55 protein-coding genes and 1 pseudogene (1 of these 56 only partly in view) are annotated in these 56,865 nt (G+C 54.9%); 31 read left to right on the top strand and 25 right to left on the bottom strand.

The annotated features are described in order from the left end of the window. The 20 genes from ACNKH6_RS00280 to ACNKH6_RS00185 form a co-directional block, all read right to left on the bottom strand. Positions 1-374, bottom strand: the 5' portion of a protein-coding gene (locus ACNKH6_RS00280; RefSeq protein ID WP_417913542.1) for a hypothetical protein. Its footprint begins 196 nt before the window's first position; the window shows 374 of its 570 coding nt (coding positions 1-374); it begins with the start codon at positions 372-374; its stop codon lies beyond the left edge, outside the window. A gap of 79 nt (positions 375-453) precedes the next feature. Further along, positions 454-963, bottom strand: a complete 510-nt coding sequence (locus ACNKH6_RS00275) for a hypothetical protein (protein ID WP_417913541.1) — start codon at positions 961-963, stop codon at positions 454-456. Next, the gene (locus ACNKH6_RS00270) at positions 960-1,505 is read right to left on the bottom strand and encodes a nitroreductase family protein (protein WP_417913540.1); all 546 of its coding nucleotides are present in this window, start codon (positions 1,503-1,505) and stop codon (positions 960-962) included. Before ACNKH6_RS00270 ends, ACNKH6_RS00275 begins: the two co-directional genes overlap by 4 nt. A gap of 17 nt (positions 1,506-1,522) precedes the next feature. After that, a complete protein-coding gene (locus ACNKH6_RS00265) occupies positions 1,523-2,035 on the bottom strand; it encodes a dihydrofolate reductase (RefSeq protein WP_417913539.1) in 513 nt (170 codons plus the stop codon). Between the two features lie 2 nt (positions 2,036-2,037). Next, positions 2,038-3,135, bottom strand: a complete 1,098-nt coding sequence (recA, locus tag ACNKH6_RS00260; protein ID WP_417913538.1) for a recombinase RecA — start codon at positions 3,133-3,135, stop codon at positions 2,038-2,040. Positions 3,136-3,219: 84 nt separating this feature from the next. After that, entirely contained in the window at positions 3,220-3,750 is a 531-nt protein-coding gene (locus ACNKH6_RS00255) for an HPP family protein (RefSeq protein WP_417913537.1), read from the bottom strand. A gap of 36 nt (positions 3,751-3,786) precedes the next feature. Further along, the gene (locus ACNKH6_RS00250) at positions 3,787-4,377 is read right to left on the bottom strand and encodes an RloB family protein (protein ID WP_417913536.1); all 591 of its coding nucleotides are present in this window, start codon (positions 4,375-4,377) and stop codon (positions 3,787-3,789) included. Continuing rightward, positions 4,377-5,693, bottom strand: coding sequence for an AAA family ATPase (locus ACNKH6_RS00245; RefSeq protein ID WP_417913535.1), 1,317 nt, complete (start codon positions 5,691-5,693; stop codon positions 4,377-4,379). Before ACNKH6_RS00245 ends, ACNKH6_RS00250 begins: the two co-directional genes overlap by 1 nt. 69 nt (positions 5,694-5,762) lie before the next feature. Continuing rightward, positions 5,763-7,304, bottom strand: a complete 1,542-nt coding sequence (gpmI, locus tag ACNKH6_RS00240) for a 2,3-bisphosphoglycerate-independent phosphoglycerate mutase (RefSeq protein ID WP_417913534.1) — start codon at positions 7,302-7,304, stop codon at positions 5,763-5,765. Beyond that, a complete protein-coding gene (gene rsfS, locus ACNKH6_RS00235; RefSeq protein WP_417913533.1) occupies positions 7,301-7,708 on the bottom strand; it encodes a ribosome silencing factor in 408 nt (135 codons plus the stop codon). Before rsfS ends, gpmI begins: the two co-directional genes overlap by 4 nt. Before the next feature lie 48 nt (positions 7,709-7,756). Beyond that, positions 7,757-8,404, bottom strand: a complete 648-nt coding sequence (locus tag ACNKH6_RS00230; RefSeq protein ID WP_417913532.1) for a DUF3226 domain-containing protein — start codon at positions 8,402-8,404, stop codon at positions 7,757-7,759. A gap of 1 nt (position 8,405) precedes the next feature. Continuing rightward, positions 8,406-9,479, bottom strand: a complete 1,074-nt coding sequence (locus ACNKH6_RS00225; RefSeq protein WP_417913531.1) for an AAA family ATPase — start codon at positions 9,477-9,479, stop codon at positions 8,406-8,408. Positions 9,480-9,535: 56 nt separating this feature from the next. Beyond that, positions 9,536-12,007: a DNA topoisomerase III gene (locus ACNKH6_RS00220; RefSeq protein WP_417913530.1), complete on the bottom strand. Its 2,472-nt coding sequence runs from the start codon at positions 12,005-12,007 to the stop codon at positions 9,536-9,538. Between the two features lie 127 nt (positions 12,008-12,134). After that, the gene (locus tag ACNKH6_RS00215; RefSeq protein ID WP_417913529.1) at positions 12,135-12,917 is read right to left on the bottom strand and encodes a hypothetical protein; all 783 of its coding nucleotides are present in this window, start codon (positions 12,915-12,917) and stop codon (positions 12,135-12,137) included. A 226-nt stretch (positions 12,918-13,143) separates the two neighbouring features. Continuing rightward, complete coding sequence (locus tag ACNKH6_RS00210) at positions 13,144-13,665, bottom strand: DUF456 domain-containing protein (protein ID WP_417913528.1); 522 nt, start codon at positions 13,663-13,665, stop codon at positions 13,144-13,146. 90 nt (positions 13,666-13,755) lie between these two features. Further along, positions 13,756-14,568: a hypothetical protein gene (locus tag ACNKH6_RS00205; protein WP_417913527.1), complete on the bottom strand. Its 813-nt coding sequence runs from the start codon at positions 14,566-14,568 to the stop codon at positions 13,756-13,758. A gap of 26 nt (positions 14,569-14,594) precedes the next feature. Further along, positions 14,595-16,304: a hypothetical protein gene (locus ACNKH6_RS00200; protein ID WP_417913526.1), complete on the bottom strand. Its 1,710-nt coding sequence runs from the start codon at positions 16,302-16,304 to the stop codon at positions 14,595-14,597. 118 nt (positions 16,305-16,422) lie between these two features. Continuing rightward, positions 16,423-17,103, bottom strand: a complete 681-nt coding sequence (gene aat / locus ACNKH6_RS00195; protein WP_417913525.1) for a leucyl/phenylalanyl-tRNA--protein transferase — start codon at positions 17,101-17,103, stop codon at positions 16,423-16,425. Beyond that, the gene (locus ACNKH6_RS00190; protein WP_417913524.1) at positions 17,103-18,752 is read right to left on the bottom strand and encodes an acetolactate synthase large subunit; all 1,650 of its coding nucleotides are present in this window, start codon (positions 18,750-18,752) and stop codon (positions 17,103-17,105) included. The genes aat and ACNKH6_RS00190 overlap by 1 nt, the downstream gene beginning before the upstream one ends. Before the next feature lie 112 nt (positions 18,753-18,864). Next, positions 18,865-19,143 carry a hypothetical protein gene (locus ACNKH6_RS00185; protein ID WP_417913523.1) on the bottom strand — a complete coding sequence of 93 codons (279 nt, stop codon included), beginning with the start codon at positions 19,141-19,143 and terminating at the stop codon, positions 18,865-18,867. 31 nt (positions 19,144-19,174) lie between these two features. Between ACNKH6_RS00185 and ACNKH6_RS00180 the strand changes: the two genes are divergently transcribed. From ACNKH6_RS00180 to ACNKH6_RS00105, 16 genes are all read left to right on the top strand, one after another. After that, positions 19,175-19,486 (top strand): hypothetical protein, encoded by a 312-nt coding sequence (locus tag ACNKH6_RS00180; RefSeq protein WP_417913522.1) that lies wholly within the window; start codon positions 19,175-19,177, stop codon positions 19,484-19,486. Between the two features lie 196 nt (positions 19,487-19,682). Beyond that, positions 19,683-19,928 carry a hypothetical protein gene (locus ACNKH6_RS00175; protein ID WP_417913521.1) on the top strand — a complete coding sequence of 82 codons (246 nt, stop codon included), beginning with the start codon at positions 19,683-19,685 and terminating at the stop codon, positions 19,926-19,928. After that, the gene (locus ACNKH6_RS00170) at positions 19,928-21,523 is read left to right on the top strand and encodes an acyltransferase family protein (RefSeq protein ID WP_417913520.1); all 1,596 of its coding nucleotides are present in this window, start codon (positions 19,928-19,930) and stop codon (positions 21,521-21,523) included. Before ACNKH6_RS00175 ends, ACNKH6_RS00170 begins: the two co-directional genes overlap by 1 nt. A 9-nt stretch (positions 21,524-21,532) precedes the next feature. After that, the gene (locus ACNKH6_RS00165) at positions 21,533-23,479 is read left to right on the top strand and encodes a hypothetical protein (RefSeq protein ID WP_417913519.1); all 1,947 of its coding nucleotides are present in this window, start codon (positions 21,533-21,535) and stop codon (positions 23,477-23,479) included. A 31-nt stretch (positions 23,480-23,510) separates the two neighbouring features. Beyond that, a complete protein-coding gene (locus ACNKH6_RS00160) occupies positions 23,511-24,236 on the top strand; it encodes a TolB family protein (protein ID WP_417913518.1) in 726 nt (241 codons plus the stop codon). A gap of 4 nt (positions 24,237-24,240) precedes the next feature. After that, positions 24,241-25,284, top strand: coding sequence for an SGNH/GDSL hydrolase family protein (locus ACNKH6_RS00155; RefSeq protein WP_417913517.1), 1,044 nt, complete (start codon positions 24,241-24,243; stop codon positions 25,282-25,284). 14 nt (positions 25,285-25,298) lie between these two features. Next, the gene (locus ACNKH6_RS00150) at positions 25,299-26,240 is read left to right on the top strand and encodes a DVU0772 family protein (protein WP_417913516.1); all 942 of its coding nucleotides are present in this window, start codon (positions 25,299-25,301) and stop codon (positions 26,238-26,240) included. A 391-nt stretch (positions 26,241-26,631) separates the two neighbouring features. Next, positions 26,632-27,642, top strand: a complete 1,011-nt coding sequence (locus ACNKH6_RS00145) for a glycosyltransferase family 2 protein (protein ID WP_417913515.1) — start codon at positions 26,632-26,634, stop codon at positions 27,640-27,642. 295 nt (positions 27,643-27,937) lie between these two features. Further along, positions 27,938-28,831 carry a 23S rRNA (guanosine(2251)-2'-O)-methyltransferase RlmB gene (gene rlmB / locus ACNKH6_RS00140; protein WP_417913514.1) on the top strand — a complete coding sequence of 298 codons (894 nt, stop codon included), beginning with the start codon at positions 27,938-27,940 and terminating at the stop codon, positions 28,829-28,831. Positions 28,832-28,909: 78 nt separating this feature from the next. Then, positions 28,910-30,577: a DUF3352 domain-containing protein gene (locus ACNKH6_RS00135; RefSeq protein ID WP_417913513.1), complete on the top strand. Its 1,668-nt coding sequence runs from the start codon at positions 28,910-28,912 to the stop codon at positions 30,575-30,577. A 114-nt stretch (positions 30,578-30,691) separates the two neighbouring features. After that, on the top strand, positions 30,692-31,795 hold the full coding sequence (locus ACNKH6_RS00130) for a D-alanyl-D-alanine carboxypeptidase family protein (protein ID WP_417913512.1): 1,104 nt from the start codon (positions 30,692-30,694) through the stop codon (positions 31,793-31,795). Positions 31,796-32,021: 226 nt separating this feature from the next. Continuing rightward, a complete protein-coding gene (gene ileS, locus ACNKH6_RS00125; protein ID WP_417913511.1) occupies positions 32,022-34,829 on the top strand; it encodes an isoleucine--tRNA ligase in 2,808 nt (935 codons plus the stop codon). A 2-nt stretch (positions 34,830-34,831) separates the two neighbouring features. Then, positions 34,832-35,311 (top strand): signal peptidase II, encoded by a 480-nt coding sequence (lspA, locus tag ACNKH6_RS00120; protein WP_417913510.1) that lies wholly within the window; start codon positions 34,832-34,834, stop codon positions 35,309-35,311. Then, positions 35,308-35,520 (top strand): hypothetical protein, encoded by a 213-nt coding sequence (locus tag ACNKH6_RS00115; RefSeq protein ID WP_417913509.1) that lies wholly within the window; start codon positions 35,308-35,310, stop codon positions 35,518-35,520. The genes lspA and ACNKH6_RS00115 overlap by 4 nt, the downstream gene beginning before the upstream one ends. Before the next feature lie 24 nt (positions 35,521-35,544). Further along, a complete protein-coding gene (locus ACNKH6_RS00110; RefSeq protein WP_417913508.1) occupies positions 35,545-35,934 on the top strand; it encodes a hypothetical protein in 390 nt (129 codons plus the stop codon). Between the two features lie 47 nt (positions 35,935-35,981). Next, complete coding sequence (locus ACNKH6_RS00105) at positions 35,982-37,199, top strand: AI-2E family transporter (RefSeq protein WP_417913507.1); 1,218 nt, start codon at positions 35,982-35,984, stop codon at positions 37,197-37,199. Here the strand turns inward: ACNKH6_RS00105 and ACNKH6_RS00100 are convergent. The 4 genes from ACNKH6_RS00100 to ACNKH6_RS00085 all read right to left on the bottom strand — a co-directional run bounded on the left by ACNKH6_RS00100 (position 37,126) and on the right by ACNKH6_RS00085 (position 41,336). Further along, positions 37,126-39,969 (bottom strand): M16 family metallopeptidase, encoded by a 2,844-nt coding sequence (locus ACNKH6_RS00100; RefSeq protein ID WP_417913506.1) that lies wholly within the window; start codon positions 39,967-39,969, stop codon positions 37,126-37,128. The genes ACNKH6_RS00105 and ACNKH6_RS00100 overlap by 74 nt on opposite strands. Positions 39,970-39,996: 27 nt before the next feature. Further along, positions 39,997-40,347, bottom strand: coding sequence for a hypothetical protein (locus ACNKH6_RS00095; RefSeq protein WP_417913505.1), 351 nt, complete (start codon positions 40,345-40,347; stop codon positions 39,997-39,999). 5 nt (positions 40,348-40,352) lie between these two features. After that, positions 40,353-40,907 carry a GDSL-type esterase/lipase family protein gene (locus ACNKH6_RS00090; RefSeq protein ID WP_417913504.1) on the bottom strand — a complete coding sequence of 185 codons (555 nt, stop codon included), beginning with the start codon at positions 40,905-40,907 and terminating at the stop codon, positions 40,353-40,355. Between the two features lie 108 nt (positions 40,908-41,015). Continuing rightward, the gene (locus ACNKH6_RS00085; protein WP_417913503.1) at positions 41,016-41,336 is read right to left on the bottom strand and encodes a TusE/DsrC/DsvC family sulfur relay protein; all 321 of its coding nucleotides are present in this window, start codon (positions 41,334-41,336) and stop codon (positions 41,016-41,018) included. 265 nt (positions 41,337-41,601) lie between these two features. Here ACNKH6_RS00085 and ACNKH6_RS00080 point away from each other — a divergent pair, with 265 nt between their 5' ends. The 15 genes from ACNKH6_RS00080 (at position 41,602) to ACNKH6_RS00010 (ending at position 56,354) form a co-directional block, all read left to right on the top strand. Continuing rightward, on the top strand, positions 41,602-43,497 hold the full coding sequence (locus ACNKH6_RS00080) for a SurA N-terminal domain-containing protein (protein ID WP_417913502.1): 1,896 nt from the start codon (positions 41,602-41,604) through the stop codon (positions 43,495-43,497). A 99-nt stretch (positions 43,498-43,596) separates the two neighbouring features. After that, positions 43,597-47,775, top strand: coding sequence for a DEAD/DEAH box helicase (locus ACNKH6_RS00075; protein ID WP_417913501.1), 4,179 nt, complete (start codon positions 43,597-43,599; stop codon positions 47,773-47,775). 161 nt (positions 47,776-47,936) lie between these two features. After that, positions 47,937-48,521: a hypothetical protein gene (locus ACNKH6_RS00070; RefSeq protein ID WP_417913500.1), complete on the top strand. Its 585-nt coding sequence runs from the start codon at positions 47,937-47,939 to the stop codon at positions 48,519-48,521. Positions 48,522-48,550: 29 nt separating this feature from the next. Next, positions 48,551-49,000, top strand: a complete 450-nt coding sequence (gene fabZ / locus ACNKH6_RS00065) for a 3-hydroxyacyl-ACP dehydratase FabZ (protein ID WP_417913499.1) — start codon at positions 48,551-48,553, stop codon at positions 48,998-49,000. A gap of 23 nt (positions 49,001-49,023) precedes the next feature. After that, the gene (gene lpxA, locus ACNKH6_RS00060) at positions 49,024-49,824 is read left to right on the top strand and encodes an acyl-ACP--UDP-N-acetylglucosamine O-acyltransferase (RefSeq protein WP_417913498.1); all 801 of its coding nucleotides are present in this window, start codon (positions 49,024-49,026) and stop codon (positions 49,822-49,824) included. Next, on the top strand, positions 49,825-50,142 hold the full coding sequence (locus ACNKH6_RS00055; protein WP_417913497.1) for a cupin domain-containing protein: 318 nt from the start codon (positions 49,825-49,827) through the stop codon (positions 50,140-50,142). Positions 50,143-50,217: 75 nt separating this feature from the next. Continuing rightward, positions 50,218-50,826 carry a UDP-4-amino-4,6-dideoxy-N-acetyl-beta-L-altrosamine N-acetyltransferase gene (gene pseH / locus ACNKH6_RS00050; protein WP_417913496.1) on the top strand — a complete coding sequence of 203 codons (609 nt, stop codon included), beginning with the start codon at positions 50,218-50,220 and terminating at the stop codon, positions 50,824-50,826. A gap of 270 nt (positions 50,827-51,096) precedes the next feature. After that, positions 51,097-52,179, top strand: a complete 1,083-nt coding sequence (locus ACNKH6_RS00045) for an acyltransferase family protein (protein WP_417913495.1) — start codon at positions 51,097-51,099, stop codon at positions 52,177-52,179. A gap of 114 nt (positions 52,180-52,293) precedes the next feature. Continuing rightward, on the top strand, positions 52,294-52,473 hold the full coding sequence (locus tag ACNKH6_RS00040; protein ID WP_417913619.1) for a DUF2442 domain-containing protein: 180 nt from the start codon (positions 52,294-52,296) through the stop codon (positions 52,471-52,473). A gap of 291 nt (positions 52,474-52,764) precedes the next feature. Then, positions 52,765-54,459, top strand: a complete 1,695-nt coding sequence (locus tag ACNKH6_RS00035; protein WP_417913494.1) for a glutamine--tRNA ligase/YqeY domain fusion protein — start codon at positions 52,765-52,767, stop codon at positions 54,457-54,459. A 5-nt stretch (positions 54,460-54,464) separates the two neighbouring features. Beyond that, positions 54,465-54,953: a hypothetical protein gene (locus ACNKH6_RS00030; RefSeq protein WP_417913493.1), complete on the top strand. Its 489-nt coding sequence runs from the start codon at positions 54,465-54,467 to the stop codon at positions 54,951-54,953. Between the two features lie 258 nt (positions 54,954-55,211). Next, on the top strand, positions 55,212-55,481 hold the full coding sequence (locus ACNKH6_RS00025; protein WP_417913492.1) for a BrnT family toxin: 270 nt from the start codon (positions 55,212-55,214) through the stop codon (positions 55,479-55,481). Continuing rightward, on the top strand, positions 55,471-55,680 hold the full coding sequence (locus ACNKH6_RS00020) for a hypothetical protein (protein ID WP_417913491.1): 210 nt from the start codon (positions 55,471-55,473) through the stop codon (positions 55,678-55,680). Before ACNKH6_RS00025 ends, ACNKH6_RS00020 begins: the two co-directional genes overlap by 11 nt. A 21-nt stretch (positions 55,681-55,701) precedes the next feature. After that, positions 55,702-56,010, top strand: coding sequence for a BrnA antitoxin family protein (locus tag ACNKH6_RS00015; protein ID WP_417913490.1), 309 nt, complete (start codon positions 55,702-55,704; stop codon positions 56,008-56,010). Continuing rightward, positions 56,007-56,354, top strand: a complete 348-nt coding sequence (locus tag ACNKH6_RS00010; RefSeq protein ID WP_417913489.1) for a hypothetical protein — start codon at positions 56,007-56,009, stop codon at positions 56,352-56,354. Before ACNKH6_RS00015 ends, ACNKH6_RS00010 begins: the two co-directional genes overlap by 4 nt. A 398-nt stretch (positions 56,355-56,752) precedes the next feature. On the opposite strand, the pseudogene ACNKH6_RS00005 reads toward ACNKH6_RS00010, so the two are convergent. After that, positions 56,753-56,865 (bottom strand): annotated as a pseudogene (locus tag ACNKH6_RS00005) (IS1 family transposase); the annotation flags it as partial.

The raw sequence follows: 56,865 nt of genomic DNA, 5'->3' as shown, positions 1-56,865 counted from the left end.
CAGGTTTTGTGCGGTTTGACAAAGGCGAACATGATGTCGGTGGAAGCTGCCTCACCGACCAGCTTCCATTTTGCATCTTGCATTGCACTGAGCATGAAATCTTTCAGCGACACCGCCTCAACCTTGCCAATGTAATGCCATATCCCGCCATGAAAGGACTCGGTTTTGATCGCCATAGATTTGGCGCGGTCCCATTCCATCTCCGCAGGCATCATAATATCCTGAATGTCATCGGCAAAGTTGGGAATCGGCGGCAGGCCGCTGAAGTCGCTTCGCCCGGAGCTTCCGGGCAGAACGCAGCCGGAGAGCAGGGGCATAGCAGTCAGAGCCAGCGCGAAGAGCAAAGTTTTCACAGGCAAAGCGCGGTGTTTCATGGGATGGTTCCTCGGAATTCGTGCAGGATGAAAGAAGGATGCGCAGCAAAAGACCGCGCTCGACCAGCTGAATGTCATTTCATTTTTTGAGGAGCGAAGGTGTCGTCAAAAACTGGGGAGAGTTCGCAGGCGGAACTGGAGGAGGTGCCGACGATTTAGATTTAGTGAACGCTTGCAAACGCGCATACACTTTGTCCGCAGACTGGACATCGGTGCTGCGGTCAAGATAAGTGCCGCTATTGGCCGGATCAATCACGCAGATAATCGGCAGATTAAAGGCACCCAGACCTGCGGCGTACATCTGCCATTCAGTGGAATGATCCATATTGGCATACCAAGCAATATAGTGCTGCTCGACCAGTTCCTTGACCGGCGGAAACGGAAACACGCTCTCCAACACGGTGAAACGCATATATTTGGTGTTTTGGCAGGTGTCCCGGCCAACGACTAACAGCACCTTTTTCTGCTGCTGGACAGCAAGCTGAAGAGCAGCCTGTTTCGATGTCTGCCAGACAAGACCTGCGGCACGGCTTTCCTGCACGAAGCAGGTCAGCAGCAGAACAGTCAGAGCGATGGCAACTTGTTTCATGACATTCCTCCTTGATTGCATGGGACAGTTCCTCCAAATTCATGCAAGATGAACGTTTCCAGCGGCTGGCGCTGGGATTGCTGGCTGCGGTGGACAGGATGGCCAAAGGCGAGCAGGGCGGCCAGCTCATAGTGCCCGCTCAGGCCAAGCACGTTGTTCACCTGCTCTTTGTTCGCCAGTATCTGGCCGAGCCAGACCGCGCCCAGCCCCAGCTCATGCGCAGCCAACAGCATGTTCTGGATGCAGGCTCCGGCGGCCTGATGATCTTTGACCCGATCATACATCTTTTCCTGATCAAGGTAAACCGCAATCAAGGCCGGAGCCGCTCTGACGATGTGCGCATACTGGGTCAGTCCGGCAAGCTGCTCGCGAATGCTGCTGTCACGGACAAGGACAAACCGCCACGGCTGGTTGTTGAGGCCGGACGGTGCCCAGATGCCTGCTTGGATGATGCGCAGCAACAGGGCGCGTTCAACCGGCTGCGGTGTGAATTCGCGGATGCTCCGCCGCGTTCTGATCGCTTCTTGGACGGGCTGGTTCATATCTCCTGCTGGAGCAATCACTCTTCCCACTCCGAGGGCTGCTGGTTGCCAGCAAGCCGCCGATAGGTTTCAACCAGATACGGCAGCGGCCCGCCAACCTGCTCGCTGTGTGTCAGCGCAAACGGCGGGCAGGAGAAGGGCGGAAAATAGGCATCGCCGGGATAGGCCTGCGCCAAACGGGAAAGGAGCAAGGTGTCAGCATGACGCAGGGCCATGCTGTAGAGCTGCTCGCCGCCGATGACAAAGAGTTTGGCTGCCTGCCTGCGCCGGGCGGCGGCAAGACCTTCGGCAAAGGAATGCACAATCTCGCCGCCTTCCGCCTGAAAATCTTCATCCCGCGTCACGACGATGCTGTGCCGCCCCGGCAGAGCGCGGCCAATTGAGTCCCACGTTTTCCGGCCCATGAACAGGCAATGCCCCCACGTGATTTCCCGGAAGCGGGCCTGCTCGCCGGGAAGCTGCCACGGAATCTTATTGTCGCTGCCGATGACTCCGTTGGCCGCCACCGCAGCGATCAGAATCAGCTCCATCGTTATTCGTAGAGGTCGCTGTCGCTGATCGGCCCGTCTTCCGGCGCGAGATCGTCGGTGTATGCTTCTGCCAAATCGGCTGCGGAAGCCTCCGGCAAGGCGCAGAGCTGCCGCACTTTCTGGTCAATTTCCAGCAGCATTTCAGGATGTTCCTTGAGGAAGGCCTTGGCGTTCTCCCGGCCTTGGCCGATGCGCTCATCGTTATAGGCGTACCACGCCCCGCTTTTGTCAACAATCTTGCGGTCAACCGCCAAGTCGAGCAGATCGCCAGCGCGTGAGATGCCTTCACCGTAAATGATGTCGAACTCCGATTCCCGGAAAGGCGGCGCAACCTTGTTTTTGACGATCTTCACCTTGGTGCGGTTGCCGATGACCTCCTGACCGTCTTTTATCTGGGTCATCCTGCGGATGTCAATCCGCACCGAGCTGTAAAATTTGAGGGCGTTGCCGCCGGTGGTGGTTTCTGGGCTGCCAAACATCACCCCGATTCTCATACGAATTTGATTGATGAAAATCAGCACGGTGTTGGTTCTCTGAATCAGGCCGGTGAATTTGCGCAGGGCGTGCGACATCAGCCGGGCTTGCAGGCCGACATGCTGATCGCCGACGTTGCCGTCAATTTCCGCCTTGGGCACCAAAGCCGCCACCGAGTCCACCACAACCACGTCCAAGCCGCCGCTGCGCATCAAAATTTCGCAGATTTCCAGAGCCTGCTCGCCGTAATCCGGCTGCGAAACCAGCAAATTGTCCACATCCACGCCCAGTTTTTCAGCGTAAGTGGTGTCAAGGGCGTGCTCTGCGTCAATGAAAGCCGCGTTGCCGCCTAACCGCTGGGCTTCGGCGATGACGTGCAGAGCCAGCGTGGTTTTGCCGCTGGATTCCGGGCCATAGATTTCCGTCACCCGGCCACGCGGCATTCCGCCCACGCCTAAGGCCAAATCAATGCCCAGCACACCGGTGGAAATAACCGGGATATTCTGCCGCTCATGCTCGCCAAGGCGCATGATCGAGCCTTTGCCGAACTGCCGGTGAATCTGACTGATGGCGTTGTCAACGCTTTTGCTTCTTCCTTCCGCCTGTTTTTCCGGTGAAACAGCCATGTGATTCTCCTTGATTGTTATGCGAGAACAGAACGTCTTGCGCTCAATTGCATGTGCACGTCAAAGCTCTTCTTGTAATTGTATTCACAGCCAATAAACAGGATAATGCCGCTTCGGGTTGGCGGACATGTTGTTCACCAGCAGGGCGACCAAGAGCATAAGAAGCGAGCCAAGCAGAACTGGTGAAAGAACATAGCGGTAGCCCAAAACATGAATATTGTCTCCGCCGATAACAGCAATGAGTGCGGTTGCTCCTCCCGGCGGATGTAGCGTGCGGGTGAAGTGCATTGCCACAACGGCTAAAGAAACTGCCGCCGGAGCAGCCAACATGCTGCTGCCAAAAAGTAAAAATACGGTCACTCCGACCACGGCTGAAACACAATGTCCGCCGACGAGGTTTCTCGGCTGGGCAAATTCAGCCATCGGCGTGCCATAAATTAAAACGGCAGATGCGCCAAACGAGCCGATCAAAACTAATCCGCTCACGTGTCCAGAAACTGCCTGCACTAAAAAAATGCCGAAAAAAGCCCCAATCCACGACCAGATTATTTTACTGACCGGCTTTCGCGGTGGACATGTGCCGGTCGGTTTCATGCGTTGGAAATATTTGTTCATCTGTGCAATCATAGTCTTTTGTCTTCACGCGAGGACCTACGAAATTAGCCTTTCAACCAGCCTGTAAACCGTTGTGCCGACATTTTGTGGCCAATTGACGCAGCGAGGATTGTCGCGCTGTTGAGCACGTCGAACAGCATCAGCAATATTTTCTTTAGGGAATTTATTGATGCAAATCCCTTTATTGTAATCTGGAAGATACTGCTTCAGTCGCTCTGAACATTGCGCTGAAGATTGAACGCCTTTGCCGTCTTCAAAATGCAGGAGCAGCCAGTATTCAAACTTAGGATTGCTGAGGGCGAAGCCATAATTTTCTTTTTCTTGCGACCAAGTATGCAGCTCAGAAAGCTGTTCATCTGTCCACTGGTCTTTATCAACAACCAGCCAAGCCTCATCTGAATCTTTCAGTTCATTCTTTTTCAGTTCCGTTTTCATGCGCTTCAGAACATGGAAAGGCGAACTGCTATGCCCGCTTTTTAAACATTCAACTTTAATCGTCGCTTCGCGGCTGTTGAAAAAATTAAAATATTGCTGTTCTGTCTTCTCGCCTTCGGCAGCTATGAGAAACAACTTCCGATATGACCGCTGGCCAATCGCTCTTGTAAATCTACTCAATTTTGGAGGCATTATTCCGCCTCCTCTGATTTGCATTGCCGCAACGGGCCATTCAGTAAAAGACGAGGAATGCCGCCCAGTCGTCCTTGCAGGTAGCTTTTCCGAATATCTTTGTCTTTCGCGGCATCTTTATATTCGCTAAAGGAATAGAGCGTGGATGCGCCGGAAGCATCTCGTTCCGCCACCCACATTTCATCATGGCGCAAGAGCTGCTTGTCCATCAGCAGCACATCGTGTGTGGTCAGCAGAAGCTGTGAGCGGCTCTTTGCAGAACAGCTGGCAAGGTATCTTTCCAGCAATCTTCTTGTCAGAAGCGTATGCAAACTGCGGTCAATCTCATCTATGACACAAACTTGATGTGAATTCTGACTGGAAAACGAAAGAAAGACGGGCAGGAGATCAATGAGCCTTTGCGATCCGTCCGACTCCTGCTTGGTCTCGAACATTACTTTTGTGCCATCTGTTTTCAGATGGGAGGTCATCAGTTTCTTGGCAATCAGCTTGCCTTCTTTCCGTGTGATGAAAATTTTTGTCACGCCACCGTTTGGATCAGATGGAACCTGAATGGCAACAGCAGCTCCTTCTTTTAGATTCTTCTGAATATCGAGCTTTATAAATTCCGGCAACAGAATAGTCTCAAAAGGAATTTCCTCTCCTTCAAGATGAGCTATTCCTGTATCAAGCTGCTGAAGAAGCTCGTTCATAATAGTGCATACCGGATTTTCCCGAATAGCCGGAAACAGATCAATACGTGAATTGGACCCAACCAACAGAAGCTTATTCTTGAACCAATCATAAACCGGCCTGAATGCGCTGACGCGTTGTGAAACAGAGTTGGTGAGAAAGAGCTGATTCTCTCTGGTGCCTTCAAAGATGGGTTGAAGTGATGGGTCTGCTGGATTTCCTGGTCTGCTGTAGAGAACTTCCTCGTTGTCATCCGCAATTTTAACAAGTTTTTCTTCAACAACCGCAGCTCTGGTCACAGCAAAGCTCAACTCGTATATAATTTCGTCAATCAGCAGCTCAAAGGCAAATCGGGATGGCCGTTCTGTTCCGTCCGCATCCAGACAGAAAGGTTCAACCGGAATCAGCTCGTCAATTTGGCTGACTTTGACCACCAACGATCTGGCAAAGTTTAACGCCTGAAAGAAGTTGCTCTTCCCTGAAGCATTTCCGCCATAGATAGCCGCAATGGGAAGAACTCTTGTTCCATACTTATGGAGCTTGGGAATACGTCCTCCATGCCGCCGCTCTTTGGTGGCAACCATCGAAAAGGTGACTGGATCACGGAAGGACATCCAATTTTCAAGCGTAAAGCTGATAATCATCGCGTCATCTCCCGATATGCAAGTTGTATTCTTTCCATAGAGTCACCTTAGATGGTTGATGCAGGACAATCAACAAGAAAGAGCAAGCAAACACTCCCCTTCCATCTCTACCGGCTGCTGCAATCTGAGCAGATGCAGCAAAGTCGGGGCAATATCCTTCAATGCGCCACCGTTCTTCAGTCTGTTGCCTTTGTGTTTTTCGCTGACCAAAATCAGCGGCACAGGATTCAAGGTGTGTGCTGTGTGCGGCTGGCCGGTTTCCAAATTGACCATCATTTCAGCATTGCCATGATCAGCAGTGATGAGCAATATGCCATCCAGCTCGCGCAGCCGCTCGGCAATCCGGCCCAAGCAGGAATCCACGGTCTCGCAGGCTTGCACTGCCGCCGCCAGAATGCCGGTATGTCCAACCATGTCGCCGTTGGCAAAATTGAGAATGATCAGCTCATGACGCGGCTCGGCTAAAACATCCAGCAGACGTTCTGTGATTGTATTCGCGCTCATGGCAGGCTTGAGGTCATAGGTGGCCACATCGCGCGGCGACTCAATCAAAATGCGCTCTTCGCCGGGAAATGGCTCCTCGCGCCCGCCGTTGAAGAAATAGGTGACGTGCGCATATTTCTCAGTCTCAGCAATACGTAGCTGGCGCAGCCCGGCCTTGCTCACCTCTTCGCCCAAAATGCGGGTCAGGTTTTGCGGCGGAAAGGCGACCGGAAAGGGAAATTCCGCCTCATATTCGGTCATCGTCACTAATTCAAGCAGCTTGGGCCGTTTGCTGACATCAAAGCCCTTGAAATCGGCATCAAGAAAGGCGTGACACAGCTCGCGCACCCGGTCAGCGCGGAAGTTGAAGAAAACCACTGCGTCGCCGTGCTGAATCCGGCTTGCCGCATCCAGCACAGTCGGCTGAATGAATTCGTCCGTCTCGCCGCGAGCATAGGCCGCTGTCACCGCGTCAAGCGGATCAGCCGCCGTCAAGCCTTGGCCGTCAACCATCGCCCGCCACGCCTTTTCGACCCGATCCCAGCGCGTGTCTCTGTCCATCGCCCAATAGCGGCCAGAAACCGTCGCCACTTTGCCGCAGCCGATGCGCTCGATAATTGCTAAGAGCTGCTGCATATAGCCCGCGCCGCTGCTCGGCGGGGTGTCGCGCCCGTCCATGAAGCAGTGAATCTTGGCCTCAATCTTGCGGGCGGCGGCCATTTCCAGCAAAGCCGCCAAATGGCTGAGATGCGAATGCACCCCGCCGTCCGAAAGCAGGCCGCAGAAATGCACCCGCGAGCCAGCGGCCTGCGCCTTGTCCAGCACGGCTGTCAGCGCGGGATTCTTGGCAAATTCGCCCAGCGCAATGGCCCGGCTGATGCGGGTGTAGTCCTGATACACCACCCGGCCCGCGCCGATGTTGAGATGGCCGACCTCGGAATTGCCCATCTGTCCTTCCGGCAGGCCGACCGCGCCGTTGTGCGCGGCCAGCGTGGTGCAGGGATATTCCGCCGCCCATCTGTCCATGTTCGGAGTTTCAGCCACATGCACCGCGTTGGTTGGCGCAGGCGGGGCAATGCCCCAGCCGTCGAGAATCGCCAAAACCACAGGCCGTCCTGCCGCTGTCATTTGTCGTCCTCCTGCTCCTCTATGCCCAAATCGGCCTGCAAATCAAGGCGGGGCGCGTCGTGCCACAAGCCTTCAAGATTATAGAACTGGCGGGTCTCTTTATAGAAAATATGCGCCACCACGTCGCCGAAATCAAGCAGCACCCAGAGTCCTTCCTGAAGGCCCTCGGCGTGCTTGCTGTTGATGCGCTTGGAGTTCAGCTCCGCCTCGATGGCTTCGGCCAAGGCCTGCACATGGCGGGTCGAGCGGCCGCTCATGATCAGGAAGCAGTCGGTGAACGAGGCTTGGCCGCGCACATCGAGGACAACTAAGTCTTCTGCTTTGGTGTCAAGGGCGACGCGGGCGCAGACAGCGGCCAGCTCCAGCGCGGTGTGCTCGCGGTATTCTTTTTTGAGTTGTTGCATAGTATTGTTGAGATGAATTTATGGATTCAACATTCTGTAAAACTTCTTTCAAACCTCAAACAGCTCTTTGAACCATTGCATGAAAACCGCAGCCTGTGGTGAATCTGAAGACAAAATGCGTTCCGTTACTGCTTGATGAAGTTGTCGGCCTGGCGGATTCTGCCACGCCAGCCACGTATGAATTTTTGCTTTGTCGCTGTGGCAGTCTTTGAAGCAAGCTCCCTGCGCTTTGGCCTGCTGGCAGCTTTGCTCAGAAAAATCCCACAATGCTTTTCCGTTTTCCGGCAGGAGGAATTGCAAAAAGGTTTCCAGCATTCCCCGTTCTTTGTTGTCCGGCATCATCCAAACGCCGACTTTGATTTCACCGGGATGAATCAGGCCAGTTGGAGGGAGTTCCTCTGGAATATCAGGATATATTTCGATGAGGCAATTGCGAATACTTTGCCAACGATTAGCTGGATAATCATCCGCATCAAGAATGATGCCAAGTATTTTTAAAGTTTTTCGTCGCATTCTGACCTGAATGCTGAGTTCTTCTTTATCCAGCAGTTTTTCCACGCTGCCCAATGCCTGAATCTCAACAATCCATTCTTTCTTATTTTCTCCCCATTTAATGCCATTCGCTTCAACAAGCTGAGGAATAACCCGCTTATCGTCCTCGCCTTCAACCAGCAGAACTTTTGAATAAGCCAGCATCTCAGCGCACCTCAAGCTCACGGTTGAAGGCAAGATTTATTTCCTTATTAGTGAATGTTTCTGCTTGCTTCATATCTTTATCAATCCGATGAATGCGGATTGACATATCTGCAAATTCATCCTCAATGGCATTGTCAGCCAGCGTTTCCCAGCAATCTCTGCTGTGCGTGGTGGCGAAAACTTGCACGTTGAGTTTTTTTGCAGTGGCGCAAACCAGCTTCCACATTTTGGACATTACGGTATGATGCAAGCCGGTGTCTATCTCATCAATCAACAGTGTGCCGTTTTTGGCTCCGATAAGAGAGAGAACAATACCAAGCAGCCGACGGATGCCATCTCCGAAACTATCAACAGGGATTCTTTTTTCCCATTTTCTGCTTTTGACAATTATCCCCCCTTTACCAACAGAAGCAACACGAACAATATCTTGTTCAACAATTCTTACAGCTTCAAGCATCAAATCTTCGTCTGAAGTTAACAATATCTTGTCTAGTAAAAAAATAATCTCTTCTTTGTTTAAAGATAAAGATGGCACAAGCTTTATATTAATGTCACATGCAACCATTTTTGATTTTGAATCAAAAGATTTTCTCATATAATTATATATTAACCCTCCTTCACGACTGATTGGACATTTTCCTCTGCAATATCTATTTTGATCCCACAGCCACTCAACGTCAAGCTGATATTGTCCAGCAGAGTATGGTGTAAATTTTAAAAAAGATGATTTAACTTTTTCGGTCTCATTGATAAAAAACGACAACCCCTCAATAGATTGATCGGCAGCTACGATGGCTAAATCTAATTTTGGTGTCAAATTAAATCCATGAAATAACTGACACAAATCTCCTTCTACATCACGATGCATTCGCTCTTCATTCTGAATAAATTCATCTTTTTCTGGAATAAATGAATATAATACAGAGGTATCTCTTGATTTTAAGAGATAAATAGCCTCCAGCACCGAAGTCTTTCCACAATTATTCGTCCCAACCAGCAGGTTGACCTGCCCAATATCATCAATTTTATATTCAGAAAAGCCTTTGAAATTTTTTATCTCAAGCTGAGTGATCATTTTAAAGTCTCCTCAAAGAAGTTCCCGTTCCCACGCTTTGCATGGGAACGAGTATTTTACTCTGTTTCCTCTCCGCCCTTGCCCTTCGTCTTTCGCGGCGGAAATTCAAAGGTCACTTTGCCTTTCGCATCCATGAGCAAATAGGCATCAAAGGGCCGTTTTTTCTTGGAGATAAAACCCTTGATCAGCTCGGTCTTGCCCTGCGTCAGCAATTGGCCGACATGCTCCCGGCTGATGGCCCGCTCCAAGATGGTTTTGCCAATGCGCAGCCCCTGCTTCTGGTCGCCGTTCAGGGCGGATTCAGACAAATAGGCCATCGCAGTTTCAAAAACCGGGCTTTGATCAACCGGCGAAAAGCCAACCGGTTCCTGCTCCTTGATTGCACCCAGATCAAGATTATCCGTTGAATCAGGAAATTGAAAGGAAACCTTGTCGTCTTTCAGCATCAGCGAGGCCGTGAAGGGCTTGCCCGCCTTGGAGCGGAAATCCGCATACGGCCCGACCGTCTCGCCTTGGATCAGGCGGACGATTTCCTCCGGCCTCATCACCCTGCCGCCGAGAATTTTGCGGATGACCAAGCGGCGGCCTTCGGATTCGTAGGCGGTGTCGGTCTCAAAGAAGCGGCAGCCTGCCACGGGCGAGAACGCGGCCTCCTTGCGCATTGGGCTGCCTTCCTTGACCTTGCCGACTATGGTGGCGGTCTGCTGGCGGATTTCCTGCATGAACTGCTCGCGGGTCATTTTGCCCTTCAGGATTTGGTTGAGCTTGAACTCCCATTCGCCGGTCAATTCCGGCGAAGCCAGCACATCAATATCTCGCGCCTCCAGCAAGGCGATCAGCTCAAAGGCTTTGCCGGTCGGCACCAAATCCTTCAGCTCGCGGACAAGATATTTCTCGGTCAGCAGCTTTTCAATGATCGCCGCCCGCGTGGCCGGGGTGCCAAGGCCGCGCTCCTTCATCGCCTCGGCCAGCTCCTCGTCCTCAACTAATTTGCCAGAGTGCTCCATTGCCGACAGCAAGGTGGCTTCATTGAAGCGGGGCGGCGGTTTGGTCACTAATTTTTTCTGCTCAATTTCGGCGCAGATGGCCGCTGTCTTTTTCGGCAGAGCCTCCAAGGTCTTGCCGCCTTCGCCCGGCTCTGCGCTGGCACCGTAAATGGCCTTCCAGCCAGCTTCAACCAGAATTTTGCCTTCGGTGAGGAAGGTTTCGCCTTCAACAATGGACAAGCGGCGGGTTTGATCAAAGATTGCTGCCGGGAAGAAAATGGCCAAAAAACGCTGCACGATCATCTGATAGATTTTCAGCTCGGCCTCGTCCAGCTTCGAGGGCAGGTTGACCGTGGGAATCAGGGCAAAGTGGTCGCTGACCTTCTTGTTGTTGAAGATGCGCTTGTTTTTCGCATTCTTGTCCGCAAAGCCCTTAGCCAGAGCTTCGGCGGCAAATCGTCCGTGCTGCCACTGTTGCTGGCTGGCAAGCACCTCTTTCACCTCGGCCAGATAATCTTCCGGCAAGCAGGTGCTGTCGGTGCGCGGGTAGGTGATCAGCTTGTGCTGCTCGTACAACGCCTGCGCCAGGCTGAGGGTGTTTTTCGCCGAAAAACCGAAGCGGGAGTTGGCCTCGCGCTGCAAGGTGGTCAGGTCGTAAAGCAGGGACGCATTCTGGCTGACCTTTTTGCTTTCCTCCTCGACCTTGGCCTGCTTGCCCAAGCATTTCTCGGCAATCGCCTTGGCCTGCTCCTCGTCCCAGATGCGCTTCTTATTGCCGTCCGGGTCTTCCTGTTCCTTTTTGAAAGCGGCATCAATCCACACCGCTGGATACTTGACCGAGCCGCATTCAAACTGGGCGTGCAATTCCCAATAATCTTTTGGCACAAAGGCCAGCCGCTCCTGCTCGCGCTTGACCAGCAGCGAAAGAGTTGGGGTCTGCACCCGCCCGCAGGGAGTCTTGCTGAAGCCGCCGTGCCGCGAATTGTGGCAGGTCAGGGCGCGGGTGGCATTGATGCCAATCAGCCAATCCGCCTCGGAGCGGCAGAGCGCGGCGTGCTCCAGCGGCACCATTTCCTTGTCGTCGCGGAGCTGGCGCAGGCCGTCCTTGATCGCGTCCAGCGTCATGGACTGAAGCCAGAGGCGGCGCACGGTTTTATCCTTGGGCGGCTTGGGAAAAACCTGGCGGAATATGTATTTGAAGATCAGCTCACCCTCGCGTCCCGCGTCGCAGGCATTGACAATCACGTCCACGTCCTTGCGTTTGAGCAGCTTGCTCAGGGCCATGAATTGCGGCTTGCTGTCCGGCAGGACACTGAGGGGGAAAACCTCCGGCAGAATGGGCAGATTCTCCAAATCCCACTTTTGCAGGGCCGGATCAATTTCCTCTGGAAAACCAATGGAAACCAAATGGCCGATGGCGTAGGAGACAATGCAGTCCTCGCCTTCAAAATGGGTCTTCTGCCGGTCGAATGTGCCGGGCAGAGCCTTGACAATGTCAGCGGCCACGCTGGGCTTTTCAGCGATGATGAGGGTCTTTGCCATATTCAGTTCAAGTTACATGCTCACAGGGCTGCGTAGATTATGCGACCCGCAAATTTTAATATAGAAGATTTCTTGCTCAATATAGGCGGCGGCTGGATTATTTAAGAACTGACTGAAAGTCATTCTCTCAACCAGCTATCATTTTCTCGATATGATCCAGAAAATTGCTCTCGTTGACAAATGTCAGCTCGTGCATTCCGGTTAAGCCCTCGCACTGTTTTTGACTAAGGCCAACAATACAGAGCAAAAAATTCGCTTTGTCTATACTCATTCTTTTGCGCATCGTCAGATATTTGTCAATATGCTGCTGAAATTCCCCTGATTTACATTCAATACAGACTGGAATAGACTCGTTGATCAGGAAAAAGATGTCAAGCTCATGCACATCTTTATTTGGAAAGGTGATAGATACATTGCGCAGACAGGAAGCCGGCAGCTTCTTATCCCGGAAGAATTCCAGCAGCCGCATGAAGATCAGCCATTCCATCCATTCACCATTGAAAAAATTGATAATCGCCGGGATTGTCTGTAGCTTTAGACGAATTATTTTATCCTCTTTTTGGTAAAAATACTTGGCGACAAAGGTGTAGTCATACAGATTGCGGCAGAATTCAGTGATTTTCTTCACCTGCTCTTGGCTTTTTCGGCTAAGATTCAGCTTCACCTCCCCATACCCTTTCCTTTGCACATACTTGATCTGCTCAACAACTTCGCTCAAGGTGTCAAAATCATTTCCCAAGGCAAGGGCAATCTCATCAAAAAAACCGGTGGTGTCCATTGCTTTATGATTCACCTCAACTGCAATCTGTCGCTGCTTAAACCATTGCAGAACAGGACGGTATTGCTCGTCGCTTTTCAGAGCTTCGGTATGATAAATATCAATTTCTTCAAGCGAAGTTTTTTCCGGCACAGAACTGCTTTCCGGCTTTTGCGGCTGAAGCTGCTCCTGAAGCTCGCGCAGGGCCTTGGCCTGCATGAAATATTTCTCCAGCAATTTCTCAATGAAGAGAACAGTGTCATAGATTGTGACCGCTTGCTGACACTTCGGACATTTCACCGATTTGCCGACATGCTCACTGGGAACCTCACGCAGGTGAGCGCATTTGTTGCATCTAAAAATTGCCACGTTTTTATCCTCACATTATCTCAACCACAAACCACGCCACCATAATCCCAGCGATCAGCATTTTGGCCGCGACTCCGCCGATGAAGCCGAGAAAGGAGCCAACGCCAGAATGGAGTGCCTGCTTGAGCTGTTCGCCCATGATCAGCTCGCCGACGACTGCGCCCAGCAGCGGGCCGACGAGAATGCCGATTGGCCCGACCACAAAGACCAGCAGGGTTCCCAGAACTGCGCCCCAAGCGGCTGCCTTGGAGCCGCCGAATTTCCGCACACCCCAAGCGGTGGCCAGCACATCAACCGCATAGCCGAGACAAATAAGCAGCCCTTGACCGACAAAAAACCAGCCTGAGAGGCTGTCAAAGCCGGTGATCAGGCCATAGACCAAAAAACCGCCTGCAATCAGAACAGTGCCGGGCAAGGCTGGAAAAACGATGCCGACGAACCCGGCAGCAATGAAGGGCAAAGCGGCCAGAAAGCCCCAGACATGGGTCTGCGCCAGAGTCGCAGCGCAGAGGGATTGAAGCCATTCAAGCATCCGGGCCTCCACAGCTCAGGTGCAAAATGCGAAGGCCCAGGACAGAGCCGCACGTCCTGAGCCTGAGACAGCTTGCCATCTTTTGCAAGGCTATTTTTGCTGAACCGGCTGCGGGACTGGCTTCTGTGCCGGGGTTGCCGGAGCCTGCTGCTGCTGTTCAGCTTTGCTCTTCGGCATCGGCTGAGTGCCTTTTTTCGGCTCCTGCTTGCCCTGCCCTTGCTGCTGGGCGATTTGGCCGATCAGTATCTCGTTGTTGAGCTTGCAGTTTTCCAAATCTTTGCCAGTTTTGGCCAATGTCGCGCTGCGCTCCTCAACGATTTTCTCCAAACCAATCACTTGGGCGCGCAGAGTTTCTGCCTCGGCAAGAACTTTATTGCGCTCCTCCTCCAGCTGGCGGTTGGCAGCATCCAGCTCATCAACCGCAGCCCGCATCTGATTGCAGTCTTTGTTTTTTCCCTCGCAGGCGGCCAGCCGTTTATTCTCCTCCTCAATCATTTTGGCAGCTTCGGCCAGTTTCTGCTCCTGCGCCGCATTCTCTGCCGCCAGAGCCTGCTTGGCCTCCTCAACAGCGGCCAACGCCTGATCTTTCTTCGCTTTCAAATCAGCCAGAGCCTGCTCCTGCTCGGCCATTCCAGCAAGCCTGCTTTGCAGCTCCTCAATTTTTTTGCGGGACTTGTCAAGCTGGTCGGCTGTTTGCTGCTGCGCATCCTTCTGCCGTGCCGCGTCCGCCCGCAGCTCGCTGTTGACTTGCACCGCATTGTCCGCTTCTTGCAGACGGGTGTGCATCATCTTGTTTTCCTTGGCCAGCTTCCGGCACCGACCAGTCTCCTTCTGCCCCCAGACCGCCGAGATCAGCAGCAGCGCAATCAACGCGCCGATGAAAACATTTTTTTTGTCGTCCATAGTCCGCTCCTTTTCGTATGATGGGTTCAATGCTGAGTTCCGCCGCTACCGGCGGCCAGCTCTCTGTCCACGCTGCTCAGATTCCGCTTCACCTTCGCCTCAATGCCTGCGCGGGGATATTTGCGCAGGATGTCCTCCAGCAGCGATTTGGAGGAACGCAGCAGCTCCTTTTTCGTTGCTTGATCAGGCGCATTCAAGGCCTGCTGGAACAGTGCGGCTGCTTTTTTGCGAATGCTTTCACCTGCCAGCCGCTGCGCCTCGCCAACTTTTCCATCCGCCTTGGCTCCGAATTCCGTGCCATTCAGTTTGGTGAACAGCTCAATGGCTTGGTCATAGTCTTCCGCCTGCATGGCCGCCATGCCTTTGTCCCAAGTCTCTTGCAAGGCTGCTGCCGGATCAGGCAGAGGACTGGCTGTAGGAGCACTGACTGGCCCAGCTGGTTGCGCTTTGCTGCCTTCTGGCACTGCTGCCGGTGTGCCGTCCGCCGGAGCCTCAGTGTGAGATGCCGCACCAGCAGGCTGCAACGCCTCTTTTTTCTGCCGGACTATATCCTGCTTGTCTAACGGCAAAATATCCAACGGCACCTGATCGAGACGTTTCACCGCCTGCTCCGGCGGCAGCTTGCCTGCCTGCGCGAGCAAGCCGGAAAACCACTGCTCCGCCTCCTGCTCAATTTTTCGCGACCAATCTTCGGCATCGCTCTTCAAGGGCGACTCCGGGAACAGCCGCATGAACTCCGCCGCCTGCTGGGCCAGCGTGAAGCCGTCTTTGTCCGGGCGGTAGGTCAGGCAGCCAAGGAGCAAGGCGGCATATGTGTCCAGCTCGTCCCGCCGAGTGCCGACCGCTTCAAGCGCGGCCAGATATCTGCCGCAGCGGGCGGCGCAACTGCTGTCTATGCGGCGCAGCTCCGTGTATTTCCGCCGGGCCGCCGCATAATCCTGATGCCCGAAATCAAGGTCGGCCAGCATCTGCAAGGCCTCAGCCTCCTGCCGACGGTCGCCGTCGCGCTTGGCCGCCGTCTGCACACTGGCAAAGGCGCTGCGCGCCTCCTGCTCATGCCCGCTTTTCAGCAGCTCAAGACCTTGGCGATGCAGCGCGCCTTTGTCTACAGCAGGGGCCTGCTGCTCTGATTGCATCGGCTGAACAGCCTGTTCTGGCGGCGCAGTTTCCTGCTGGGCCGGAGCAGCAACTGCGCTGGCAGGCTCTTGCCGTTGGCTTGCCGGAGCTTTGAGGGAATTGAAGAGCTTGGGGCATTCACCTTCCAAATAAGCGATATCCTGCTCTTTAAAATCCTGCAACGAACCGAATATCTGCTCACGGGAAATACGCGGCAACTGTTCCTGCCGCAACCTTTCCTGCAAGCCTTTATAGGCATTCTGAAGTTCTGCTGTTTTGTTGCGGCAGGTGATCAGCTGCGCCACCTCGTCTGGAGTCAGCTTGAGCGTTTCTTGGCTGCCGCCTAAATCCTGCCAGTCGCGCAGCCGCTGCTCATAGGCGGCGATGCGGCCATTGATTGTGGCAAGGGCTGGTTCTAGAACTTGCTTGGAATACGCCGCCTGCTCTTCCGGCGAAATGGTCTGCCGAGACTGCGGCGGAACAGGAGTCTGCGGCACTGCCGGACGCTGTGTCGGCGGCGGACTGGAAGGCAGGCAGCCGCTCAGGAGCAGCGGCGCGCCCAAGCTGAAAAACAGCAGCCCCAGCAGGCCGGGGCGGAAAGAAACTGAGGAAGCATCCATTGTTGAAGGTGTGCTGGTGATCGTATGTGTCTGAGCTTTCCTGCGAAAGACAGGAGCCGGGAAGAAAATTATCAGAAAAATGCTGGCGGTACAATGGCTTTTTACAAAAAACCGCTTTTCAGGCCTGAAGCCGCCACCGCTCCTGCGGCTGGATGCGCTGCACAAGCTGTTCGAGCAGTTCCTGAAAGGCTTGCCGGTCCAGCTCGCGGCTGCCGAAGCGGAGCATGTGGGCAGTGGTCATCTGGCAGTCGATAGCCTGAATGCCGCTGCTCCGCGCATGGCTGACCAGCGCGGCCACTGCAACCTTTGAGGCATCGTCGCGCAGAGCGAACATGGATTCGCCGAAGAACATCCGGTCGAGGCAAAGTCCATACAGCCCGCCAACCAGCTCGCCCTCGAAGCGGCATTCCACCGAATGGGCAAAGCCCAGCTCGTGTAGACGGATGTAGGCGGCCTGCATGTCTTGGTTGATCCACGTGCCGCTCTCCTGCCGCACAGCGGCGCAGGCGGCGATAACTTCGGCAAAGGCGGTGTCCGCGCTGACCTGGTAGATGCCGCGCTTGATGGTGCGGGCAAGACTGCGCGGCAGGTGAAACTCCTCTGGGAAGAGCACCAGGCGCGGCGAGAGCGACCACCAGAGGATCGGCTCGTCGCCGGAGTACCACGGGAAGATGCCCTGCTGATAAGCGGCCAGCAGGCGTTGCGGCGAGAGGTCGCCGCCCACGGCCAAGAGACCATCCGGCTCGGCCAGCTCCGGCGGCGGAAAGACCAGCTCTCGGTTCAGGCGGAAGACAGGCATCAGCCGATCAGACAGGTCTTGCGGCGCAGCTCCTCGATCAGCACCGACTCATTCTCCGCATAGTCAATCGGCAGCTCAATCAGATGTACACCGGGCGTGTTCAGGCAGTGGTCGAGGGTCTCCGGTAGCTGATGCTCCGCTGAAATCCGCCAGCCCGACGCGCCGTAGCTCTCGGCATATTTGACAAAATCCGGGTTGCCGAAATCAAGGCCGAACTGCGGCAGGTTCATGCCCGCCTGCTTCCACTTGATCATGCCGAAGCCGTTGTCGCGCAGAATGAGCACGGTCAGATCGAGCTTGAGGCGGATGGCGGTCTCCAGCTCCTGCGAGTTCATCATGAAGCCGCCATCGCCGCAGACGGCAATCACCTTGCGCTGCGGAAAGAGCATCTTTGCGGCTATGGCCACCGGCAGTCCCGCGCCCATCGTCGCCAGCGCGTTGTCGAGCAGCACCGAGCAGGGATCAGCGGATTTGTAATTCCGCGCGAACCAGATCTTGTACATGCCGTTGTCCAAGGAGAGAATGGTCTCCTTGTCGGTCAGCTCTTGCAGCACCTTGGTCAGCTGCTGCGGCGTGTGCGGGAAGGTCGTCGGCAAGGTGCAGCGATAGACATTCTTCTCAATCTCCTTCTTCAGCTTGCTGAAATAGCCGTCTCCTGCCAGCGAGTCCGGCGCGATCAGCCCGGCAAGGCGGCTGACCGAGTCGGCAATATCGCCGATGATCTCATGCTGCGGGAAATAGACCTCGTCAAAGACAGCACTGAAATAATTGAGATGAATGACATGCACTCCGTCCCTGCGCATGAAGAAAGGCGGCTTCTCCACCACATCATGGCCGACGTTGATGATCACATCCGCCCTGCCGATGGCGCAGTGCAGGTAGTCATGATCAGACAGCGCGGCTGTGCCCAAGCAGCGGGGATGGAACTCATCTGCTGTGCCCTTGCCCATCTGGGTGGAAAAGAAATGAATGCCCGTGCGCTCGATGAACTGCTGGATGGCCGCGCCGGTCTGGCGGCGATTGGCCACCGCAGCAATGAGCAGGAGCGGATTCTTCGCCTGGCTGATGATCGCAGCTACATGGCGCAGGGCCTCGTCCGAAGCCAAAGGCACCGGCAGTTCCGTCACCGGGAAGGGCCGGGCCGCTTCTGAGACCGGCTCCGCCGCGATGTCCTCAGGCAGCTCCAAATGCACAGGCCCGGCCTTCTCCTGCACCGCTGTGCGGAAGGCCTCGCGAGTCAAGGCGGCGATGGAATCCGCACTGACAACCTGCCGGGTCAGCTTGGTGATCGGGGCCATCATTGAGACCACATTGATGATCTGAAAGCGGCCTTGCTTTGAAGTCTTGATCGGCTTCTGGCCGGTGATGAAAAGGCAGGGCATACCGCCGAGATAGGCATACGCCGCGCTGGTGACAAAGTTGGTCGCGCCCGGCCCAAGCGTGGCAAGGCAGACTCCCGGTCTGCCGGTCAAGCGGCCATAGGCTGCGGCCATGAAGCCGGCGGCCTGCTCGTGCCGGGTGAGGATCAGCTTGATGCTGGAAGTCCGCAAGGCTTCCAGGAAGGCAAGGTTCTCCTCGCCGGGTATGCCAAAGATATATTCCACGCCCTCGTTTTCGAGGCAGCGCACTAAGAGTTCAGCACCGTTCATTTTTTGAATGCCTGTCATGACCTTGTTGTGAAGCAGGCCGCAAAGAATTTGCCTGGCCGGTTCAGCTAATGTACCGCATTTGCCCGCTCCAGGGGTAGGGAAAAACTCAATTTCATCTGCCGCAGCGGAAGAAATGCTGCCCGGCAGTGTTCATTCGTTTGAAGCGGATATCCGTCTGATCTGCAACGGCAATCGGAAGCAAGAACATCACCAGGCCTGCTCCGTATCCTGAATCTCTGAGTTTGCCATCGCGACGCATATCAAGTCCAAAAATTTTCTCCGTATGGCGCGGCCCAATCATCACATCATCGCCGCCACTTGACAGCAAATGCGATTCACTGTACACGACAAGTTTGCCGTCCTGCTCCTGCACATCACGCCCAAGCAGCAAGGTCTTTTCATAGCTGATGCAGTCATTTTCAATGAGCTGCGCCCTGACCGCATTTCCTCCTGCTGTCAGTTTCACCAAGCGGACTCGTTTGTGGCTGATTTCGTTCAGCCCAAGAACATCTTTAGAAAAATATCCATTCGGCTCGCCAGAGTTGCTGTATGTTCCCGACAGATTCGATAATTTCGCTTGCGGCAGAAAATCAACGTTGTTGTCTGGTGCTGAATTTATTGCACAGGAACTCAGCAGGAAGAGAAAAGGAAACAGCCGCAGGAAGCTCGTGTTCTTGTTTGGTCGCATGGCAAGAATTTTTCTGAAATTTTCATGGCGCTGCTCCGGGCATTAAAAGTACAAAATTCCAGCGCAGTTGTGAAGACATTTCCCTGCTGCGGAAGATTGCACTGCAAATACGCATTGAATCCAGAAGGATGCCGGATGCAACGTCTCCCCTGTTGCCAACAGCCCTGCCCGGCGGGTATAATCGGACGATTTGACGGCCTCGGCTCCGCAGCCGAAACCTTCTCTGTCTGAAACCACCAGCAATGCACCCGAACGAGCAGCGTGTCACCGGCACAAACTACGATTTAGGCAAGGGCGAAATTTTCCGCATTTTCCGCACCCTTCTGTGCAGCAAAATCATTCCCATAGGCAATCTTGGCGGCGGGGCGCGCTTGAAAGGTCTGCTGGTGCTGCTGGTTTCGCATACCTTCGGGGGCATCATTTTTCCTCTGCTTGTCCGGCATGAAGACAAGCTCCATCGTCTGTATCAGCGGCTGAAAAAACGGTGATGCCGAAACGCAGCCTGCTTGCTGTGGCCGCAGCCCTGCTGGTGTTTGCGGCCCTGTTTTTCGTCTGCCGAAATCTGCTGTTCAGCGCTTCGTTTGTTGAGGCGGAACTTGCGCTTGATCACCCTGACCGGCTGCAAGTTTTCTATTCCGGCAGCCGCAGATTCAGCGAACACGATTCAGTTTTTTCGGCCTTGATCCAACCAAGCGGGCAGCCGCAAACCGTGCGCGTCAAGCTCGGTCTTGCGCCGCTGCGCAAACTCCGTCTTGATTTTGGCGAGCGTCCTGGCCTTGTCCGGCTGCATAAAGTGACCGTAGGCGGCGAATTCACCGCAGCCCGGACGCTTCTGCCGGAGGAAATCTTCCGGCTGTTCCGCAGCGCGGCCCCAGACACTGTGCTTCGTCTGCGCCACGATGCCGTGGAGATCACAACCGGCACCGATCCGCAGATCGTTTGTTCCTCACCGCTGCTCCGCCCGCAGCCGCTGCTGCTCTGGGGAATTCCGCTCCTCTTCGCCCTGCTGACCTGCGCCGCTGTGCAGCAGACGGATTTTGCCAGTCTGCCGCCGTTCGCTGATCTGCGCAGCAAACGACCGTCCACCGGCGAGAACATCAACGCCCTTGACGGCTTGCGCGGCCTTGCCCTGCTGCTGGTCATCGCGGATCACACGTGGGGGACTTTCTCCGGCTTGGGCCGCAGCGGCGTGTGGATATTCATGACCCTGAGCGGCTTTCTGATTGCCCGGCCTTTTGTCCAGCAGCCGGAGCGGGCGGTCTCCTTGTCCTTTCTCAGCCATTTTTTCTTCCGTCGGGCCAAGCGCATTCTGCCGGTTTATTACACCTATGTGGTCTTCATTTTTCTGATGAGCTGCCGCTTCAACGAGGCTCTGCTCCATTTTCTTTTCCTCAAAGGAAACGGCCATCTCTGGGTGGTGCCGCAGGAAATGCTTTTTTATCTCCTCACCCCGCCGGTGATGCTGCTTTGCTGGCTCTGCGTGCGGCTCAGGCCGTGGCTGGTTTTGCCAATGCTGACGCTGCTGGTCATCGCTGCAAACCGTTTTTCGGCCACCGCCTTTCTGCGCGGCTGCATGAACGAGACCGTGCCGCTCTTTTTCGGCGTGTTTCTTGGCGGCGTGCTGGCAGCGTGGCTGCATAAATTTTGGCAGGAACAGGTCAGTTTGGCAGCACGGCAAAAAGCGGAACCTTGGGCGGCAGGTGCCGTCATCGCCATCCTGCTGTTCTTTCTCTGCTGCACCGACGAAAACTTCTGGGGCAGCGGCCACAGGATATTCGCTCAGATTTATTTTCCCTGCTTCGCCGCCGCCGCTGCCCTGCTGATTCTGGCCGCGCTGGCCGCAGGCGCAGCTCCGGCAGTCCGCTTTCTGACCTGGACTCCGCTCCGCGCCCTCAGTCTGGTTTCGTTCAGCATCTATATTTTTCATCCGCTGATCATAGAGTTGCTCCATAAGACCGCAGAACTGAGCTGGGGGCAGCATCTCACCGGCCTGCCGCTTTTTCTCGCCACCCTGCTGTGCAGCTATTTTTTCGCCTGCATCACTTATTCTTTGCTGGAACGGCCCTTTCTTCGTTCCGCCTGAGCCACGCCTATGCAGATTGCCCGCTTTTTGCCTGAGTTCCGCGCCGCCCAGCCCTTGCACGGCCTGACCATTGCTGCGTCGCCGGAAGAGCAGGCCGCCGCTGGAAAACCGTGGCTGGCCGTCCTCATCCTGACCATCGTGTTTTCCGCCGCCTATTATTTCCTGCTCTACAACAAGGCCTTAGTTGAGCTGGAGCTGGAAACCGACACCCGCACCGTGCTCAAGCTCTATTGGCCGAACCAGCATGGTCAGTACAGCGAAAAGCTGATGGCGCAGACGACGATCAAGCCCGGCGTGACGAAATATGCTGTCTGGACAACAGACATTTCCCAGCTTGAGCACATGCGGTTTGATCCCAGCGAAAAACCGGCGAATATCACCATCCGGCGGATTGCCTTCCAGCAGCGCGGCTTTCCGCTCTGGCAGCTGCGCAATTCCGTTGATTTTGTCGCCAATCTCCGGCCTGTTGCCGGGGTTGACTCCATGACCATGCTGCCGGAAGGCGGGGTCAAACTGCTGCTCAACAGCAAAGATTCGCAGACTGAGCTGGCCATTCCGCGCATGGAACGGCAGATTGCTTGGCCAGAGGAAATCGGGCATGGCATGGCCGCCTTGCTGCTGGCCCTGCTCTGCATCCAGTCATGCCGCGCACTCTCCCGGCGGCTGGATTTCATCCCGTTGCTCGGCGTGTTCGCGTTTGCCCTGATTGTGGTCATGGCCTCAATCAGCGCGTACAACACCCACCCCGATGAGTACGTGCATATCGCCGCTGCCGAATACCACAAAACGCATCTTCTGCCGCCGAAAGTCGGCGATCCGGCGGCTGCGGGCACGTACAGTCTCTACGGGGTGTCCCGGCTGCATTCCGGTGAAATTTATTATCTGCTGGCCGGAAAATTTCTCCAGATCCTTGATCCCCTGCAATTGCCGACATACACGGCCCAGCGCTGCTTCAATGTGCTGCTTTTTTTCGGCCTGCTTCTTTTCGCCGCAGGCCGGGCGCAGTTCCGCCCTTTTTTCCTGCCGCTGCTGATTTCGCCGCAAATCTGGTATATTTTCAGCTACTGCAACTCAGATGCCTTTGCCGCTGTGATCGGTCTGATTGCCGCATGGCAGCTCGCAGCGGAAAATTCGGCCTTCAACCGCCTGCTGCGGGACGAGCCAGATCAGCGCGGCTGGCTGGCAGCACTCTGTCTCGCCCTGCTCTTCGCCCTGCTGCTGCTGGAAAAAAAGAATTTTTATTTCCTTTACCTGTTCTTTCTCGGCTATTTTTTCTGGCGGCATCTGCTTGCGCCGCCAACGTGGAATAAACGGACGCTGGCCCGTTTCATCACGATCATCCTCTGCGGCGGAATGCTCTTTGCTGCCGTCAAAATCACCGATGCTTGGGTCAACGATTTCAAAAAAGACGAGCTGGTGCTGGCCGCCCGCGAGCAATACGCGGAGCCGATCTATAAGCCCAGCACCCCGATTGAGAAGAAGCATATTTATCTTCAGATGCGGGATAAGGGGCGCACGTTGCGGCAAATGCTGGAGCTGGACCGCTGGGGTGAAAAATCCTTCCGCACCGCTTTCGGCGTGTACGGTTACACCCAGTATTCCGCACCGTTTTCCTATTATGAATATGTGCGGATTGTCGGCCTGTTGCTCCTCCTCACGCTCGTGGTTTCCGTGTGCTGGCGGGGCGGCCTGCCCGGCTTGAGCCTGCTCACCCTCGCCGCAGGCGGAGCTGGCCTGCTGCTGGCTGCGTTGATCTGGCACGCTTGGACTGTGGATTTCCAAGCCCAAGGCCGCTATCTCCTGCCGCTGGTGCCCATGCTGGCCATGCTTTCGTATCACTGCCAGCGGCTGGTGCTCAAGCCGGTCTTTTACGGATTGTTCTTTATTCTTTTCCTGCTGTCAGTGTATAATTTTGTTTTTGTCGGGCTGTATGAAATCGGCAAAGCGGGTCTGTAACCGCTGTCAGCCATTCTTCTCAGGTGAAATCATGCTGTCACAATTTGTCCTTGTTCGGCTGCTTGCCGTGGCCGCTGTTCTGTCCGCCGTCCCTTCATTCGGCGCGGTGCGGAAGGAGCTGGCTTGGTCGCAGTCAGACGGTCTCCGCGACGAAATTTATGCCAGCTCCTTCCGCAATGGCGCATGGAGCGACCCCGTGAAACTCACGGACGACAATGCCAACAAGCTGCATCCTGCGCTGGCTGTCGGCCCGGACGGCAGCCGCTGGGTCTTTTGGTCAGCAGTTGCCCCGGACAGCATTTCCATCGGCTACACTATGGCTGCCAAAGATGGCGCATGGTCGCAGCCGTCAGTGATGGATACCAAAGGCAGCTCGGCCATAACCCCGTCTGCCCTGATTGACAGCAGTGGCACGCTCTGGCTGGTTTGGGCAGGCAATGACGGCGGCCAAGATGAAATTTATTGCCGCCGCTGGGTCGGTTCGGCGTGGCAGGAGCCGGAGTTGGTCAATAAGGCCAACGAGGTGCCGGATATCAAACCAATAATCTCGCAAAATGCGCAAGGACAGATTGAAGTCCGCTGGCAGGGATTCCGCAGCGGCAAATATGTGCCGTTAGTTGCAGTGTATGCCAAAGACCACTGGTCGGCGGAGCAGCAAACTGAAGCAGTGGACAATGCGGCTCAAGTGCAGAAGGAACGGCAGGAACTGCCTGAATTTGTTCCGGCGGCCAGCCAATACTCGCTGAAAACGTTCTGAGATCATGAAAATATACACTGCGGTCTGCGCTGCCCTGCTGTGCTGCGCCGGGACAGCCGCCTCGGTCTCAGCTGACACTGTGGTCTGTTTCGGCGACTCAATCACCGCTGGCTATCAGGCGACCGGCTATCCGGTCTATCTGCAATCCATGCAGAGTTCCTCCACCATCATCAATGAAGGCGTGGGCGGCGAAGACACCTGGCACGGCGTGTCCCGTTTCACCGAGGTGCTGGCGGCGCGGAAACCGAACTATGTGGTGATCATGGAAGGGGCCAATGATGTGGTTGAAGGGCTTTCGCCGTCCAGCACCAGCTACAATTTGGCCAACATGGCCCAGCAGGCGCGGGATGCAGGCGCAGTGCCGATTATGTCCACCATCACGCCCAATTCAAGGCCAGGTTATACACCGGAAAATTACAACCCCGGCATCATTCAGGCCGCAGCCAGCGGCGGCTTCACGCTGGTGGACACCTACAGCCGGGTAGTCAATGACTGGAGCCGGATAAATGTTGACGGCCTGCATCCGACAGATGCCGGTTCACAGATGATTGCCGAAGGATTCTCTCAGGCTCTCTCAAGCGTGCGGAGCAGTCCTGCGGCGAGCAGCAGTTCTGCCAGCGCCACCACAGAGTCCTCGTCCTCCTCAAGCACGACGACACCAAGCGCCAGCACCACCACGACCACAACAGCATCGTCCAGCGGCGGCGGGAGCAAAAGTGGCTGTTTTATCGCCACCGCCGCTTACGGCTCTGCGCTCCAGCCGCAGGTAATCCTCCTCAAAAAGTTTCGCGACCTGCGTTTGCTGACCAATGCGCCCGGACAGGCTTTTGTTGAATTTTATTACAAACATTCTCCGCCAATTGCGGCGTTCATCACCCGGCACGAGCCTGCCCGGCTGGCGGTGCGGCTCGCGCTGCTGCCGCTGCTCGCCGCTGCATGGCTTTTGGTTGAAGCTGCTCTGTGGCAGCAGGCTGTGCTGGCCGCCGCAGGATTGCTGCTGACGATTGCGGTCTGGCAGCGGAACAAGGCTCGTCATCGGCTCATCTGAGCCAAGGAGACGCTATGGGACTTTTTGACACATTGCAGCTGAACGGCAATCCCACCGCAGTGGATTGGGAGATGACCCCGGAATACACCTTCGGCACTTTTGAAAGCTGGGGTGGAAAAGAGCGGATCCGCAGCAGCAAGGAGCGGATTTACTACTTTTTTATTGATGCTTGGGGCAAAGAGCCGAAGCTCTGTCTGATGGAGCGCGGCATCAAATATGCCCGTGTGGTGGCGGAGATTCTTGCGCCGCCGGAGCTGCTGCGCCGCTGTGTCGAACGGCAGGGCAGGACAGCCTATTTCGAGCGTACCTTGGCCATTGACGAAGAGCTGAAGCAGTGGCTGATCGCCAACGTGATGAGCAGCGAGGACAATTCCAAGGTGCTGCCGGTGGCCAGCGAGGATCGCAGCGACCGGCTGGGGCCTGCGGGCCTGCCCGGAATGAATGCGCCCCTGCCTGCCGGACTGAAGCCTGTCGCGCTGCCAGACAGCTCGGCGGAGCTGACTGAAGACGAGGCGGACGCGATGATCCGCCAGTTGAACCTGCTTGATCACGAGCGCAACCCGGCGGGCCAGCACCGCGCCTATTTGGTGGACAATGGCGATGGGCTGACTGTGACCGACAAAGTTTCTGGGCTGATCTGGCAGCGCGGCGGTATAGACATCATGAGCAACCGGATGCTGCGCAAGGCGATTGAGGAGCTGAACCGCGAAGGTTTTGCCGGGCAGCAGGATTGGCGGCTGCCGACCTTGGCCGAGGCGCTTTCGCTGATGCAGCCAGAGCTGAATGCCAAGATGCAATATCTCCATCCGGCCTTTTCCTCGGATCAACCCTTTATTTTTGTGGATGCCGTGCGGAAGCCCGGCGGGCAGTGGTTCGTTGACTTCAAGCAGGGACGGGCGTATTGGGCATCAGCGACCATCCCCGGCGGCTTTGGCCGTCTGTGCCGCAAGGCGTGAACGGGAGAGTTACGCAGTTGAAAAATGAAATTTAACTATTACAAATAGTTATTTTCAGTGTGCAAATCGCCAGTTGAACGAAATCAACGAATTATAAATTCAACCGCGTAATGCCTGTAGTGTTGCAACGTTCTGTTGTGTCATCCCGGCGACAGATAGTTGAAGCCATTTGTTTTTTTAATAAAGATTGAGGTATCTCAATAGAGAATGTAAAAAATATGCTATTTGAGCATAAATCAAGAATTACCTATATAGCAGCTACGCGCAAATCGGCCATCGGCCCGAATGCGCATCATATATGTAACATATTAAATTTAAACGTTTAAAACGTTCAACAAAAGAGGCTTTTCGGTATCCGTTCGACCCGTAACTGCTATATGGTGGCAACAAAATGAATCCAATAAAAAGAATTACATTTGTAATACCTTGCTATAACGAATTCAAGGTTATAAACGAACTATATAGAAGGATTAAAAAAATCACTGAAGAGTTGTGTGATTATGAGTTCGAGCTGATATTTATTAATGATGGCAGCTCAGATGGAACGACAGAGTTGCTCAATTTGCTCGCAGAACAGGACAGTTCAGTTAAAGTACTGCATTTTGCAAAAAATTTCGGGCATCAAATTGCTATAACCGCAGGAATAGATTACGCATCAGGAGATGTAATTGTAACTATAGATGCAGATTTACAAGATCCTCCTGAACTTGTAAAAGATATGCTTTTGAAAATTCAAGAGGGATATCAGGTTGTACATGCTCAACGAAGAAGTCGTCTTGGTGAAACCAAATTTAAATTAATTACCGCATGGTTGTTTTATCAAATTATGCATAAATTCTTAGCGAAGGATTTAGTTAAGAATTGTGGAGATTTTCGTGCATTTACGCGTTCTGTAGCAAAAGCTGCACAAAGCTTTCGTGAGCCGCATCGTTTTATGCGAGGAATATTTGCTGTTATAGGGTTTCGGCAATGCGTTATTCAGTATGACCGTGATGCGCGTTATGCTGGAAAAACTAAATATTCTTTGAATAGCATGATCAGATTAGCAAGTAATGCTATTTTAAGCTTCTCATCCGCTCCTATAAAAGCAATTAATTGGTTATCATTCACGTTATGGGGTATTAGTTTCTTTTATTTAATAAAATCCCTAATCAATCATTTTGTTTTTCATGAAACAGTCCAAGGTTGGACTTCTATTGTTATCTTGTTATTTTTCTTCTCTGGCTTAAATATTTTCATTCTTAGTGTCATAGGTTCTTATATAGGGAGAATATTTGAACAAGGAAAAAGGAGACCATTATATTGGCTTTATAGTATGAAAAATGTAAATGTTGAAGATATAAAAGAGAGTCATATAGATGTAGATGAAATGAAAGTATCTAATAATATTATTAGATACTAGTTTTATTTCTTCCAAAAAAGGAAGAATGGTATGAACAGACAAGACAATAACAGGACGGTCATTGTTGATCTATACATTGTATATTTTCACGAAATTTTTTCAAGATTATTTTCTTGAAAAAGAAAGTTCTGTTTAATTTTTTTTAAAAAAATAACTATCCACACACCACTTTCAACATTTGCAGCAATGTTAAGTTTTACTGTTTTTAGAAATTATAATTGGGCACCATATGCATTTAATGGTTTTTTAATTTAATTATTATTAACACCAGCTTTTATTATAAGCAGCATAGCTGATGCTAAAAAATCGAAAAGAAAAAATCGCTAAAAAACAGACAGCCGCTTTAGCCAAAAAAATTAACATTTTCCCTGCGATGACCTCACAGCCGAAAAGAACTCCTGCTTCTTTTTTTTCAAAAAAATCATCTGAATCGTCTGAGGAGGCAGAGGGCGACGGCCTGCTTTGGGGCATCAACACTGTGGCGGAGGCGTTGCGCAGCAATCCTCGCAGCCTGAGCGAAATTCTGCTTGAAAAGGGCAAGGCCGGAGCGCGGCTGCAAGAGCTTATTGATGCAGCCCGTGCCGCTGAAGTCCGAATCCGCTTTGTTGAGGCGGACAAGCTGCATCTGCCGCCCGGCTGCAAGCACCAAGGAGTCGTGGCTCGGCAGACCGAAGCCCAGTTGCTGCCGCTGGCCGAGCTGCTGGCGGCAGAGCCAGCCCGCATCCTCCTGCTCGACTCCATTCAAGATCCGCGTAATCTTGGTTCCATTCTCCGTTCTGCGCTGGCGGCTGGCTTCAGCTCCATTGTGCTCACCAGTGAACGCAGCGCACCGCTGACCGGCACAGTCGCCCGCACCTCTGCCGGTGCAGTCGCGCATCTACGTATCAGCCGGGTAGTCAACCTCGCCGATGCCCTCCGGCAGCTTAAAGAACAGGGCTTCTGGATTTACGGAGCAGTGGCCGAAGCGCAGGCGCAGTCCGTCTATCAAACCGACTTCAGCGGCAAAATCGGCATAGTCATTGGCAGCGAGGGCAAGGGCATCCGTCCGCTGGTGAAAAAGCACTGCGATCATCTTGTCACCATCCCCATGCCGGGCGGATTCAACTCGCTCAACGCCTCCGTGGCGGCGGCATTAGTCATGTTTGAGGCGGTGCGGCAGAATCTGAGCGCAGCCCAAGCCGCCGTTTAAAAAAAATCTGTCCGCCGCCGCCAAGCGGGCAGAAATGCTCCTTCCTTGGGGCACGCCTCTTGTTTTCTTTCCCCTGTCATGAAAAAGCTCATCCTGCTCCTTGTCCTGCTGCTGGCCGGAGGTTCAGGGGCTGTGCTGTATTTCCGCCACGTCGCACCGATGTCCGGGAGCGAGTATTACGCCGACTATCTGCCTGCCGACACATTGGCTGCCGTCACTTTGCTTGATCTGCAAGGCATGACTGCTGCGTTCCCGGAGTCCGCCCTTGGCAGCTTCTTTGCTAAACCAACGGTCAGGGAGATTCTGGCGGAACAGGGGGCATCGGAAGATGCCATAATTAAGTATGAGGAATTTGCTGACGGAGCCGCTGATCTGCTGACCAACCCGGCCATTGAGCAGCTCTTTGGCGATGACATAACTTTCGCGCTCCTCGCCCCGGACATCGCTCGCCTGAACACTGCGCCGGAAGCGGAGCTGAAACGAATGCTGCTCGCCTTCGGCTCTTCGGCGGCGGCGGAGTCTGCCGCCATGCTGGCCCGTCTCACTTTAAGCGGTTTCAGCACGGAGACCGTCAACGGCTTGGAGCTGACCCGCATTCGACTGGATAATAACGAATATCTCTACGGTCATGCTCAAGACGGCGTGATCATTCTTTCGTACAGCCCAGACACCATTACGACCGCGCTCCGGCAGAAAGCGGCGGGCGGCGGACTGAATGCTCTGCCTGCATTTCAGGCGGCAAAAAAATTCTGGACTGAACGTGCCGCCGCGGCGAGCTGTTATGTAAAATTTTACACCAATCCTGAGAAAATCAGCAAGGTTGCTGCTGCCAGCCGTCAGCCTGAATTCGGCACGGCAGCGGCGTTGTTGCGCGGCGTTCAGATCTGGAGCGGCGTAGCAGCAGTTGCGCAAGGCGATGTGCAGATTATTAGCCGGGCAAGCTATGATCTGACTGGTCGCGGCCAGAGACAGCCGCCGCGCCAGAACAACATGGCACTGCATTTGCTGAACGAGAAAACTTTGCTGTATGGCTGGGTTGCTGATCTGAACAACGAGTTGTTCGCCGCTGCCGGGCCGAAGCAATATCAAATGATGGACGCGGCAGTGCAGGAGCAGCTTGGTCTTTCCTTGCAAGAATTGCTGGCAGCACTTGGGCCGCAGGCTGGACTGACGATGGGCGAAGTGACCAGCATTGGTCTTTTTCCCTTGCCCAGATTGAACCTTTTCGCTCAAATCCGCGAGCCTGAGTCTGCGCGCCGACTGGCGGCCCGTCTGCGGCAAAAAATGGCCGAGCGCGGTTTTTCTGAAAAAACCAAGGAAGCAGGCGGAAATTCCATCACATATTGGCCGCTGCTTCCCCCAGAGGCCGCTCATCCTGCCCTTGCTCTGACCGATCAAATGCTGTATTTTGCCAACGGTGAGGCTGCACTGCAAAGCGTCATGACCGAAGAGGGCAGGGGACTGCCGCAGTTTTGGCGCGAGCTGTTCGGCCCGGAACTGGCAGCTCAATTCAGCGCGGCCAATTCCTTGGCCTTGGTCGTCCGTCCTGCTTTGCTGGCTGCGGCGGCGCAGAAAACAACGAACTGGGCGGCAACGGTTTTACCTCCAACCGGCCTGCTGGCGGCGGAAAAGTTGCGGGCGGCAGTGCTCAACTTGCTGCGTTCACTCAATTTTACCGCAGTCTGGAGCCGTGTCGAAGCAGATCATGCAGATTGGGTTCTGGTTTTGCGGCGGAACGCGGTATAATACACCTGATAGGAATATTTCTCAGAGGCAGCCTGCTGCCGCTTGACAGACCTTCCTCCTGCCGATATTACATCCAATGGAGGAGCTTACAACGCATCTTGTCGGACGGAGATCATGACAGCATCCAAATATCGTTATCACATTCTTTTCCTCAATGTGCTGGCGGCCTGCATTCTCGCGATTCAGGTTCCTCCTGCGGCGGCAGTGTCAGTTCTCAAAGGCGGCAAAAAGCATCCGCAGGCAGCAGTGCAAAAAAAACAGCCTGCCGCTTCCTTCAAAGCGGTGCAGAAACAAGCCGGGGTGCAGCAAAAACGGCAGCAGCGGCGGACGGTCAGAAAAAGCAATGCCGGGCGGATGTGCAGAACGGCTCCGGTCGCCCGCAGCTTCCGAGACAGCATCAGAGCCGCGATCAGCCAAGCTGAGGCGCGTTTCGCCGCTCCTGCCGATGATTCTGGCCTGCCAATCACCTCCAAAAGCGTGATGATTCTTGATGCCCGCACTGGTGAGCCAATTTTCAGCAAAGAAGCCGACAATCCCCGTCAGCCTGCGTCAACCATCAAAGTGCTGACCGGGCTGATCGCCCTGAAGCGGTTGGAAGAAAATGAACAAGTTCGGGTCAGCTCTCATGCCGAATCCATGCCCCGCTCCAAGGTGTATCTGAATTCCGGCCAGCAGTACAAAGCGGACGATCTGATCAACGCCGTGCTGCTGGAATCAGCCAATGATGCCAGCGTTGCATTGGCTGAAAAAATCGCGGGCAGCGAATCCTCATTCGCCAATTTGATGACCCTGCACGCCCGGCTCTGGGGCGCGGAGAACACTATCTGCCGCACCGCATCTGGACTGACCGCCGACGGCCAGCAGACCACCGCCCGCGATCTGGCCCAAATTTTCCGCCACGCCATGCAGGACCGCAATTTTGCTGAACGGATGCGGATGGTCAAAACCATCACATCATATGGCAAGCTTCTGAAAAATCACAACAAGGCTCTTTGGCAGATGGACGGGGCGATGGGCGGCAAAACCGGCTACACCAGCACAGCGCGGCAGACCTATGTCGGTCAGTTCCGGCGCGGCGAAGATGTTTTGGTGGTCGCCATCATGGGCAGCTCCACGATGTGGAACGACATCCGGCGGCTGGTTGACTACGGCTTTCAGAAGAAGGAGCAGCTCCGGCTGGCCCAGCTTGGCAAAAGCGGCGGCGCGGCAGTCAGGTAGAGAAAAAAGGTCAAATCAATTGGGTTACGGGGCAGACGACTGCATGTCTGCCCTTTGTTTTTTTGCCGCACAAGCGGGATGGGGCCGCTGTCCTGCCTGCTGGCAGGTTTTCCCTTGCATCTTCCATTGTTCCGGGTAAACTCTTGCTGTCGTGCCGGAATGGCCAGCGCAGGCCGGAACAGCAGGCTTGAACCGTCGAACAACAAGATATCTCCGCGAGAAAAAAATGGATTACCGGGACACCCTGAACCTGCCCAAGACCGGGTTCAATATGAAGGCCAGCCTGACTCAGAAGGAGCCGCAGTATCTGGAACGCTGGGACAAGGAGAAGCTGTACGAGAAGCTCCAGCAGGCTGCGGCGGACCGTCCCTTGTTCATTCTGCATGATGGCCCGCCCTACGCCAACGGCAACATCCATCTTGGCACGGCCTTCAACAAGGTGCTCAAGGACATCATCCTCAAATCGCGGCGGATGGCCGGGTTCAACGCGCCCTATGTGCCGGGCTGGGACTGCCACGGCCTGCCGATTGAGCACAACGTGGACAAGGAGCTGGGCGAGCGCAAGGAGGTGATCTCCACACTGGAGAAGCGCGGGGCCTGCCGCAAATACGCCGAGCAGTGGATCGCCGCTCAGAAGGCGCAGTTCCGGCGGCTGGGCGTGCTTGGCGACTGGGACAATCCCTATCTGACCATGAGCTACGGCTACGAGGCCGCGATTGCCCGCGAATTCAACCGCTTCCTGCTCAACGGCGGCATAATTCGCTCGAAGAAGCCGGTTTATTGGTGCTCGACCTGCCGCACCGCGCTGGCGGAAGCGGAGGTCGAGTATTACAACCACAGCTCGCCGTCCATTTACGTCAAATTTCCATTTGCGGACGACCTGAGCGAGATCATTCCTGAGCTGGCTGGGCAGGAGGGCAAAATCTCTGTCCTGATCTGGACGACCACACCGTGGACGCTGCCCGCCAACATGGCCGTGGCCTTCCACCCGGATTTTGTTTATGCGGCGGTGGCGGTGCGCGATGAAATCTGGATCCTCGCCAAAGACTTGGTGGAGAAATGCTTCACCGAATTCGGCATTGCTGACTACAGCGTGCTCTGCACCTTCTCCGCCAAAGGCTTGGAGGGCAAAAAATGCCGCCATCCTTTCTTCGAGCGCGATTCGCTGATCGTTCTGGCCGATTACGTCACTGCTGATTCCGGCACTGGCTGCGTCCACACTGCGCCTGGCCACGGCACCGACGACTACCTCACCGGCCTGCGTTATGGCTTGGAGGTGCTCTCGCCCCTAGATGATGCAGGTCAGTACACGGCCGAGGCCGGGAAATACGCAGGCCGCCGCATCCCGATGGTTAACCGGGAGATCAATGACGACATGGCCGCCGCCGGGGTTTTGGTCAAAGAGAGCGAAATTGACCATTCCTACCCGCACTGCTGGCGCTGCAAGAAGCCGGTCATCTACCGGGCCACCAAGCAGTGGTTCATCTCGATGGAACAGAACGGACTGCGCGAGAAGGCGTTAGCGGCGATCAAAGCGGTGCAATGGACACCGGCCTGGGGCGAGCAGCGCATTCAGGGTATGGTGGAAGGACGGCCTGACTGGTGCCTGTCACGCCAGCGTTCTTGGGGTGTGCCGCTGACCGTGCTCACCTGCGCCAGCTGCGGCGAGATTCTGAAAAACGCCGAGGTCTGCGCCAAAATTGAGGAGCTGTTCGAGCAGGAAGGCGCGGATGCCTGGTTCCAGCACGAGGCGGCGGATTTTGTCCCTGCCGGGGTGCAGTGCGCCTGCGGCTGCGCCAAGTTCGAGAAAGAGCACGACATTCTCGATGTCTGGTTCGATTCCGGCGTGAGCCACGCGGCGGTTCTGGAGGCGCGGGCGGAACTGCGCTCGCCTGCGGATTTGTACCTCGAAGGCAGCGACCAGCATCGCGGCTGGTTCCAGTCCTCGCTGCTGACTTCGGTCGGCACCCGTGAGCGTGCGCCGTTCAAGGGCGTGCTGACCCACGGCTTTGTTGTGGACGGCAAGGGCAAGAAGATGTCCAAGTCGCTGGGCAATGTCATTCTGCCGCAGGAGATGATTGATAAATTCGGAGCGGAGATACTCCGCCTCTGGGTGGCCTGCGAGGATTATCGCGATGATGTCAAAGTTTCTGAGGAAATCCTCCGCCATGTCGCTGATGCCTACCGCAAGATTCGCAACACCGTCCGCTTTCTCCTCTCCAACCTCAGCGATTTCGATCCGGCCAAGGACAGCGTCGGGCCGGAGCAGCTGCGCGAGCTGGACCGCTGGGCCTTGGCCCGCTACGCCGAACTGGTGCGCCGGACGGAAAAGGCGTATGAGAGCTACGAATTCCATTCCATCTACCACAACCTGATCAACTTCTGCGGCATCACCATTTCCAGCCTCTACGCGGACATCCTCAAAGACCGGCTCTACTGCTCCGGCACGAACGCGCCGGGCCGCCGAGCAGCGCAGACCGTGCTGCACCGGATTTTGGACGGCCTGCTCCGCCTGATGGCCCCGATACTCAGCGTCACCGCCGCCGAGGCGTGGGAACATCTGCACGGCTTGGACGAGAACTCACCGATTGAAGACTCGGTCTTTTTTGCTGATTTCCCCAAGGCGGACGACATCGCTCCTGATGCCGATTTAGATGCCCGCTGGAGCCGTCTGCTCAATTTGCGCGGCGAAATCACCAAGGTGCTGGAGGCCGCCCGCCGCGACAAAACAATCGGTCTGTCTTTGGATGCTGAAGTGCTGCTCTGCGCGGAAGGCGAGCTGGCCGCATTCCTTGTCGGCAAAGAGGAGCTGCTGCGCGAGCTGTGCATCGTCTCCAGCCTGAAGATAAGCGGGGAGGCAGGAGCCACCTTCGTTGCTTCAGAAGAAATCACCGGGCTGAAGATCGCGGTGCGGCCCGCGCCGGGCGGCAAATGTGAACGCTGCTGGATGATTTCCCCCAGCGTCGGCCAGGACAGCGAGCATCCGGCCCTGTGCAGCCGCTGCGCCGCCGTTGTCCCCAATATGGCAGGCTGATCATGCTTCGTTTTCTACTTATCATGGGGCTGATCATCGTCAGCGATCAGCTCACAAAAATGTGGGTGCTGGACAGCTTCACCTCGCATAACTTGCCGGTCATCCCTGGCTTTTTCAATCTTGTGCTGGTGCGCAACACCGGCGCGGCCTTCGGAATGCTCTCGAATCTGCCTCCGTTCTGGCGGCAGCTTTTTTTCATCAGCATCGCCGTGACCGCGCTGATCGTGATGGTGTTCATGCAGCGCAGGATGGGCCAAGAAAATCCACTGTATGCGGTCAGTTTTGGCCTGATCAGCGGCGGCGCAATCGGCAACGTGATTGACCGGCTGCGCTGGGGTTCTGTGGTGGATTTTCTTGATTTTCATATCGGCAGCTGGCATTGGCCCGCGTTCAATGTCGCCGATTCCGGCATCACGGTTGGCGTGGGATTATTTCTCTTGACCCAGTTTTGGCAAGAACGCGACAACAAGCCGGAACCATGAAAAAATGGGCCGCGCTGCTGGCAGCAGGCACAGGATGTCTGCTCGCTGGCTGCACCTCATTCATGCCTTATGATGAGCAGCAGCCGGAAGAATATCAACGCTACTGGCGCGATCAGGGCAATATCAAGCGCAGCATCCTCTATTCCTTCACTGATGAAGCCAAAAAAGAGCGGGAAGATCGTCGCGGCGGAGAAAAACCTGCGCCCTGATTGTCTTTTCAAGACAATCATACGATGAATCTTGCCAGCCAGCCCCTGTTTGATGAGCTGAAAGACAGCAAAAATATTTTTATCGCAGGAGCAGGCGGCGGCTTTGACGTATTCAGTGGCCTGCCTGTCTATTTTTCCCTCCGTAAGCACGGCAAGAAAGTATTTCTTGCCAATCTCTCCTTTTCTAATCTCTCGGAAGCAACTGGTGTGCAGCTCACCTCGTCAGCGTTGCTCGTCAATGCTGATTCGCGCATCGGTGATGAATCTGATTTTGGCATACCGCAAGAGGATATGGTCAGCATTGCTGCGGTCAACGCACTTGCTATTGAAAAAATCCTTCTCCTTTCTTTGCACAGGCAGATTATGAGATTGGAGAAATTATCTGTAAATTCCGCCCTGATATTGTACTGCTGAGAACTTATTGGCATCAATCACTGATTGATGTCTGCCGCTGAGAAAAAATGATCAAGCATCCGCGCATCAACAAAGTTGTCCTGCTGTTCATGGTTGTGCTGATTTCAGCCCTGTTTTTGCTCATGATCAGGCAGTTTCTCATGCCGATTTTCTTGGCCGGGCTGTTTTCCGCCATGTCCGCTCCGCTGCACCGGCGGCTGGCCAACCGGCTGCAAGGCCGGGAAAATTTGGCCTCCGCGCTGGTGGTGGCCGGAGTCTTCTGCCTGATTCTGGTGCCGCTGGCCTTTCTGATCGGACTGGTGGTCAGTCAAGCCGTGCATGTCGGCCAATCCGTGACCCCGTGGGTGCAGTCCTTTGTCAAAGAACCCGGCCTCCTCAGCGGCTATGCGGAAAAAATTCCTTATTACGAGCAAATATTGCCCTACAGGGACATGATCCTCGCCAAGGCAGGCGAGCTGGTGGGCAGCATCTCCGGCCTGCTGATCAACTCGCTTTCCTCTATCACCAAGATGACCGTGAACGCCCTGTTCAGCGCGGTGATCATGCTATATGTGATGTTTTATTTTCTGACTGAAGGCGGCGGGCTGCTCCGAAAAATCCTGTATTACCTGCCGCTGGATCATGAAGACGAGCAAAAGCTGCTCCTCCGCTTCACTTCGGTGGCTGGGGCGACGATGAAATCAACCCTGATCATCGGCATCCTGCAAGGCGGGCTGTGCGGACTGGCTTTTCTTTTCGCCGGAATACCAGGCGCGGCGTTCTGGGGCACGGTGATGGCGATGTTGTCCATCATTCCGGCGGTTGGCGCGGCCTTGGTTTGGATTCCGGCAATGATTATACTCGGCGTGAAAGGCGATTTTTCCGGGGTGATTATCTTGGCGGTAATCTGCGGCGCAGTGGCGGGCAACTTGGACAATCTGCTCCGCCCTCGATTGGTGGGCAAGGACACCGAGATGCACGACCTCTTTGTGCTTTTCGGCACCCTTGGCGGTATTGCGCTTTTCGGCGTGCTCGGCATCATCATTGGCCCGATCATCGCCGCCCTGTTCATCACCATTTGGGAGATTTACGGTGATGCCTTCAAGGAATATCTGCCGGAAGTCGGCGAGCTGCGGATGCAAAACGATGGCGGTTCAAGGGCGGACAAAACGCTGAAGCCTGAGCAACGTCAGGCTTCAGGCGGGACAGCGGTTACTTCTTCTCCGGCAGGAACAGCACCTCAGCCGCCTTGTCCGGCTGAAGATATTTCGCCGCCAGCGCACTGAGTTCCTCCGCTTTGACAGCAGCAAAATCGGACTGAATGGTCAGCGGCCATTCCAGCCGTTCCGGGTGCTGCAAGGAACCAATCAGCACATTGTCCAGCCAGTAATCGTTAGTGCGGATCCTGTCGCGGATTGAGGTCAGCGATGGCTCCAAGGCCCGTTTCAGCTCTTCGTCCGTCACCTTGCCTGCGGCCAAATCCGCCCCGGCCTGCTTCAGCTTTGCCGCCAGCCGATCAGCTTGGCCTGGCTCGGCCATCACCACGCTGCGCAGCACCCCATAGCCGGGATCCACTTCGCTGGACTGATTATACACGTAGGGTGAATAGGCCGCTCCCAGCTCCTCGCGAATTTGCTTGCGCAGCCGGTCGTTGAGCACTGCCGCCAGCACATTCAGCCGCCGGGTGCGGGTGATGTTCCAGAAATCATCCGTAGGCCAGGCCACAGCCACCAAGGCTTTGTTGGTGGCCGTCACTACTTTTTCCGCCAGTTTTTTGCCGGACGGAAAAATAATTTTTTCGTCCGCCCCTTGCTGCCCGCCTTTGCGCTCCTCGCCGAAATATTTGCTGACGAGCCGCAGCACCTGCTCTTTGTCGAAATCGCCAACCACCGAAATTTCCAGCGGCTCGTCTTTGAACGCGGGCCGCAGCCACCCCTCCAAATCCGCCAAGGTCAGGGTTTTCACCATATCCCACGGCGCAAGGCCGTAGCGGAGATTGCCGCCCGCCAAAAACGACTCGCCCTTGAATTCCATCGCGCCTTCAACGCTGCTCTGCGCTTGGGCGTAAAACTGCTCGGCCTGCCGCCGCACCCGCTCAAAGGCATCGGCCCGGAACGCAGGATCATGCAGCCGGGTATGAAGCAGCTGAAAGAGCAGCTCGGTCTCGCTGCTCAGGCCTTTGCCTCTGAACTGAAAGCTGTTCTCGTCAATCGAAAAATTCACCTTGCTGGAATACGGGGCAAGGGCGGTGTTGAGCTGCTCTTGATCCAACTTGCCAACTCCGCTTTCCGGGATGAAAAACTGGGCAAGGACATTTAAACCGGGCTTGGGCTGCACAAGCGACCCTTTGCCGAACACGACAACGGCCTGCACCTCATTCGGTTCAAAATCGGTCTTTTTCAGATTGAGAATCAAGCCGTTGCTGAACACATAGCGTTCTGCGCCGATTTTCTCATAGGCGGTATGCTGCGCCACTTTCGCTTCAGGGGCAGGCGGCGGCAGATATGGAAAGTCCACTGCCTGCTCCTGCTCCCACGGCTTGAGTTCCGCCGCCTCAGCCGCCTGCCACGCAGCAAGAATCTGCGCTTCCGGCGTGCCGTTTTTGTCAGACAGCAGCTCCGCTGTGCCAGACACTTTGACTAAACGCCGTTCATGCCAAAGACTGCGGAATACCTCGCTGAGTTCGGCAGCGGTCAGTTTTTCCACCATCGGCCCATACAGCTCCAATTCTTGGGCAGGCGAAAGCACAACTTCCTGACTGTTCAAGTCGCTGATCAGCACTGCGGCAATATCATCGCTTTTTCGGCTGGCCGCCGCCTGCACCTGCTCTTTCAACATGCTCAACAGTTTGCTCCGCACCCGCTTCATTTCCTCTTCAGGAAAACCAGCAGTCAGAGCCTGCCGCAGGGTGCTGTTAAGCAATTCCAAACTGGTCTTCCATTTACCAGCATCGGTCTGCACTCGCAAACTGGTTATTCCAAATTGCGGCAGCATCTTGTAGGAAGAAAAGCTGGCGCTGGTCAGCGGGCTGTCCTTGCTGTTGACTATCCGTTGCAGCCGGTTGTCCAGCAGCATTGTTGCTGCATATTCCTTGAGCCGCCGCAGTGCCGCAGCCTGCGTGAACATTTCCGGCTCCGCGTTCCAGACGGAGGCAATGCTGACCGCAGTATGTCCCAAGTCAGGCTCATGCTGATAAAACGCTTCGAGGCCTTGCTCTGCCACCTTGCCCAGCTCAATGCAGGCAGGTGACGCGGTCTTCGCCTTAAGCTGGCTGAACTGCTGGCTGATCAGCTTCTGAAGCGCAGCCGGTTCCGCGTCACCGACTGCGACCAAAATCATATTGTCCGGGCGGTACCAGCGTTCATAATACTGGCGGAGCAGAGCGGCATCGGCCTTTTTCAAAACTTCCTCTGTGCCGATCACATCCCGCTGGGCCAGCAGGGTGCCAGCAAAGGCCTGCTCTATGCCTTTTTTATACACCCGTCGGCTGGCGGAATCGCGCTCGCGTTTCTCCGCCAGAATGACTCCGCGCTCCTTGTCCACCTCCTTCGGCAGGAGCAATGCGCCGCCCGCATAATCAACCAAGAGCTGCAAGCCCTTGCTGACCGTCTGCTCTTCGCTGTTTGGCAGCATGAGCTGATAGACGGTCTCATCGTAGCTGGTGTGGGCGTTGCTGTCCGGCCCGAACGCCATGCCGATGGACTGGAAATATTCCACCATTGCCCCAGGCTGATAGTGCGTGGTGCCGTTGAACATCATGTGCTCAAGATAATGAGCCACGCCGCGCTGCTCGTCGCGTTCCTGCACTGAGCCGGACTGGATGTTCAGTTGCAGGCTGACCCGGCCTTTAGGCTCATGATTGGGCATGATCACATAGCGCAATCCGTTCTCCAGCGTGCCGAAGGTCAGGGCTGGATCAGGCTTGAGATCGCTTTTGTCCTGCGGCCATCCTTGTGAAAGACAGGTTTCTTTGGCCGCAAGCTGGGCCGGACGGCAGGGCGCAAGCAGCAGCCCAGCGGCGAGAACAAGGGAAAAAACGATTCGGTTCCACGTCATAGCGGAGTCAGGGCGGTGCAGCCCACCTCAGTTTTTGATTTTTTTGATGATATTGCGCTCAACCGGCTGACCGGCGGCCCCGCAGCAGGCGGCGCAGCGTTCTTTGCCAGTAACCACCCATCCCCTAGGCAGCGGACTGCCAAGACAGACTCTCAAGGCCGCACCGGCCTGCATCATGCGAGTATTCTGGATTTTCAGCATTTTGTCAAGATGCCCCGGTCTGCATCGGCCTGTGCGGGCAAGGATGTCCACAACCACCCAATCCGGCGGCACCGGACGGTCCGGGCAAATTTCTTGGGTCTGCGCTCTGCTTTCATCAGCTGCGGCCAGCAGGACAGCGCCCGCCGCGAACAGAACAGGAATAAGATGTTTCATCATCAGCTTCAGTGCCTTGACGAGAAGGTTGCGGCTGCGGTCAGGTTGCGGATTTCCCGCGCCCAGACCTGATAGCCCAAGGTGGAGAGATGCACGCCGTCATGCAGAAAACAAGGGCGGGTGACTGGCAGGCAGCTTGCCGCGAACGGCTCCGTCATGTCAAGAAAGGCGCAGCCGCTCCGCTCGGCATATGCTTGCAATTCCTTGTTGACTGCGCCAAGCAGGTCCGCTGTCAGGCCACAGCAGCGCATCGGCATGATGCCGTTGACCACAATCCTGCTGCCCGGACACAGAGCCGCCACCCTCGGCAGCATGGTCTGAAACACCGCAGTGAAATGCGGGCTGCCCATGAGCAGATTGTTAGTGCCAGACATGAGCAGGAGAAAATCTGGTTCCGGCATAGTGTCGAGTTCATCAGCCAGCCGGGCGGACAGTTCTTCCACGCATTCTCCGGCCTTGCCCCGGTTGATCACGTCCAGTTCCGGCAGGAGAACGGCCCAGTCGCCCCATTCTGCCAGCGAGTCGCCTAACAGCATAATCGTTTTTTTGGCATCAGCCATCATTTTTCTCTCGTTTCAGGAATGCACGGCGGTGTTGAACGGTGGTCGGCGCGAAAACAAAAAGGCCGCCTATAAAGGCGGCCTTGCGCAAACCAATCTGTCCTGCTGAAATCAGACGCAGCCGGTCGGTTTCGGCAGACCAGCCATCTTGCAGGCTCCCTTGCCAGGGCCGGAGGGGAACAGCTCGTAAATCCGCTTCAGCGGGAAGCCGGTGGTCTTGGAGAGAATACGGACCATCGGGGCGATGCCGTTCTTCTTGTAGTACTCCTGCAGCGCGTCAAGAACCTGCTGATGCTCCTCGGTCAGGGTGCTGATGCCTTCCACGCTCTTAACGTAGTCAACCCAGTCCGTATCCCAAGACTCGGCGCCGTTCAGCAGGAAGCCGTCCTCATCAACTTCGTAAGATTTTCCCTTGTGTTCAATGGTTGCCATAATGGTTCTCCTGTGGGCAAAGATAGGTTGAAATGAATAAAGGCATATTCACCGTTGCGGTCTGTGCGGGTGTCAGAGGAAAGACATAACCTATGGGCAGTTCTTTGTCAAGCACTCTTCGTTTTTTTCTGCTGCGGAACAAGCTGTTTCAGACGGCGGATGCACAATGATTGGCATTTTTCCTGACAACCTGCTATCTTGTGCGGATGAGACAGGAAAGGCGCAGCTCCTTTCGGACCAAGAATTCATTGGAGAGTGAAGCAAGATGTTGGATTTTTTACGCAAACAGGCTCAGTCAACCCTGATTCAGACCGTGGTGCTGATCATTGCGGTGGTGTTTATTTTTTGGGGAGTCGGCACCAATCTGAGCGGCAGCCGCAATTCTGTCGCCACCGTGAACGGCACAGAAATATCTCCCGTGGAATACAATCGGGCCTACAGCCAAACGGTGGACGGCCTCCAGCAGCAGTTTGGCGGCAAAATGCCGCCCGGTTTCGCCGAGCAGCTTGGCATCCGCGAGCAAGTCCTGTACCGGCTGATTCAGGCCGAGCTGCTCCGGCAAGGCGGCGAGGAGGCGGGCATCAGGATCAGCGAGCTGCCGGTGCAGCAGCGGATCGCTGCAATGCAGGTTTTTCAGGAGAATGGCAATTTCAACCTGCAACGCTACAAGACTGTTCTGGAGCAAAACCGGATGACTCCCAGCTCCTTTGAGAAGGGTCTGAAATCCGACCTCAGCACGGAGCGGGTGCAAGAGCTGGCTGGCAGTTTCGCCGTGATCCCCGATAACGCCGCCGCCCGTTGGCAGGCATGGAGCAACGAGCAGCTCAAGCTGGCCTATGTCAAGCTGGAGCCTGCCGCGTTCGAGGCCAAGGTTGCCGCAGACGACAAGGCTCTGGCCGCCTGGTTTGAGAAAAATAAGGAAAAATACCGCTCTGAGCCGAAAGTGCGGCTGAAATATCTGCTCTTCAATCAGAGCGATGACGAAAAAGAGGTCAAAATCGCTGACGAGGAGCTGAAGGCGAAGTACGAGCAGGACAAGGAGAGCTACCGCCAGCCGGAGCAGCGTCATGCCCGTCATATTTTGTTCAAAATCGAAAAAAACGCCCCAGAAAATCTCCGCGCCGAGAAAAAGAAGCAGGCTGAGGAAGTGCTGGCGCAGGCTAAGGCGAAAGGCGGTGATTTTGCCGCGTTGGCCAAGCAGCACTCGGACGATGCCAGCAACAAAGACATGGGCGGTGACTTGGGCTTTTTCGCTGCCGGACGAATGGTGCCTGCCTTTGACGCAGCGGTCTTCGCCATGCAGCCGGGCGAAATCAGCGGGCCGATTGAAACTGAATTCGGCTATCACCTGATCAAGCTGGAAGAAGTCAAACCAGAAACCGTGCGCAGTTTCGAGCAGGTCAAGGACAGCATCGCCGTCGGTCTCAAACGGCAGCAGGCCAAAGCCCTGAGCTTCAAACGGGCGGCGGCGGCCTACGAGGCGGTGATGAAGGCAGGCAGCTTGGACAAATACAGCCAGCAGGAAGCGGGCAAGGTGCAGGTTTTGGAGCCTTTCTCCCGCAGCGAGCGTCCGCAAGGACTGCCTGCTGATCCAAAGTTTGTCGAAACTGCCTTCAGTCTGAAAAAAGGCGAGTTGTCCTCAATCATTGAGCTGCGCGAGGGCTATGCCGTCCTTTTCGCTGATGACGTGAAGGAGCCAGAGCAGCCCAAGCTGGAAGCGGTGAAGGACAAAGTGCTGGCTGCATGGAAGAAGGAAAAGGCGGCGGAACTGGCTGCCAAGGCGGCGGCGGATTTGCTCGCATCCAGCCGGGAGAAAAAAGCCCTGCAAAGCCCGGAAGGCGGGACTGTGATTGTCACCGGGCTGCTCAAACGCGCAACTCCGGGCGGAGAGAACGCGCCGCCGGATGAGGTGCAGAGCGAAGCCTTCAAGCTGGCCTGGAAGGAAAAGCTGCCTGCCGCGCCGGTGCAGGCCGGAGAGGCGTGGTTTGTTTATGAAGTGCGCGAACGGCTCGCAGGCGAGGCCAAAACCGACGAGGCGACGCGGCAGCGGCTCACAACCTCAGCCCAGCGTGACCTGCTGACCGCGTGGCTGGCCAGCCTGCAAAGCAAGGCCAAGATACAGATCAGCCTGCGGAACCGCGACGACGAAGCCCCGCAGTAATGCGGCAGAGCGCGACGGTCTGACAGGCGGGGAGGCAATGTCCCGCCTGTTCTCTTTTTTTATGCTGCCTGAGCGCAGCACAGCCTGTTCGGAAGAAAAATGTCCCTCTCAAATCAGAACAGCAGCCAGATGAAGCTGGTCCGCAGTCTGCCCTCCTTGGAGCAGTTTCTGCTTACGTTTATTGCCGTGCTGTATGAGCCGGTCTCACCCGCCTTTCTCGCCTCCTGTCTGGCTGGCGCGGATTTGTCTGGCCTGCCGCCGAAAATCAGCAACGACGAGCTGGAAGGCGCGGTCAACCGCCTGCGCGAGCTGCGCCTGCTCAATGAGTTCAACCAATGCCCAGCCCTGCTCGCCGAGCAGCTTGTCCGGCAGGCCGCCGCTGAAGGCCGCTTTGCCGCCTTGGCTGAACTGATTGAGCGCAAGGCACCAGTCTCCTACCTCTACGGCAAATGGTCAACCCGCTGCCGCCGCGCCCTGCGCCAGTTCCGCATCGGCCTGCATACTGGCGACACCGACAAAATGGAGGAAGCCGCCCTCTTTCTCAAGGAGCAGTGCAAGGAGGAGCAGCCGGGGCCGCCGCCTGCGGTGCAGGTGGTGGCCGAGACCTTTGACGCGGACTGGTTCCGCGCTCTGCCCGGCTTTCTTCAGTTTTATCTGCTCAATGAAATATTCCGCCACAGCGCGGAAAAGGCCGAGGATTATCCCGCAGTGACCGCCTACTTGGAGCAGGAAGAGAAAATGCTCCTGTCTGAGGACGAGCGGGTGCCGTTTCGGCGGCTGCTGGCCGGGCATTATCTGCTGCGCGGCTGCACCGGCAAGTTGGACAGCCTGCTGGCCGCTCATGCCGACTCGTTCCAAGGCTCCGGCTTTGCGGGCAGCGCGGCTTTTCTCCAAGGCCGCACCGACGAGGCGATTCAGCTTTTCGAGACCGATCTCGCCTTGCTCAACAAATACGCTGGGCCAGAAGGCACCTTCTTTTTTAATATCAACGGGCTGTTCTGCATCATGGCCCTGCTTGCCCGCAGCGGCCCCGGCGACCGCGAGCTGATCCGTCGGGCGGCGGCCATCGTTCTCAGCCGCTGCCAAGGCGGGCCGGAAGAGCTGCCCTTCCGCTTCTTAGACCTCTACGTGGCAGCGGCGGCAGGCGGAATGCCTGACCTGCGCATCCTCACGGAAGGCTTTGAAAAAGAGGCGCGCAGCTTGAGCGTGCTCACTGCCGGGCTGGTGCTGCACTGGCTGAGTGTGCATCTGCCGGACAAGCTGCAAGCCGGACTGGAATCCCTCTGCCGCCGGGCTAAGGTGTATGGCTTCTTCTGGCTGGCGATGGCAGCGGCGCAGCTCTTGGCCGCCGCTGATCCAGGCCGCAAGGACATGGCCAAAATTGCCGAGAAATTAGCCAAGGAGATCAACTGCCGCAGTCTGGCGGATTTGGTCAAGCCGCAGGATGAATCGTGGAAGCAGAGCTTGGAGGAGCTGATCAGCGTCACAGGCAAGGCCAGACAGGCGGAGAAGACCAGCCGTCTCGCCTGGACGGTGGAATTTGCTGACGGCAAGCTGACTTTGGCAGCCAAGGAGCAGAAGAAAAAGCCGGGCAGCAAGTGGAGCAAGGGCAAGGGCGTAGGCCTCAACCGCCTGCTCTATTCGCCCAAGGATTTTGACTATCTCTCCGAGCAGGACGAAAAGATTTCCGCTGCGCTCCGGCAGGTGGGCGAGCCGACCTCGCGTAACGGCGGCTGCGAATTCGACATGGACAAAGCCCTGCCTGCGCTGGTCGGCCATCCGCATGTTTTTTTAGAGAACAACTCCGGCAACGTGCCGGTGGAGATTGTGGCTGGCGAGCCGGAGCTGATGGTTGAGGAGCAAGACGGCTCTCTCTTCATCCATTTTCTTCAAGAGATCGGCGAGGGTCGGGTTACAGTCTGGCAGGAGACCCCGACCCGCTTCCGGGTGATGGAGATCAACGACGAGCACCGGCGGGTGGCGGGCATCATCGGACCCGGCGGCAAGCGTTATCCGGCTGCGGCGGGCAGCCAAGTCCTGAGCGCTATCGGCAATATGGCCTCGTTCATGACCGTGCATTCCTCGATTGACGTGGGCGGCGCGGAAAAGGATGTGAAAATTATCGAGGCCGATCCGACCATTCACATCCACATCATTCCCTACGGCACCGGCTTCCGGTTGGAGATGTTCGTTCAGCCGTTCTCGCGCAAGGGGCCGTATCTCAAGCCGGGCATCGGCGTGGCCAATCTGATGGCCGAGGTCGGCGGACGGCGGATGCAGACCCGCCGCAACCTGCTGCTGGAGGAGGAGAAAGCTCGCGAGATCGAGGAGAGCTGTCCGATTCTCGACCTTGCCACGGACTTGGCGCAGGAAAACGACCGTGAGTGGCATCTGCTCGACCCGGAGGAATGTCTGCAAGCCCTGCTGGAGCTGGAGGAAATCCGCGACCGCGCTGTGCTCGAATGGCCAGAGGGCGAAAAGCTGGCCGTGCGCAAACAGGCGGGCATCAGCCAGCTCAACCTCAACATCCGCACCGGCCAGCAGGACTGGTTCGCCCTGTCCGGCCATGTGCAGGTGGATCAGGACGAGATCATTGACCTGAAAAGCCTGTTGGACAAGGTGCGCGAGGCCCGCAGCCGCTTCATCCCGCTCGGCAAGGGGCAGTTCCTTGCCCTGACCCAGGAATTCCGCAGCCGTTTGGAAGAGCTGCTCCGCTTCAGCGAGGCGGGCGGCAAGAGCGAGAGCGGCGAAGAGGAAATCCGCATTCATCCGCTCGCGGCCTTGGCTTTGGACGACCTCACCCGGCAGGCCAACACCCAGGCCGACGAGGGTTGGAAGAAGCAGCTCGCCCGGATTGAATTTGTCCAGGATTTTGTCCCGGAAGTGCCCTCCACCTTGCAGGCCGACCTGCGCGATTATCAGGTCGAGGGTTTTGTCTGGATGTCGCGGCTGGCGCATCTCGGCGTGGGCGGCTGCTTGGCCGATGACATGGGCCTCGGCAAAACCTTGCAGTCTTTGGCGGTGATCCTCGACCGGGCGGAGGACGGCCCGACTTTGGTCGTCGCGCCGACTTCAGTTTGCATGAACTGGGAGCAGGAGGCGGCCCGCTTCGCCCCGACCATGACCGTGCGCAGCTTGGCCAATCCTGACGAGCGCAAAGAGGTGATCAGCAATCTTGGCAAGCGGGACATCCTCATCACGAGCTTCACTTTGCTGCAGCAGGAGGTGGATTTGCTCGAAACTGTGGCTTGGCAGACCGTGGTTTTGGACGAGGCGCAGTCGATCAAAAACGCGGCCACCAAGCGTTCCAAGGCCGCGATGCGTCTGAATGCCAAGTTCCGCCTGATCACCACCGGCACGCCGATAGAAAACCATCTCGGCGAGTTGTGGAACCTTTTCAACTTCATCAACCCTGGTCTGCTCGGCACTTACAAGCAGTTCAACACCAGATTCGGCATTCCGATTGAGAAGCACGGCGACCGCACCGCCAAACGCCAGCTCAAAAAGCTGATCCGGCCTTTCATGCTCCGCCGGATCAAGTCGCAGGTGCTTGACGAGCTGCCGCCGCGCACTGAAATCACCCTGCGGGTGGAGATGAAGAAGTCGGAAATGGCCTTCTATGAAGCCATCCGCCAGCAGGCCTTGGAGAATATTGAAGGCAGCGATCCAAAAGCCGGGCGGCATTTGCAAATTTTGGCAGAAATCATGCGCCTGCGCCGGGCCTGCTGCAATTCCAAGCTGATTGACTCGGCCAGCAAGATACCGTCGAGCAAGCTGGAGGTCTTTGGCGAGGTAGTTGAGGAGCTGCTCGAATCGCGGCACAAGGCGCTGATTTTCAGCCAGTTCACCGGCCATCTCGCCTTGATCCGCGAGTACCTCGACGGCAAGGGCATCAGCTACAAGTACCTTGACGGCACCACACCGCCGAAAGACCGCATCCGCCAGGTGGACGAATTCCAAGCGGGCGACGGCGACCTTTTCCTGATCAGCCTCAAGGCGGGCGGACTTGGTCTCAACCTCACGGCGGCGGACTACGTCATCCACATGGATCCGTGGTGGAATCCGGCGGTGGAGGATCAGGCTGCTGACCGCGCCCACCGCATCGGCCAGAAGCGGCCCGTGACCGTGTATCGTTTGGTCACGGCCAACACGATTGAGGAAAAAATCGTCCGCCTGCACCACGAGAAGCGCAATTTGGCCAGCTCGCTGCTGGAAGGCACCGACGCAGGCGCCCGCATGAGCGCGGAAGAGCTGCTGGAGCTGATCCGGGGCAACTGATAGGCAACCAGCGCTGAACGCGGTATAATAGACCTCTTGCGTAACTGCCCTGCGTTGAGGAGCCGCATCAAGCATGTGCTTGATGTAGGGGCGAAAAATTTTTCGCCCCTGCTGCTTATCCAAGCAGGTATAATTCAACGCTGCTCAGGACGGAGGATGAAATGAGAAAAAATAGAGCACACGGCCTGCTGCTGACGGTGGCGGCCTTGCCGCTGCTGGCCGGATGCGGAGTCAAGCAGCGGGCTGAGGCTGCGTGGCAGAAGGTGCCTGCGCTGTTAGACAAAATGCCGTTTGTGCGGCAGGAAAGCAAGCCAAGCGGCGTGACCTATCCGCCCACGCTCAAAGCAAAGGCCGTGTTTGCCCCGGAGCAGGTTCCAGCGGGCTGCAAGGTCTTCGCTCATCTGCTGATTTGGACACCGGCAGGAGCGAACGGCCACGGTCTTGCGGGCGTGGTGGAAAAAGAAGCCATGCGCTGGGGCGCGGATCTGCTCCTGCTCGGACGGAGCCGCAAGGCGAAGGAAGACAAGAGCATGATTTTTGTCTATTACGGCCCAGAAGAGCCGTATAATTTCCGAGAACGCTGGGCAGGCTGGAAGTTCGGCTACAGCGACTGGGTCAGCCAAGGCGGCTGGGCGGCGGCGGGCTATGACGAATGGGACAAAAAAACGGTCTGGCATTCTGATCCCTTAGTCATCCAAGCCGCCTTTCTCCGCTGTCAGGACATTCCTCCGCATGAACAGCCCTGAGCAAATCTCTTACCCCATCAATCGTCATTATGACAGAAGCTGCTGGAAAAAATTCCTTGGACATCAAGGCGATTCTCAATCTGCTGCCGCATCGCTACCCGCTCATCCTGCTGGACCGGGTGCTGGACTTTGAACGGGGCAAACGCATCACCGGCCTGAAAAATGTTTCCATGAACGAGCCGTTCTTTCAAGGTCATTTTCCCGGCGAGCCGGTCATGCCCGGTGTGCTGATGCTGGAAGGCATGGCCCAGGCAGGCGCGGTGCTCGCCTATCTCTCCGCTGACAACATGGCGGGCAAGCTGGTGTATTTTGCCGGACTGGAAAAAGTGCGCTTCCGCCGGATGGTGCGGCCTGGCGACCAGCTTATTTATCAACTCGAATTTCTCAAGCAGCGGAGCAAGCTGACTGTGATGGCCGGACAGGCTTTGGTGGACGGCGCAGTGGCGGCGGAAGCCGAGCTGATGGCGACATTCTCCTGACCTTTTTCAAAAAAGACAACAAAATGGCCATACACCCTGCTGCGGTCATTGACCCCAAGGCAGAAATTCATGCCAGTGCCTCAGTCGGCGCGTATGCCGTCATCGGCCCGGACGTAGTGATCGGCGCGGACAGCGTGATTGACGCGCACGCAGTGATCTCCGGCCCGACCCGGATTGGCGAGCGCAATCATATCGGCTCCTTCTCCTCCATCGGCAGTGCGCCGCAGGACATGCGCTACAAGGGCGAGCCGACCGAACTGCTGATCGGCGACGGCAATCATATCCGCGAATATGTCTCCATCCATCGGGGCACGGTGTCCGGGCGTGGCCGGACGGTGATCGGCAATGGCTGCATGTTGATGTCCTACTGCCATGTCGCCCACGACTGCATTCTGCACGATCATGTGATCATGTCCAACGTGGCGACTTTGGCTGGGCATGTGGAGGTCGGTAGCTATGCCAACATAGGCGGGCTGGTGGCGGTGCATCAGTTTTGCCGGATCGGCGCCTACACCTATGTCGGCGGCATGTCGGGAATTTCAATGGATGTGCCGCCTTATGTCATTCTGGCCGGGACCCGCAACCAGATGCGGATTACTGGCGTGAACAAGATCGGTCTGCGCCGCAACGGCGTGAGCCGTGAGGCGGTTGATGCTATTGAGCGGGCTTTCAGGATCATCTTCCGTTCCGCGCCGGAAGTGGTGCTGCAAGATGCCCTGATTCAAGCCGAGCAGGACATGCCGGAATCGCCGGAAGTGCTGCACTTGGTGGAATTTTTCAGAAGCAGCAAGCGCGGCGTGGTGAAACGGACGGAGGAAGGATAAATGAGCAATGAAGCCAAACTGATGCGGCTGACTGAGTTGGCTGCATATCAGGAAGGGGCGGTGATCAGCAAGACCCTCCTCAGCAAGCTGACCGGCACGGTCACGCTGTTCGCCTTTGACAAAGATCAGGGCTTGAGCGAGCACACCGCCCCGTTTGACGCGATGGTGCAGCTCCTTGACGGCGAGGCCGATATTACTGTGGGCGGGCAGCTTTTTCAGCTCCGGCAGGGCGACATGCTCATCATGCCCGCGCAGGTGCCGCACGCCCTGCACGCGGTCACGCCATTCAAAATGCTCCTGACGATGATCAGGTCGTAGCGAAATTTCGGCGGCTGGATCAGCCGCCGAAAAAAACCGATAAGAATCGGCAGTTGCAATTTAATGTCACAAACTATGAAAGGGAAAAATCAAAGACTGATAGAGCTTGTCCCTATCACGTCTCTTGCAACCGAATTGCAGTTACGGGTGAGAGATATTAGAAATGAAGAAAGTGTTCGAAAGTGGATGTACACAGATCATGTGATATCTACAACTGAACATCTTGAATGGATAAATAATCTTAAAAAAGATAATAGACAAATTGTATTCGTTGTTTTGAGCGAAAAGTATACTCCACTTGGAGTCATAAGTATAAATAATATTGATTATTTTCATAGAAAGGCGAGTTGGGCGTATTACTTAACACAGACTGAGAGAGGTGGGGTTGGCCCTTCTTTAGAGTATTTTTTTATCAATTTTGTTTTTGATAATCTAAATCTGGAAAAATTAAACTGTGAAATTATAGAAGGAAATTTTACGATCGTAAAGCTGCATAAAAAATTCTTCTTTCAAGAAGAAGGATTCAGGCGTTCAGATATCATAAAAAATGGTGTTCGCATAGGCGTTCACTTGCTTGGGTTAACCAAGCAAGATTGGCTTGCAGGGAACGCTGAAATTCAAGAAAAATACAGAGGTGTATTTGAAAAATTTTCTATAATAGCTCGATGGAGACTTGAGAATTGAATTAAATGCATAGATATCTTGCACCATTGCTGCTGCAATTGATGGACAAACAAGATGACTTTTTCAGCGATATGTTGTTCTATGCCTATCGGATATTCTGGGTTTGGCGGTGTAGAATAGGGAGGTTTCGAAGTGTGAAAGTTGGTAAGGAAGGGAGACTCCCCTAACTGGAGGTTAGGGGCAATCTTATTGTCTATCGTGCAACAGTTGTAGGGTAAAATAAAACTTAATGCACTTGTTAAGTGCCCAAAAAACGAGAGAGAACTGTACTTGAAATCGTCAACTGGAAAATACTTTATCGCATTAGACCATGTAAGGGCTTTTGCTGCATTCATTGTGTTTACATGGCACTTTATTCACGTGAACAACGGGCAACTTGCGCCGCCGCCAATATTTCCGCTGTCTTTGCTAACCGAAGGGCATACTGGCGTGGCCCTCTTTATGGCATTGAGCGGTTACTTATTTGCAAAGCTTTTAGACGGCAAACGTATTGTTTACACTCATTTTATTTTGAATCGTTTTTTGCGTCTTGCGCCGTTATTGGCAGCAGTAATATTTATCATTGGATTGAAAGAATTGCTTGTTGGCCATAATATTATTGCTTATGCGAAAAACATTGTTTTTGGAGTCATAATGCCATACTTTCCTAACGGAGGTTGGTCAATTACAGTGGAGTTTCATTTTTATTTAGTTCTTCCGATTTTACTTTTCTTATCAAGAAAATGGAATTATTCGTTGTTACTTGTTATTTTCCTGTCGATCGCAGTACGTTTTATCCTACACCAAGATTTTGGAGAAATACAAAAGTTGTCGTATTTCACAATCGTAGGGAGGATAGATCAGTTTGTCTTTGGTATGCTGGCGTATCAATTCAAGAGATATGTTTCTCGAAAGCATCTTCTATTATTTTTCAGCTTTCTTCTGTTTTCTGGATTTTATTGGTATTTTGACTATCAAGGCGGCTTTTATAAAAACCCATCCTACCCATCACCAAGCATAATATGGGTCTTCATGCCGACAATTGAAGGATTATTTTATGCTTCATTTATTTCTTGGTACGATAATTCATTCAAGCATTCTACAGGAAAGTTGTCTCGGTTTATTGCTCTCATAGGGACATATTCATATTCAATTTATCTGCTACACTTTTTTGTTGTATTCCGTATGGCGAATTTTGTTAATGACCATATCATAGATATATCTAATAAATATTTATCAATACTTTTTTCGATACCTTCTTTTTTATTAATAATACCAGTATGCTATCTTAGTTATAGATTTATTGAAAGTCCATTTTTGCTTTTTCGTACAAAATATATAGAAAAGATATCTTCAGAAGATTCAACGAAATAATGTAAAAAATGTATAGATACGGGCGGCATGAAAGGCATGATCACACCATAGATTTGGCATTTAAAATTTGACGCAGCAGCAATGTTCACATATCTTGATGGCTAAAAAGTATAACTGACCTTCGATGACGGCGCAGAGGGTGAAATAGACTTATCCTCTGAATTGTATGGCAAGATATTTGAACCGCTGAAGGATATTTCATTCTTCAAGTCCTTCATCTTAGAAGGCCATACCATGTCATGGAGCAACGGAGCAGATTTCGCTCCTGAGTTCTTGCGTGAGCATGTACACTGAATCAATCATAGATTGAATAACATGGCTGAAGCATTGCTTGCCCAAGCGCAGCAGTTGATATGGGGGCAAGAAAAAAAATGGCTGATGAAATCATCGAAGAGTTATGGAGAATTAAAGACAGCATCGCACGAGACCATGCGTACAGCGTGGACGATCTTGCCGCTCATCTCCAAACCAAAGACCTGTTGCAATGAGAAATACGCAGTGCCACAGGCTGGATTGCAAGCCCATTTTGAAAATTTGACGCGGCAAGCTGCGTTTAAGATAACAAATCTACTTCCAGTTTTAAATATGACCACTGACATCTCCACTTCCCCCGACAAGCCCCTCGACTTCATTCGGCAGATTGTTGCCGATGACCTTGCCTCTGGCAAGCACACCAGCATTGTCACCCGCTTCCCGCCGGAGCCAAACGGCTTCCTGCACATCGGCCACGCCAAGTCCATCTGCCTGAACTTTGGCATTGCCCAAGAGAACAAGGGCGTGTGTCACCTGCGCTTTGACGACACCAACCCCAGCAAGGAGTCGGTGGAATATGTTGAGTCCATCCAGCGGGATGTGCGCTGGCTCGGCTTTGACTGGGGCACGCATCTCTACTACGCTTCTGATTATTTCAGTCAGCTCCACGACTTCGCCGTGCAGCTCATCAAACTTGGCAAAGCCTATGTCTGCCACCTCAGCGGCGACGAGATGCGCGAATATCGCGGCACGCTGACTGAGCCGGGCAAGGACAGCCCCTACCGCAACCGCAGCGTCGAGGAAAACCTTGCTCTTTTCGCGCAGATGAAGAACGGCGAGCTGGAGGAAGGCACCTGCACGCTGCGGGCCAAAATTGACATGGCCTCGCCCTACATCATCCTGCGCGACCCGGCCATTTACCGCATTCTCAAGAGCCACCACCACCGCACGGGCAGCACCTGGTGTATCTATCCGATGTACGATTTCTGCCATTGTCTCTCGGACATGATCGAAGGCATCACGCATTCCATCTGCACGCTGGAGTTTGAGAACAACCGCGCCCTCTACGACTGGGTCTTGGACACGCTGCAAACGCCCTGTCACCCGCGCCAGTACGAGTTCGCCCGCCTGAACATCAACTACACGGTGATGAGCAAGCGCAAGCTGCTGCAATTGGTGCAGGAAGGCTATGTGGATGGCTGGAACGACCCAAGAATGCTGACTATCTCCGGCCTGCGTCGGCGTGGCTACACACCCGCCGCTATCCGCAACTTCTGCGCCACTGTCGGCGTGGGCAAGCGGGAGTCGTGGATAGACATGGGCGTGTTGGAAAATGCGGTGCGCGATGATCTCAACATCCATGCGCCGAGGGTGATGGGCGTGTTGGAGCCGCTCAAGGTGGTCATCACCAACTACCCGGAAGAGCAGGTGGAAGAGGTGGAGGGACAGAATCACCCGCAGAACTCGGACATGGGCACGAGGCAGCTTCCTTTCTGCCGTGAGCTGTACATTGAACGCAGTGACTACATGGAAAACGCGCCGAAGAAGTTCTTCCGTCTCTCCGAGGGCCGCGAGGTGCGCCTGCGTTATGCCTACCTGATCACCTGCCAGAAAGCGGTGAAGAACGCGCAGGGCGAGGTTGTCGAGCTGCATTGCACCTACGACCCCGCAACCAAAGGCGGTTCAACGCCGGATGGCCGCAAGGTCAAAGGCACCATTCATTGGGTCTCGGCGCGGCACGGCATCGCGGCCCGCGTCTGCCTCTATGACCGCCTCTTCAGCGCCGAGCATCCTGATGCGGACAAGGAGCGCGACTTCAAGGACTTCCTCAATCCTGACTCCAAGAAGGTGCTGGACAACTGCGTGCTGGAGCCGTCGCTTGCTCATGCTGCCTTGGACGACCGCTTCCAGTTCGAGCGGCAGGGCTATTTCTGCTTGGACAGCAAAGAAAGCCAGCCGGGCCAGCTCTTCTTCAACCGCATCGTCACCTTGAAGGACAGCTGGGTCAAGGCGAGCGAGGAGGAGTGATGCACATGAAGAATGCAGACCTGAAGACAGCAGCTGTAGCGGTCGCCGCCTGCCTTCTGATGCTGCCACGACCTGCCGCCGCCTGCGTGCAATGCGTAACCGAGCAGTTTGAATACACCCTGCCCCACATGCTTGGCTGGTGTCTTGGCATGATAATCTGGTTCGTTGCGCTAACGGCAGCTGTCAAGCCTGAGGACAGGGCTGCACTCAGGCCCCTTCCTTCCAGTCTTCTGAAGGCTGCCGGGCTTCTTCTGCTGGCCTTCTTCACAGGTGCTGCATGGCTTGGGCCTTTCTCCTTTATGCTGCTTGGAGGCATATCGCTCTGTGCCACCAACAAGGCCATTAGGCCGCAAATCTGGCCGACGCTGTCAAAGAGATCGCAGATTGGGCTGAAGGTAGTCTCCGCTGTGGCGATTGCAAGCATTCTGGCAGGACTGGTGATCAGCATGAAAACACGGATAACGCGCAGCGATGCAGATTTTATCCTGCGATAGAAAGGTGGTCTTACCTTCTATAGGGTTGTCTCTCAACCGAAGAAGTACGAGGCGACGCTGAGAGAGGTTCTGGCCAGAACGAAAGACGAGTCCGTTGCTCATCAAGTATCAGAAGCACTGGCGAAGATCAAGAAAGAGGAAACAGAGACGGTGCAATGAGTTCCCTGCCGCTTTTAGCTTGAGCAGCAAAGCGAGCGGGGAGGAGTGATGTGTCTCAACCATGAAGTTGCGCATTAAGAAGAAGGCGTTGCAGCAAAGATGAACTTCGAGTGGGATGAAGCAAAGGCTCGTGTCAATATAAAGAAGCACGGTGTTTCCTTCGTTGAAGCAAGTGAAGTATTCAATGATGAACATTCATCCTGCGTTTACGATCCTGACCATTCTTCCGCCGAAGACCGCTATCTTCTTTTTGGCGTTTCTTTGAAAGGCACTCCGCTTGTTGTATCCTATACGGAGAGGTCAAACAGCATTCGCATCATTTCAGCACGGCGGATGACCCGCCAGGAGCGCAACGCCTATGAAGGATAAAGACACCTTGCGGCCTGAATACTCTGCCGAGCTGATCAAGTCAGGCCAGCGGGGAAAATACGCGCAGGCATATCGGGAGGGAACGAATATCGTTGTCATCGCTCCTGATCTGCGCAAACTGTTTCCCGATTCGGATGCAGTCAACCGCGCTCTCCGCAAGTATGCTGAAGAGCATCGTCTGGGCTTGGCAGGAAGCTGATGCAGGGCGGACGGCGAGGAATTGACTCGTGCCGCCTTGTCTGATATAGACAATCCGCCCTTGGATGAGGAGACAGTCAGCCGGATGCGCCCGGCAGTGCAAGGGCTGCCGGAGCGGGAGCGCGTCACGCTGAGTCTCAACCATGAAGTTGTGGAGTTCTTTAGAAACTGCGGCCAAGGCTGGCAGAACAAGCTGAACGATATTCTTCAGCGGTATGTGAAAACCTGGGCGCAGGGGATTGCTTCGCTTTCCCCGGCCTGCAGATTTGTTGATATTTTTCATATTGGACGCTCTTTCTTCATGCGGGCGCAACAAAAGGAGGAAACATGATGAAAACAATATGCCGAAGAAATGCGGCGCGGTTTGTTTTTCTTGCATTATGCGCTGTGTCGTGCTCAGCCTGTCAGTATGACAGGGTGATGCCAACGCAGCCGCCGCAGGCATCCGCGCCCTATGCAGGAACATATATTGCAGAAAACGGGGAAGGCTATTTGCTGTTGAGTCAGAATGGAACATTTTTCAGTGAGGAAGAACTTGACCGGGTATATTCCGGGGTGTATGCCATTGAGAACGATGTTGTCACCCTGACATTGCCTTCTGGACGCTCCGCGACGGGCAGAATTGAAGGCAATGCCTTGATAGACAAGGATGGAATACGCTGGACAAAGCAATAGCCTGATCTCCTTGACGCTCTTCCCTCATCTGCTTATGTCCTTCCCGAATAAGCAGATGCCCCTGTTCCGCCAATGCCTGCAGCCCCGCAGACCGCCCTTCCACCCCGGCTTTGAACCTCCCCCATCCTCCCCCAAAAACATACCAGCATGTTCCCACCAAACATACCAGTATGCACCGACCTTCCCATACAGTATGTTTCGGAAAACCATCAGGTATGTTGCCTCGGTGCATACCTGATGGTTTCCTCGGAACCATCTATATGGTTTTTCCGAAACCATTCTCATAGTTTTCCGCGCCCTATTTGATTGACAAAGAGCAGGCTCCGCCGTATCTTGGCTTGATCAAGCAAAACTGCTTGCATCACCACATCTTATAGCCCAAACGGAGGGGGTAGTCCTCAAGGCATAGCGGCTAAATTTGGAGCTATATTTTCATTGTAATGATGAATAAAATTCCAAAGTGACCCGATATGATTCTTCATCTTTTTAGAAAAAGAAAGAGTTTTTCTGC

It is taken from the genome of Candidatus Electronema sp. JM (assembly GCF_048287415.1).
Classification (GTDB): domain Bacteria; phylum Desulfobacterota; class Desulfobulbia; order Desulfobulbales; family Desulfobulbaceae; genus Electronema.
Note: the sequence above shows the minus strand (reverse complement) of the source record. Positions and strands in the feature narration are given on the sequence as shown.

Coding starts and splice junctions, on each gene's coding strand:
- ACNKH6_RS00275 (WP_417913541.1), bottom strand. CDS start 963: ATGAAACAAGTTGCCATCGCTCTGACTGTTCTGCTGCTGACCTGCTTC.
- ACNKH6_RS00270 (WP_417913540.1), bottom strand. CDS start 1,505: ATGAACCAGCCCGTCCAAGAAGCGATCAGAACGCGGCGGAGCATCCGC.
- ACNKH6_RS00265 (WP_417913539.1), bottom strand. CDS start 2,035: ATGGAGCTGATTCTGATCGCTGCGGTGGCGGCCAACGGAGTCATCGGC.
- recA (WP_417913538.1), bottom strand. CDS start 3,135: ATGGCTGTTTCACCGGAAAAACAGGCGGAAGGAAGAAGCAAAAGCGTT.
- ACNKH6_RS00255 (WP_417913537.1), bottom strand. CDS start 3,750: ATGAACAAATATTTCCAACGCATGAAACCGACCGGCACATGTCCACCG.
- ACNKH6_RS00250 (WP_417913536.1), bottom strand. CDS start 4,377: ATGCCTCCAAAATTGAGTAGATTTACAAGAGCGATTGGCCAGCGGTCA.
- ACNKH6_RS00245 (WP_417913535.1), bottom strand. CDS start 5,693: ATGATTATCAGCTTTACGCTTGAAAATTGGATGTCCTTCCGTGATCCA.
- gpmI (WP_417913534.1), bottom strand. CDS start 7,304: ATGACAGCGGCAGGACGGCCTGTGGTTTTGGCGATTCTCGACGGCTGG.
- rsfS (WP_417913533.1), bottom strand. CDS start 7,708: ATGCAACAACTCAAAAAAGAATACCGCGAGCACACCGCGCTGGAGCTG.
- ACNKH6_RS00230 (WP_417913532.1), bottom strand. CDS start 8,404: ATGCTGGCTTATTCAAAAGTTCTGCTGGTTGAAGGCGAGGACGATAAG.
- ACNKH6_RS00225 (WP_417913531.1), bottom strand. CDS start 9,479: ATGATCACTCAGCTTGAGATAAAAAATTTCAAAGGCTTTTCTGAATAT.
- ACNKH6_RS00220 (WP_417913530.1), bottom strand. CDS start 12,007: ATGGCAAAGACCCTCATCATCGCTGAAAAGCCCAGCGTGGCCGCTGAC.
- ACNKH6_RS00210 (WP_417913528.1), bottom strand. CDS start 13,665: ATGCTTGAATGGCTTCAATCCCTCTGCGCTGCGACTCTGGCGCAGACC.
- ACNKH6_RS00205 (WP_417913527.1), bottom strand. CDS start 14,568: ATGGACGACAAAAAAAATGTTTTCATCGGCGCGTTGATTGCGCTGCTG.
- ACNKH6_RS00200 (WP_417913526.1), bottom strand. CDS start 16,304: ATGGATGCTTCCTCAGTTTCTTTCCGCCCCGGCCTGCTGGGGCTGCTG.
- aat (WP_417913525.1), bottom strand. CDS start 17,103: ATGCCTGTCTTCCGCCTGAACCGAGAGCTGGTCTTTCCGCCGCCGGAG.
- ACNKH6_RS00190 (WP_417913524.1), bottom strand. CDS start 18,752: ATGAACGGTGCTGAACTCTTAGTGCGCTGCCTCGAAAACGAGGGCGTG.
- ACNKH6_RS00180 (WP_417913522.1), top strand. CDS start 19,175: ATGAGCTGCGCCCTGACCGCATTTCCTCCTGCTGTCAGTTTCACCAAG.
- ACNKH6_RS00175 (WP_417913521.1), top strand. CDS start 19,683: ATGCACCCGAACGAGCAGCGTGTCACCGGCACAAACTACGATTTAGGC.
- ACNKH6_RS00170 (WP_417913520.1), top strand. CDS start 19,928: ATGCCGAAACGCAGCCTGCTTGCTGTGGCCGCAGCCCTGCTGGTGTTT.
- ACNKH6_RS00165 (WP_417913519.1), top strand. CDS start 21,533: ATGCAGATTGCCCGCTTTTTGCCTGAGTTCCGCGCCGCCCAGCCCTTG.
- ACNKH6_RS00160 (WP_417913518.1), top strand. CDS start 23,511: ATGCTGTCACAATTTGTCCTTGTTCGGCTGCTTGCCGTGGCCGCTGTT.
- ACNKH6_RS00155 (WP_417913517.1), top strand. CDS start 24,241: ATGAAAATATACACTGCGGTCTGCGCTGCCCTGCTGTGCTGCGCCGGG.
- ACNKH6_RS00150 (WP_417913516.1), top strand. CDS start 25,299: ATGGGACTTTTTGACACATTGCAGCTGAACGGCAATCCCACCGCAGTG.
- ACNKH6_RS00145 (WP_417913515.1), top strand. CDS start 26,632: ATGAATCCAATAAAAAGAATTACATTTGTAATACCTTGCTATAACGAA.
- rlmB (WP_417913514.1), top strand. CDS start 27,938: ATGCTAAAAAATCGAAAAGAAAAAATCGCTAAAAAACAGACAGCCGCT.
- ACNKH6_RS00135 (WP_417913513.1), top strand. CDS start 28,910: ATGAAAAAGCTCATCCTGCTCCTTGTCCTGCTGCTGGCCGGAGGTTCA.
- ACNKH6_RS00130 (WP_417913512.1), top strand. CDS start 30,692: ATGACAGCATCCAAATATCGTTATCACATTCTTTTCCTCAATGTGCTG.
- ileS (WP_417913511.1), top strand. CDS start 32,022: ATGGATTACCGGGACACCCTGAACCTGCCCAAGACCGGGTTCAATATG.
- lspA (WP_417913510.1), top strand. CDS start 34,832: ATGCTTCGTTTTCTACTTATCATGGGGCTGATCATCGTCAGCGATCAG.
- ACNKH6_RS00115 (WP_417913509.1), top strand. CDS start 35,308: ATGAAAAAATGGGCCGCGCTGCTGGCAGCAGGCACAGGATGTCTGCTC.
- ACNKH6_RS00110 (WP_417913508.1), top strand. CDS start 35,545: ATGAATCTTGCCAGCCAGCCCCTGTTTGATGAGCTGAAAGACAGCAAA.
- ACNKH6_RS00105 (WP_417913507.1), top strand. CDS start 35,982: ATGATCAAGCATCCGCGCATCAACAAAGTTGTCCTGCTGTTCATGGTT.
- ACNKH6_RS00100 (WP_417913506.1), bottom strand. CDS start 39,969: ATGACGTGGAACCGAATCGTTTTTTCCCTTGTTCTCGCCGCTGGGCTG.
- ACNKH6_RS00095 (WP_417913505.1), bottom strand. CDS start 40,347: ATGATGAAACATCTTATTCCTGTTCTGTTCGCGGCGGGCGCTGTCCTG.
- ACNKH6_RS00090 (WP_417913504.1), bottom strand. CDS start 40,907: ATGATGGCTGATGCCAAAAAAACGATTATGCTGTTAGGCGACTCGCTG.
- ACNKH6_RS00085 (WP_417913503.1), bottom strand. CDS start 41,336: ATGGCAACCATTGAACACAAGGGAAAATCTTACGAAGTTGATGAGGAC.
- ACNKH6_RS00080 (WP_417913502.1), top strand. CDS start 41,602: ATGTTGGATTTTTTACGCAAACAGGCTCAGTCAACCCTGATTCAGACC.
- ACNKH6_RS00075 (WP_417913501.1), top strand. CDS start 43,597: ATGTCCCTCTCAAATCAGAACAGCAGCCAGATGAAGCTGGTCCGCAGT.
- ACNKH6_RS00070 (WP_417913500.1), top strand. CDS start 47,937: ATGAGAAAAAATAGAGCACACGGCCTGCTGCTGACGGTGGCGGCCTTG.
- fabZ (WP_417913499.1), top strand. CDS start 48,551: ATGACAGAAGCTGCTGGAAAAAATTCCTTGGACATCAAGGCGATTCTC.
- lpxA (WP_417913498.1), top strand. CDS start 49,024: ATGGCCATACACCCTGCTGCGGTCATTGACCCCAAGGCAGAAATTCAT.
- ACNKH6_RS00055 (WP_417913497.1), top strand. CDS start 49,825: ATGAGCAATGAAGCCAAACTGATGCGGCTGACTGAGTTGGCTGCATAT.
- pseH (WP_417913496.1), top strand. CDS start 50,218: ATGAAAGGGAAAAATCAAAGACTGATAGAGCTTGTCCCTATCACGTCT.
- ACNKH6_RS00035 (WP_417913494.1), top strand. CDS start 52,765: ATGACCACTGACATCTCCACTTCCCCCGACAAGCCCCTCGACTTCATT.
- ACNKH6_RS00030 (WP_417913493.1), top strand. CDS start 54,465: ATGAAGAATGCAGACCTGAAGACAGCAGCTGTAGCGGTCGCCGCCTGC.
- ACNKH6_RS00025 (WP_417913492.1), top strand. CDS start 55,212: ATGAACTTCGAGTGGGATGAAGCAAAGGCTCGTGTCAATATAAAGAAG.
- ACNKH6_RS00020 (WP_417913491.1), top strand. CDS start 55,471: ATGAAGGATAAAGACACCTTGCGGCCTGAATACTCTGCCGAGCTGATC.
- ACNKH6_RS00010 (WP_417913489.1), top strand. CDS start 56,007: ATGATGAAAACAATATGCCGAAGAAATGCGGCGCGGTTTGTTTTTCTT.